At 67.7% G+C, this 55,165-nt stretch carries 54 protein-coding genes and 1 pseudogene (1 of these 55 cut by a window edge); 23 read left to right on the forward strand and 32 right to left on the reverse strand.

Translation table 11 applies throughout. From position 1 onward, the window contains the following. Positions 1-85: pseudogene (locus QZM15_RS33980) on the forward strand (bcscK); the annotation flags it as partial. Here the strand turns inward: QZM15_RS33980 and sctJ are convergent. The 8 genes from sctJ to QZM15_RS11050 form a co-directional block, all read right to left on the reverse strand. Next, complete coding sequence (gene sctJ / locus QZM15_RS11015) at positions 67-885, reverse strand: type III secretion system inner membrane ring lipoprotein SctJ (protein WP_302106368.1); 819 nt, start codon at positions 883-885, stop codon at positions 67-69. The pseudogene QZM15_RS33980 and the gene sctJ overlap by 19 nt on opposite strands. Positions 886-939: 54 nt before the next feature. Further along, entirely contained in the window at positions 940-1,416 is a 477-nt protein-coding gene (locus QZM15_RS11020) for a hypothetical protein (protein WP_059585108.1), read from the reverse strand. A 124-nt stretch (positions 1,417-1,540) separates the two neighbouring features. Then, a complete protein-coding gene (locus QZM15_RS11025; protein ID WP_006480857.1) occupies positions 1,541-1,753 on the reverse strand; it encodes a hypothetical protein in 213 nt (70 codons plus the stop codon). 140 nt (positions 1,754-1,893) lie between these two features. Next, positions 1,894-3,243, reverse strand: coding sequence for a type III secretion system inner membrane ring subunit SctD (gene sctD, locus QZM15_RS11030; RefSeq protein ID WP_059639767.1), 1,350 nt, complete (start codon positions 3,241-3,243; stop codon positions 1,894-1,896). Further along, the gene (gene sctC, locus QZM15_RS11035; RefSeq protein WP_302106369.1) at positions 3,224-5,263 is read right to left on the reverse strand and encodes a type III secretion system outer membrane ring subunit SctC; all 2,040 of its coding nucleotides are present in this window, start codon (positions 5,261-5,263) and stop codon (positions 3,224-3,226) included. Before sctC ends, sctD begins: the two co-directional genes overlap by 20 nt. After that, positions 5,263-5,541 carry a type III secretion system export apparatus subunit SctS gene (sctS, locus tag QZM15_RS11040; RefSeq protein ID WP_006480854.1) on the reverse strand — a complete coding sequence of 93 codons (279 nt, stop codon included), beginning with the start codon at positions 5,539-5,541 and terminating at the stop codon, positions 5,263-5,265. Before sctS ends, sctC begins: the two co-directional genes overlap by 1 nt. After that, complete coding sequence (gene sctV, locus QZM15_RS11045) at positions 5,538-7,745, reverse strand: type III secretion system export apparatus subunit SctV (RefSeq protein ID WP_302106370.1); 2,208 nt, start codon at positions 7,743-7,745, stop codon at positions 5,538-5,540. Before sctV ends, sctS begins: the two co-directional genes overlap by 4 nt. A gap of 250 nt (positions 7,746-7,995) precedes the next feature. Beyond that, positions 7,996-8,829, reverse strand: a complete 834-nt coding sequence (locus tag QZM15_RS11050) for an autoinducer binding domain-containing protein (RefSeq protein ID WP_059584702.1) — start codon at positions 8,827-8,829, stop codon at positions 7,996-7,998. A 283-nt stretch (positions 8,830-9,112) separates the two neighbouring features. Between QZM15_RS11050 and QZM15_RS11055 the strand changes: the two genes are divergently transcribed. Then, positions 9,113-10,021, forward strand: a complete 909-nt coding sequence (locus QZM15_RS11055; RefSeq protein WP_059585107.1) for a LuxR family transcriptional regulator — start codon at positions 9,113-9,115, stop codon at positions 10,019-10,021. A 114-nt stretch (positions 10,022-10,135) separates the two neighbouring features. On the opposite strand, the gene QZM15_RS11060 is transcribed toward QZM15_RS11055, so the two are convergent. Together QZM15_RS11060 and QZM15_RS11065 are read right to left on the reverse strand one after the other, a co-directional pair. Further along, positions 10,136-11,782: an NRAMP family divalent metal transporter gene (locus QZM15_RS11060; RefSeq protein WP_059639771.1), complete on the reverse strand. Its 1,647-nt coding sequence runs from the start codon at positions 11,780-11,782 to the stop codon at positions 10,136-10,138. Between the two features lie 122 nt (positions 11,783-11,904). Continuing rightward, a complete protein-coding gene (locus QZM15_RS11065; RefSeq protein WP_167351651.1) occupies positions 11,905-12,042 on the reverse strand; it encodes a hypothetical protein in 138 nt (45 codons plus the stop codon). Between the two features lie 1,079 nt (positions 12,043-13,121). Between QZM15_RS11065 and QZM15_RS11070 the strand changes: the two genes are divergently transcribed. Then, the gene (locus tag QZM15_RS11070) at positions 13,122-13,388 is read left to right on the forward strand and encodes a hypothetical protein (protein WP_059584699.1); all 267 of its coding nucleotides are present in this window, start codon (positions 13,122-13,124) and stop codon (positions 13,386-13,388) included. A gap of 85 nt (positions 13,389-13,473) precedes the next feature. Next, on the forward strand, positions 13,474-14,961 hold the full coding sequence (locus QZM15_RS11075; RefSeq protein ID WP_302106371.1) for a carbohydrate porin: 1,488 nt from the start codon (positions 13,474-13,476) through the stop codon (positions 14,959-14,961). Positions 14,962-15,064: 103 nt separating this feature from the next. Here QZM15_RS11075 and treA read toward each other — a convergent pair whose 3' ends face one another. Together treA and QZM15_RS11085 are read right to left on the reverse strand one after the other, a co-directional pair. Next, complete coding sequence (gene treA, locus QZM15_RS11080) at positions 15,065-16,783, reverse strand: alpha,alpha-trehalase TreA (RefSeq protein ID WP_302106372.1); 1,719 nt, start codon at positions 16,781-16,783, stop codon at positions 15,065-15,067. 137 nt (positions 16,784-16,920) lie between these two features. Then, positions 16,921-17,550, reverse strand: a complete 630-nt coding sequence (locus QZM15_RS11085; protein ID WP_302106373.1) for a TetR/AcrR family transcriptional regulator — start codon at positions 17,548-17,550, stop codon at positions 16,921-16,923. Between the two features lie 381 nt (positions 17,551-17,931). Between QZM15_RS11085 and QZM15_RS11090 the strand changes: the two genes are divergently transcribed. Further along, the gene (locus tag QZM15_RS11090; protein WP_059584688.1) at positions 17,932-19,320 is read left to right on the forward strand and encodes an MFS transporter; all 1,389 of its coding nucleotides are present in this window, start codon (positions 17,932-17,934) and stop codon (positions 19,318-19,320) included. Between the two features lie 87 nt (positions 19,321-19,407). Here QZM15_RS11090 and QZM15_RS11095 read toward each other — a convergent pair whose 3' ends face one another. Beyond that, positions 19,408-19,683 (reverse strand): hypothetical protein, encoded by a 276-nt coding sequence (locus QZM15_RS11095; protein ID WP_144029755.1) that lies wholly within the window; start codon positions 19,681-19,683, stop codon positions 19,408-19,410. A gap of 34 nt (positions 19,684-19,717) precedes the next feature. On the opposite strand from QZM15_RS11095, the gene uppS reads away from it, so the two are divergent. From uppS to QZM15_RS11110, 3 genes are all read left to right on the forward strand, one after another. Further along, on the forward strand, positions 19,718-20,488 hold the full coding sequence (gene uppS, locus QZM15_RS11100) for a polyprenyl diphosphate synthase (RefSeq protein WP_059584686.1): 771 nt from the start codon (positions 19,718-19,720) through the stop codon (positions 20,486-20,488). Between the two features lie 53 nt (positions 20,489-20,541). Then, entirely contained in the window at positions 20,542-21,621 is a 1,080-nt protein-coding gene (locus tag QZM15_RS11105; protein WP_099317680.1) for a terpene synthase, read from the forward strand. Positions 21,622-21,956: 335 nt separating this feature from the next. Further along, entirely contained in the window at positions 21,957-23,168 is a 1,212-nt protein-coding gene (locus QZM15_RS11110) for a winged helix-turn-helix domain-containing protein (RefSeq protein ID WP_059584682.1), read from the forward strand. Between the two features lie 21 nt (positions 23,169-23,189). Here QZM15_RS11110 and fabI read toward each other — a convergent pair whose 3' ends face one another. The 4 genes from fabI to QZM15_RS11130 are packed head-to-tail and all read right to left on the reverse strand — an operon-like array spanning position 23,190 to position 27,447. Then, complete coding sequence (gene fabI / locus QZM15_RS11115) at positions 23,190-23,948, reverse strand: enoyl-ACP reductase FabI (RefSeq protein ID WP_302106374.1); 759 nt, start codon at positions 23,946-23,948, stop codon at positions 23,190-23,192. Positions 23,949-23,976: 28 nt separating this feature from the next. Beyond that, entirely contained in the window at positions 23,977-25,098 is a 1,122-nt protein-coding gene (locus QZM15_RS11120) for an alpha/beta fold hydrolase (protein ID WP_302106375.1), read from the reverse strand. Between the two features lie 8 nt (positions 25,099-25,106). Then, positions 25,107-26,315: an acetate/propionate family kinase gene (locus QZM15_RS11125; RefSeq protein WP_302106376.1), complete on the reverse strand. Its 1,209-nt coding sequence runs from the start codon at positions 26,313-26,315 to the stop codon at positions 25,107-25,109. A 10-nt stretch (positions 26,316-26,325) separates the two neighbouring features. Continuing rightward, the gene (locus QZM15_RS11130) at positions 26,326-27,447 is read right to left on the reverse strand and encodes a phosphate acetyltransferase (protein WP_302106377.1); all 1,122 of its coding nucleotides are present in this window, start codon (positions 27,445-27,447) and stop codon (positions 26,326-26,328) included. Here QZM15_RS11130 and atpG point away from each other — a divergent pair. Next, the gene (atpG, locus tag QZM15_RS11135; RefSeq protein WP_099317684.1) at positions 27,446-28,315 is read left to right on the forward strand and encodes an ATP synthase F1 subunit gamma; all 870 of its coding nucleotides are present in this window, start codon (positions 27,446-27,448) and stop codon (positions 28,313-28,315) included. The two genes, QZM15_RS11130 and atpG, sit on opposite strands and share 2 nt — an antisense overlap. A 10-nt stretch (positions 28,316-28,325) precedes the next feature. After that, the gene (gene atpC, locus QZM15_RS11140; protein ID WP_059584674.1) at positions 28,326-28,784 is read left to right on the forward strand and encodes an ATP synthase F1 subunit epsilon; all 459 of its coding nucleotides are present in this window, start codon (positions 28,326-28,328) and stop codon (positions 28,782-28,784) included. Positions 28,785-28,811: 27 nt separating this feature from the next. On the opposite strand, the gene QZM15_RS11145 is transcribed toward atpC, so the two are convergent. Together QZM15_RS11145 and QZM15_RS11150 are read right to left on the reverse strand one after the other, a co-directional pair. Beyond that, entirely contained in the window at positions 28,812-29,030 is a 219-nt protein-coding gene (locus tag QZM15_RS11145; RefSeq protein WP_006480837.1) for a DUF1653 domain-containing protein, read from the reverse strand. Between the two features lie 57 nt (positions 29,031-29,087). Then, complete coding sequence (locus QZM15_RS11150) at positions 29,088-29,531, reverse strand: GNAT family N-acetyltransferase (protein WP_059585105.1); 444 nt, start codon at positions 29,529-29,531, stop codon at positions 29,088-29,090. 162 nt (positions 29,532-29,693) lie between these two features. On the opposite strand from QZM15_RS11150, the gene QZM15_RS11155 reads away from it, so the two are divergent. Together QZM15_RS11155 and QZM15_RS11160 are read left to right on the forward strand one after the other, a co-directional pair. Then, the gene (locus QZM15_RS11155) at positions 29,694-30,317 is read left to right on the forward strand and encodes an HAD hydrolase-like protein (RefSeq protein ID WP_226225182.1); all 624 of its coding nucleotides are present in this window, start codon (positions 29,694-29,696) and stop codon (positions 30,315-30,317) included. Positions 30,318-30,702: 385 nt separating this feature from the next. Further along, positions 30,703-31,281 (forward strand): DUF4142 domain-containing protein, encoded by a 579-nt coding sequence (locus QZM15_RS11160; RefSeq protein ID WP_059639788.1) that lies wholly within the window; start codon positions 30,703-30,705, stop codon positions 31,279-31,281. Between the two features lie 111 nt (positions 31,282-31,392). Here the strand turns inward: QZM15_RS11160 and QZM15_RS11165 are convergent, their stop codons facing one another. Together QZM15_RS11165 and QZM15_RS11170 are read right to left on the reverse strand one after the other, a co-directional pair. Next, positions 31,393-31,992: a GNAT family N-acetyltransferase gene (locus tag QZM15_RS11165; RefSeq protein WP_302106378.1), complete on the reverse strand. Its 600-nt coding sequence runs from the start codon at positions 31,990-31,992 to the stop codon at positions 31,393-31,395. A gap of 60 nt (positions 31,993-32,052) precedes the next feature. After that, positions 32,053-32,967 carry a LysR family transcriptional regulator gene (locus QZM15_RS11170; protein ID WP_302106379.1) on the reverse strand — a complete coding sequence of 305 codons (915 nt, stop codon included), beginning with the start codon at positions 32,965-32,967 and terminating at the stop codon, positions 32,053-32,055. A gap of 108 nt (positions 32,968-33,075) precedes the next feature. Between QZM15_RS11170 and lysA the strand changes: the two genes are divergently transcribed. Further along, positions 33,076-34,359, forward strand: a complete 1,284-nt coding sequence (gene lysA, locus QZM15_RS11175) for a diaminopimelate decarboxylase (protein ID WP_302106380.1) — start codon at positions 33,076-33,078, stop codon at positions 34,357-34,359. Positions 34,360-34,542: 183 nt separating this feature from the next. Here lysA and QZM15_RS11180 read toward each other — a convergent pair whose 3' ends face one another. Next, complete coding sequence (locus QZM15_RS11180) at positions 34,543-35,430, reverse strand: DMT family transporter (RefSeq protein ID WP_302106381.1); 888 nt, start codon at positions 35,428-35,430, stop codon at positions 34,543-34,545. A 124-nt stretch (positions 35,431-35,554) separates the two neighbouring features. On the opposite strand from QZM15_RS11180, the gene QZM15_RS11185 reads away from it, so the two are divergent. Next, positions 35,555-37,018: a PLP-dependent aminotransferase family protein gene (locus tag QZM15_RS11185; RefSeq protein ID WP_060310629.1), complete on the forward strand. Its 1,464-nt coding sequence runs from the start codon at positions 35,555-35,557 to the stop codon at positions 37,016-37,018. Between the two features lie 42 nt (positions 37,019-37,060). On the opposite strand, the gene QZM15_RS11190 is transcribed toward QZM15_RS11185, so the two are convergent. Both QZM15_RS11190 and QZM15_RS11195 read right to left on the reverse strand, forming a co-directional pair. Beyond that, positions 37,061-38,494 (reverse strand): nicotinate phosphoribosyltransferase, encoded by a 1,434-nt coding sequence (locus QZM15_RS11190; protein ID WP_302106382.1) that lies wholly within the window; start codon positions 38,492-38,494, stop codon positions 37,061-37,063. A 73-nt stretch (positions 38,495-38,567) separates the two neighbouring features. Further along, positions 38,568-39,608, reverse strand: a complete 1,041-nt coding sequence (locus QZM15_RS11195; protein ID WP_302106383.1) for a bifunctional nicotinamide-nucleotide adenylyltransferase/Nudix hydroxylase — start codon at positions 39,606-39,608, stop codon at positions 38,568-38,570. A gap of 191 nt (positions 39,609-39,799) precedes the next feature. Here QZM15_RS11195 and QZM15_RS11200 point away from each other — a divergent pair, with 191 nt between their 5' ends. The 3 genes from QZM15_RS11200 to QZM15_RS11210 all read left to right on the forward strand — a co-directional run bounded on the left by QZM15_RS11200 (position 39,800) and on the right by QZM15_RS11210 (position 41,695). Next, on the forward strand, positions 39,800-40,252 hold the full coding sequence (locus tag QZM15_RS11200) for an SRPBCC family protein (RefSeq protein ID WP_059584660.1): 453 nt from the start codon (positions 39,800-39,802) through the stop codon (positions 40,250-40,252). 147 nt (positions 40,253-40,399) lie between these two features. Next, complete coding sequence (locus QZM15_RS11205) at positions 40,400-41,287, forward strand: DUF4261 domain-containing protein (protein WP_302106384.1); 888 nt, start codon at positions 40,400-40,402, stop codon at positions 41,285-41,287. Positions 41,288-41,512: 225 nt separating this feature from the next. Next, positions 41,513-41,695: a hypothetical protein gene (locus QZM15_RS11210; protein WP_221622688.1), complete on the forward strand. Its 183-nt coding sequence runs from the start codon at positions 41,513-41,515 to the stop codon at positions 41,693-41,695. Between the two features lie 78 nt (positions 41,696-41,773). On the opposite strand, the gene speD is transcribed toward QZM15_RS11210, so the two are convergent. From speD to QZM15_RS11235, 5 genes are read right to left on the reverse strand one after another with little or no spacing between them, the layout of a single operon-like run. Next, complete coding sequence (gene speD / locus QZM15_RS11215; RefSeq protein ID WP_124859859.1) at positions 41,774-42,157, reverse strand: adenosylmethionine decarboxylase; 384 nt, start codon at positions 42,155-42,157, stop codon at positions 41,774-41,776. After that, a complete protein-coding gene (locus tag QZM15_RS11220; RefSeq protein WP_155634559.1) occupies positions 42,154-42,303 on the reverse strand; it encodes a hypothetical protein in 150 nt (49 codons plus the stop codon). Before QZM15_RS11220 ends, speD begins: the two co-directional genes overlap by 4 nt. Next, positions 42,300-43,814, reverse strand: a complete 1,515-nt coding sequence (locus tag QZM15_RS11225; protein WP_302106385.1) for a DUF4178 domain-containing protein — start codon at positions 43,812-43,814, stop codon at positions 42,300-42,302. Before QZM15_RS11225 ends, QZM15_RS11220 begins: the two co-directional genes overlap by 4 nt. Positions 43,815-43,823: 9 nt before the next feature. After that, a complete protein-coding gene (locus tag QZM15_RS11230) occupies positions 43,824-44,864 on the reverse strand; it encodes an SPFH domain-containing protein (protein ID WP_302106386.1) in 1,041 nt (346 codons plus the stop codon). A gap of 27 nt (positions 44,865-44,891) precedes the next feature. Continuing rightward, entirely contained in the window at positions 44,892-45,278 is a 387-nt protein-coding gene (locus QZM15_RS11235) for a DUF350 domain-containing protein (protein ID WP_006480820.1), read from the reverse strand. A 121-nt stretch (positions 45,279-45,399) separates the two neighbouring features. Here QZM15_RS11235 and QZM15_RS11240 point away from each other — a divergent pair, with 121 nt between their 5' ends. The 4 genes from QZM15_RS11240 to QZM15_RS11255 all read left to right on the forward strand — a co-directional run bounded on the left by QZM15_RS11240 (position 45,400) and on the right by QZM15_RS11255 (position 49,867). After that, positions 45,400-46,914: a polyamine aminopropyltransferase gene (locus tag QZM15_RS11240; protein ID WP_302106387.1), complete on the forward strand. Its 1,515-nt coding sequence runs from the start codon at positions 45,400-45,402 to the stop codon at positions 46,912-46,914. Then, the gene (locus QZM15_RS11245; RefSeq protein WP_302106388.1) at positions 46,914-48,533 is read left to right on the forward strand and encodes an NAD(P)/FAD-dependent oxidoreductase; all 1,620 of its coding nucleotides are present in this window, start codon (positions 46,914-46,916) and stop codon (positions 48,531-48,533) included. The genes QZM15_RS11240 and QZM15_RS11245 overlap by 1 nt, the downstream gene beginning before the upstream one ends. 124 nt (positions 48,534-48,657) lie before the next feature. After that, the gene (locus QZM15_RS11250; RefSeq protein WP_059584647.1) at positions 48,658-49,422 is read left to right on the forward strand and encodes an N-acetylmuramoyl-L-alanine amidase; all 765 of its coding nucleotides are present in this window, start codon (positions 48,658-48,660) and stop codon (positions 49,420-49,422) included. Positions 49,423-49,477: 55 nt separating this feature from the next. Then, complete coding sequence (locus QZM15_RS11255) at positions 49,478-49,867, forward strand: lysozyme inhibitor LprI family protein (protein WP_059584645.1); 390 nt, start codon at positions 49,478-49,480, stop codon at positions 49,865-49,867. 133 nt (positions 49,868-50,000) lie between these two features. Here QZM15_RS11255 and QZM15_RS11260 read toward each other — a convergent pair whose 3' ends face one another. From QZM15_RS11260 to QZM15_RS11270, 3 genes are all read right to left on the reverse strand, one after another. Then, positions 50,001-51,347 carry a glutamine synthetase family protein gene (locus QZM15_RS11260; protein ID WP_302106389.1) on the reverse strand — a complete coding sequence of 449 codons (1,347 nt, stop codon included), beginning with the start codon at positions 51,345-51,347 and terminating at the stop codon, positions 50,001-50,003. 157 nt (positions 51,348-51,504) lie between these two features. Then, entirely contained in the window at positions 51,505-52,062 is a 558-nt protein-coding gene (locus tag QZM15_RS11265) for a helix-turn-helix domain-containing protein (protein ID WP_059584641.1), read from the reverse strand. Between the two features lie 17 nt (positions 52,063-52,079). Next, a complete protein-coding gene (locus QZM15_RS11270; RefSeq protein WP_302106390.1) occupies positions 52,080-53,369 on the reverse strand; it encodes an FAD-binding oxidoreductase in 1,290 nt (429 codons plus the stop codon). A 670-nt stretch (positions 53,370-54,039) separates the two neighbouring features. On the opposite strand from QZM15_RS11270, the gene QZM15_RS11275 reads away from it, so the two are divergent. Both QZM15_RS11275 and QZM15_RS11280 read left to right on the forward strand, forming a co-directional pair. Next, positions 54,040-54,363, forward strand: coding sequence for a hypothetical protein (locus QZM15_RS11275; RefSeq protein WP_302106391.1), 324 nt, complete (start codon positions 54,040-54,042; stop codon positions 54,361-54,363). A gap of 223 nt (positions 54,364-54,586) precedes the next feature. Continuing rightward, positions 54,587-55,165, forward strand: the 5' portion of a protein-coding gene (locus QZM15_RS11280; protein ID WP_302106392.1) for a hypothetical protein. 90 nt of this gene lie beyond the right edge of the window; only the first 579 of its 669 coding nucleotides appear in the window; its start codon is at positions 54,587-54,589; its stop codon lies off the right edge, out of view.

The raw sequence follows: 55,165 nt of genomic DNA on the forward strand, positions 1-55,165 counted from the left end.
GCCGCCTGCCGCGCGTGCCGCCGCGTTTCATGCGCTCGTGTGCGACTTCAACCTGCGGCCCGATCGCTATCTGCACGTGACGCGCGGCGCGCCGAGCAGGCCCGCGAGTCGCGCGCCGAACATCCCGCGCCGGGCGGCCGACAGCGCGATCACCGCGCAGGTCAGCAGGATCAGCGCGAACACGAGCCAGCCGAGCGGCGAGCGCAGCCGCAGGATGTCCGACACCGCGCTGCCGATCCCGTCCACGCGCGTCGCGCGCGCCGCGGCCGGCTGCAGGAACAGCGACACGTTGTCGTACTGCAGCCCTTCGATGCTGTGCGCGACCAGATCCTTGACCATCGGCGCCATCGCGCGCAGGTCGACGCCCGGCCGGTAGCGGATGTACACCGCCGCCGACGACGGCTTGATCTTGTCGGCGAGCGGATCGTTCTCCGGAATCACGACCTGCACGCGCGCGACCACCACGCCCTCGATGTCCTGCAGCGTGCGCGACAGGTCCTGCGACACGCCGTACAGGTAGCGCACGCGCTCCTCGGCCGGCGTCGACACGAGGCCCTGCTTCTGGAACAGCTCGCCGAGGCTCGCATAGCTCGGCTTCGGCAGCCCGTTCGCGTGCAGCACCGTGAGCGCCGCCTGCATGTCGCCGTCCGCGACGCTCACGAGCCACGCGTTGCGGTCCGACGTATCGCGCGCGTCGTTGTCCTTCGACGCGCTGATGCCCGCGTCGCCGAGCACCGCGATCATCTGGTTCGCGTCGCGCTCCGACAGGCCCGAGTACAGCTCCTTCTGGCACCCGGCCAACAGCACGAGCAGCCCCGCGAGCAGCGCGCGCGCCGCCCGGCTGCGCCACGCATGCGTGCGCGGCGTCGAATCGATCGTCGTCATCCGTTTGTCCGGTTCAGGGCGCATGAGGCCGTATCGTCCGGCCCGCACGCGCTTTCACTCCTGCGTCTTCAGCACCGTATGCGTGAAGCCGTTCGCCGCCTGCGCAACCGACAGGCTCAACTGGTATTCCGAAATCGTGGTGGTTGCCGTCCACTGGAAATCCATCGCCTTCACCATCGTCATCAGCGGATCGCTGCGGCTGTCCGCCATCGACGTCAGCATCTCGGTGCGATGCTTGTCGATGTTCGCGTACCGCGAATCGAGATCGTTGCCGTACGTGCGCAACCGCTCGACGAGCGACGACGGGTTCGCCTGCGCGGGCGTCATCCGCACGGCCGGCGCCGCATCCGCCGGCGCGCGCGACATCGCGACGCCCGACGAAGACGGCGCAGCGGCCGGCGACGCGCCCGGCTGCATCAGCGCATCGAACTGGCGCACCTGCGCCGGATCGGACGTCGCGCCCGTTTGCTGCGCGGCGCCCGCGAGCGCGGCTGCGCCCGGCGGCGCCGCGCCTACGCCTGTTACCGACATGATCGTGTCCTCCTTGACCGGCAGGGCCGGAAACGGGCCGGCCGGCACGCGCACACGCCACGCCGGGCGCCCGTCATGGGCGGCTCCGGTACGCGGCGTCGCGCGGCACGGCCGGCGACCGGCGTCACGCGCGGCCGGCGGAACTCAGGTGTTGCGCAACCTGGGCGTTCGCCGTCCCCTCCTGCGCGGTCACTGCGTTGCTGGTTTCGAACGTCGCAGTCGATTGCTGAACCTGGAAATTGATCTTCGTCAGTTCGAGCTGCGTCTTGGTCAGGTCGTCGGCCTGCTTCTGCACGTCGCCCGTGTTCGTCACACCACCTGCTGCCGAGGTACCCATGCTTCGCTCCTTTACGTGAACCACACTCCACATTCCGGCGGCGGCCCCATGCCCCGCCGGCGACGTGACGCGCCGCATGCATGCGGCGTGTCGCGTGATGCGCGCATCGCGAAACGCGCTGCGCCTGATTCGTCGCGACGCTAATGCGCCGCCTCCTTCGCCGATACCCCGACACCGGCCGCCGGCTCGCCGGGCAGCAGCGTCGGCCCTGGCACCGGCCGCGCGACGCCGGCCGCCGCGCCGCTCGCGAGCGGCGCCACGGGCGGCGCGCTCGCCTGCTCGGGCGCGCTCGCCGGCGCGCCGCCGAGCGGCATCGTGATGCGCTGGCCGTTGCGTGCGAACACCACTTCGTCCGGGCCGATCGACACGACCGTCGCGCCTTCCTTCATCCGCGCACCTTCGAAATAGCGGCTGCCGTCGACCGTCTCGATGTAGCGCTGGTCGCCGTCGCCGGCGAACACGGTCGTGATCTCCGGAATGCCCGCCGTGCCGCCGAGCGTCGTCGCCGTGCGCGGCGCGGCCGCGTCGGCATCGCGCACGTGATCGACCACCTCGAGCGCCGGGCGCGCATCCTTCATGTAGTTGCGGATGCGCGGCTCGATCTGCGCGCGCGCGGCCGCGCCCGTCAGCTCGATCCGGCCGCGGCCGAGATACGTGACCGTCAGCGCCGTGTCGCTGAAATAGGTCTGCGCGGTCGCGACCAGATCGCTGACCACGTAGATGTTGCCGAGCGCCGCGTTGTCGACGCCCGCGACGATCTGCGCGACGCGCTCGCGCGCGGCCGGGTCGCTCACGTAGCCCGACACGATCACGCCGTCGTCGCGCGGCGCGACCGCCAGCTCCGGATACGCGTGCAGCAGTTGCTGCAGCCGGTGCGTGCGCGCGAGCACCGATTCGTGCTGCCACGGCAGCCGCCCCGACCACGCGACGAAGCCGTAGCCGAGCGCGCCGAGCAGCACGCCGACCCACAGCGCGACCAGCGCGATCACGAGCCGCCGGCTGCCCAGCCGCCGCAGCCCGCCCGTGAGCCAGCCGAGCCACGCGGCCTCGCGCGCGGCGTCCGGCGCATCCGTTTCGTCGGGCACCGCGACGCTCGCCTGCGCATGCCGTGCGATGCCGAGCCGGATCGAGCCGACCGTCACGACGTCGTTCGGCGTCAGCGAGCGGCGGCCGGCGCCGAGCGGCTCGTCGTTGAACAGCACCGGCGCGCCAGTGTCGCCGCCGTGGTTCTGCACGGTCACCGCGAGCGCGCCGACCTGCAGGCACACCTGCTTCGCGCCGATCTCGCGATCGGGCAGGATCACTTCGCAGTCGGCCGCCGTGCCGACCCAGTTCGCGCCGCGCGCGAGCGACATCGTGCGGCCGTACATCGGCCCGCTCAGGAAGCACAGGTTCCACGGCGACGCGAGCGCGGCCGAACCGGCCCCCGCGCCTGCCGCGCCGCCGGGCAATGCGCCGTCGCCGTGCGGATCAATGATGCTCGTCGACATGCGTGACCACTCCTGCGGTCGTCGCCGCCGGCTGCGACGCCGCGCCCACGGGCGGCGGCAACGCGGGCGGACCGAACTTCGTGCCGGGCAGCGGCTTCGGCGTCAGCGGCACCGTGACGTCGTTGTCCGGCGGCCGATACATCGACATCCCTTCCGGGTTCGCCGGACCGTCGACGCCCGGGTTCACGGGCGAGCCGTCCGGCGCATACATCGACGCATTCGTCACGACGCGCGGCGTCAGCAGGTAGAAGCGCTCCATGTGGTTGCCCGACTTGTCGGTGTACTTGAACAGGTTGCCGATCAGCGGGATGTCGGACAGCCAGGGCACGCCGCTCTTGTTCAGCCGCACCTCGTCGTCGTTGAAGCCGGCGATCAGGAGACTCTTGCCTTCGTCGATCATCGTCTTGGTGACGATGTTGCGCTGCTGGATCACCGGCACGTTCGACACGGCCTGCCCCGGCACGATGTTGCCGTCCTGGATGTCGATCGACATCATCACGCTCTGCGGGCTGCCGGACACGGCCGCGGCGTTGCGGATCGCCTCGTCGACGATCATCGGCGTCACCTTGATGCTGGTGCCGGTCGTCACGCTGTACAGCGACGAATCCTGGTAGCCGGGCACCTGCACGTAGAACTGCGTGAGGTTTTCGAGGATCGCCTCGGTGTTGTCGAGCGCGAGCACCTTCGGCTTCGATCGCAGTTGGGCCTGACCCTTCTGAGCGAGCGCGTTCACGCGCGTGAGCAGGTAGTTGCGCAGCGACCCGCCGATCGACGCGGTCAGCGCGATGCCGGTCGGCATGAAGGTGCCCGTCTGCCCGGTTTCCGACGTGCCGATGCCGAACGTCAGCGGCGGGTTGCCGACGCCGTTGTACTGCGTGTTGCCGTTCAGCGGGTTCTGGCCGTTGCCGATCTGCACGTCGCCGTGCGTCGTGTGCAGGCGCCAGTCGATCCCGAGGCTGTCGAGCGAATCCTCGTTGATGTCGATGATCGTCACGTTGATCTCGACGATGCGCGGCCGCTCGTCGAGCTGGCCGATCAGCGACTGGTAGCGATACATGTTCTCCGGCAGGTCGCGCACGATCACCGCGTTGATCGCCGGATCGGCGACGATCTGCGGCAGCGTGTCGCCGCCGCCGGTCGAGAACGGCGAAAAGCCGCCGCCCATGCTGCCGTCCGTACCGCCATAACCGCCCTGTCGCGGGCCGCCGGAGATGTCGGGGAAGTCGAGCCGCGGCACCGCGATCGTCAGCCCCGAGCCGAGCTTCACCTGTCGCGCGGCCTGCCCGAGCGGCGTGCTCGCCGGCGCCGCGGCCGTGTCGCCGGTCTTGCCGAACAGCCGGCGCAGGATCGTCGCGACGCCCGGCACCGTCACTTCCTTGCCCGAGCGGTTGATCGTGAAGTCCGACGCCCAGCCGTATTTCAGCCGGAATGCGCGGATATCCGCATGCGCGCCGTTCGCCGACGGATCGCCGACCGAGCCGATCGCCTGCCGCACGAGTTCGACATAGCGGCGCGGGCCGGCCACGTACACGCTGTTCGAGCGGTCGTTGATCACCAGCGTGTAGCGCTTGTCCGGAATCTGCATCGCCTGCAGCGCACGGCCGATTTCGCCGGATGCGTTCGGCGGAATCGGGATCATCTGCGTCTGCGACTGGTCGGCCGGATCGACGTACAGGAACGAGCCGTCGTAGTACCACGTGAGCCCGTAGGTCGAGCAGATCGTGTCGAGCGTCTGCTGCGGCGTGCCGGAAAAGCGGCCGCTGATCACGCCGTCGACCTTCGGGTCGACCACCGCCGTCACGCCCTGCGACGACGCGAGCTCGCGGATGAAGTCGCCGATCTTCTTGCCGTTCGCGACGATCGTGAACGGCTTGTTGCGCCAGCGCAGGTCCGCGGCGCGCGCATGCTGCGCGGGCGCCATGCACAGCGACGCCGTGAGCAGCGCGGTCGCGCACACGGCAAGCGCGGCCCGTTGCAGGCTGCGCGGTTGAAACCGGATCGAGGCGACGCGTCGACGCATCAAAGGACTCCTGTTGAAGAAACGAACATGCGTTCCAGCGCCTGCTGCGCGAAGCGCAGCACTTCGCCGCCGAGCCAGCCCGACAGCAGCACGAGCGCGACCATCACGGCGATCAGCCGCACCGCGATGCCGATATTGGCGTCCTGCACCTGCGTGACGGCCTGCAGGATCGCGACGACGAGGCCCGTGACGGTCGCGATCAGCACGATCGGCAGCGACAGCAGCAGCACGAGCATCAGCGCCTGGCGCGTCAGGTCGAGGATCGTCGAGCTCGTCATTGCACGGCTCCCGGCGCGCGCACGTCGGCGCCCGCGCCGACCGTGCCGTCGTCCGGCGGGTTCTTCACCCAGCCGACCGTATGCAACTGCACGTCCTCCTCGACTTCCTGGTACGACAGCACCGCGAGGTCCGGCAGCACCGGCTGCAGGATCGTCTTCACGTAGCGGCGCGCGCCGAGCGCGACCATCACCGCGAGCCGCGCGGCGCCCGACGCGTTGCCGTGGCCGCCGGGGCCGGCCGCCTGCGCGGCCTGCACGATCGCACGCACCTGTTCGCCGATGTCCTGCTTGACCGCGCTCGACAGCGCGAGGAAATTGCCCTGTTTCGTGCGCATCACCGCGCGCTCGATCCGCTCCTGCAGGTTCTGCTCGAACAGCACGACCCGCAGCTGGCGCGCCGTGCCCGCGTGGCGATCGGTGATCATCCGGCGCAGGTCGACGCGCACGAGTTCGACCAGCGCGATCACGTCGTCGGGCTCGTTCGGCGCCCACGTGATCAGGCTCTCGAAGATCACGCGCAGGTTGCGGATCGGCACCTGTTCGGCGAGCAGCCGGCGCAGCACTTCGGTCACGCGCTGCAACGGCACGAGCCGCGTCAGTTCGCCGACGAGCTCCGGGTGATCGCGACGCACCAGATGCACGAGCGCCTGCGTCTCCTGGATGCCGAGCAATTCGTCCGCATGCTGGCGCACGATCTGCTCGACGTGCGCGGCCAGCGCGCTTTCGCTCGACAGCCACTTGCCGTCCGGCGCCGCGCCGTCGGGCTTGATCCACAGCGCGGTCGCGAACGGGCCGAACGCCTCGGCCGGCTGGCGCTCCGCACGCTCCGGCAGCGGCGCGACGCCGTCCCACAGCAGCCAGCCCGGCTTCAGCGCGCCGTGCGCGGCGAGCACGTCCTGCAGGTAGATCCGGTACGTGCCGGCCGGCGCGCCCTCGTCGTCGTTCAGCGTGATGCGCGGAAACACCGTGCCGATGTCCGCGTCGACGCGCGCCTTCGCGCTCGACAGCGCCGCCTGCAGTTGCGCGAGGTTCAGGCCCGTACGCAGGTCGTCGGACAGCGACACCGCGATCAACGACGTGACGCCGGCCGCGTGCGGCACCTTCGCCGGCTGGCCGTCGTCGGCCGCGCCGACGCGCCCCGCGACATGAATCAGGTTGAAGCTCGGCGCGGACGTCTTGCGCTTCAACTGCGTGAACGCGAAGGCGCCGAGGCCGAGCGCGATCAGCGCGAACGACCATTTCGGAAAGCCGGGCACGACCAGAAAGCCGCTCAGCACGAACGCCGCGATCAGCAGCGCGCGCGGGTGCGCGCCCAGTTGCTCGCCGAGCTGTTCGCCGAGCTGGCGCTGCCGCGCATCGCGCGTCGCGACGCGCGTCGTCACGATGCCGGCCGCGATCGATACCAGCAGCGACGGAATCTGCGACGCCATCCCGTCGCCGACCGTCAGGATCGCGTAACGCTGCAGCGCCTCGCCGATGTCCATCCCGTGCATCAGCGTGCCGACCGCGATCCCCGCGACGATGTTGATGAACGCGATCACGAGGCCCGCGATCGCGTCGCCCTTCACGAACTTCATCGCGCCGTCCATCGCGCCGTGCATCTGCGATTCCTGCTCGAGCTTCTCGCGGCGCTCGCGCGCCTCGTCGGCGCTGATGATGCCCGCGCGCAAGTCCGCATCGATGCTCATCTGCTTGCCCGGCATCGCATCGAGCGAGAAGCGCGCGCCGACTTCGGCCACGCGCTCCGACCCTTTCGCGATCACGATGAACTGCACGACCGCGATCACGAGGAACACGACGCCGCCCACCACCACGTTGTTGCCGACCACCAGCCGCCCGAACGCGTCGATCACGTGGCCGGCGTTCGCATGCAGCAGGATCAGCTTGCACGACGCGATGTTCAGCGCGAGCCGGAACAGCGTCGTAAACAGCAGCAGCGCGGGAAACGACGAGAAGCTGACCGCCGACGGCACATAGGTCGACACCGTCAGCAGCACGACGCTCGCCGCGAGATTCAGCGAGATCATCCCGTCTAGCGCGGCCTGTGGCAGCGGCAGGATGAACAGCGCGACGACCGCGACGATGAAGGTCGCGAGAAACAGGTCGGCGCGCGGCGAGGCGCCTCCGAGGCGCCGTCCGGACACGCCGCGGCCGGCGGAAAACAACCGCTGCCAGTCGCGGGGGAGCGCCTTCGGTTCAGCCATCGTGCCGTTGTCCTGTCGTTATCGCCGGCTGGCACGGGCAACCCTTCCCCGTGCTGCGCGGACCGTTGAATGGGACGAGTGTAGCGACGGGAAACCGCGGAAAAAGAAGCGCGCCTCGTAGCGTGAAAGCGCGTTTTCCTCAGACGATCGAATCGGACTACGAAACCCGGCGGCCCGCTCGGGCACGCGCCGCCGGAACCGCTTCCATCGCGCGCCGCGGGCGCCGGCGCGCGTGTCCGGCAGGCTTACGTCAGGACGGCAGCCGCCGCGCGGCGAGGTACGCGAGCTGCGCGCGGTTCTGCACGTTGAAGAGCTTTTCCAGCGAGCGGATGTGGTGCCCGACCTTGTGCAGCGACGTGCGCAGCGCGCTCGCGATCTCCTGGTCGGACAGCCCGTGCACGAGCCGGTCGAGCACCTGCTGCTGCTCGTCGGCGAGCGCGAAGCCGCGCATGCGCGCGACGCGCGCCTCAAGGAACGGCAGCGCGACGCGATGCACGGCAAGGCTGACCGACAGCGCGCCGCCGATCACGCGATCGTCGATCCATTCGGTGCCGTGCGTTTCCGACGTCAGGTTCACCGCGACGCGCAGGTCGAGGCGCGGCGCCGACAGGCTGAAGATCACGCCGCTGTTCATCGCATGCGCGCGCAGATGGCCGGCGAGCGCCAGCACCTTGCGGTCGCCGCTGCCGTGCGCGGCCGCCTCGATCTCGTCGAGCCGCCACGCGACCGGGAAGCCGCTCTGCCGCACCTGCGCGAAGCGCGGGTCGCTGTCGTACAGCATCCCTTCGATGAACGGCTGCATGAACGTCGCCGGCGCGAGGTCGCGCAGCAGATGCGCGCGCAGAATGCGCCGCCCGATCATTTCGTAGGCGCCGTAACCGAGCGTACTGAATCCGATTTGCCGCAATCGCGCATGGCATTGCGCGAAATCGAATGACGCGAGGTCGGTTTTACCGGGCGCTATTTGAATACCGGTAAAAAAGTCGCGCTCGACTGCGTGATATTCGTTCGAATAAGCGGCAGCGGCCGCTATATCGGCTTGTGAGAACCATTCGACGCGTGGTGCGCCGTCAGCATATGTCATGAGGAGCCCGCCCTTTCCCAATATGTGAAACTGCGCCCCGTCACGATCTGGTCTTTTCTTTATGATTTTCTGGTCGTCGTTATATGCGCGCGAACATGAACCTTTCGCCGACATTAGTATTACGGCATATTACCCACACACCGGCATTTTTGTACAATGCCCCCGCGTTTCGTCAGGGATGACGGTCGGCGCAGATCACAACGATGCTCGGTCGCACCGCCGCGAATGCCGTACTCGATACGGCCGCCGCCAGGCGATGCGCGTCGATTCCGAGGGATGGCTCATGTCCGATATTGCATTGCACGAAGAAGCGGTCGCCCCAACCACCTTGCCGCGCGCGTCGCGCGGATCGGACGCAGGCGCGGACGCGCTGCGCGAGCGCACCGTGCAGGTCGTCTGGTGCGACGACGTCAAGCGCGGCGACGTCGCGCAGCCGCACGCGCCGAAGCTCGGCGTGGCCGATACGCTCGCGCACGCGCAGAGCACGGCCGAGCGCAACCGGATCGTCACGAGCCTGCTGCATCTGACAGGCTTCTCGACGTTCGCGTACTTCGCACTCGAATTCACGCGCGAGCGCGTCGAAAGTCTCTACCTGCACGAGGCGTTCACGCCGGCCACCTATCGCGGCGACTACGTGCGCCACAACCATCACGACGTCGATCCGCGCACGCTCGGCGCGCGCGTGTGCAACATGCCGATCGTGTGGGACCTGCAGCAATTGCGCCGCGAGCACCGCGAGCGCGACGACGCACCGCGCGTGAGCCCTGCCGCGCTCGACGGCTTCCTGCAGACGATGCAGGACGACGGGATGTGCAGCGGCATCATGTATTCGATGGCCGTGCCCGGCACGCGGCTGCACGCGTTCATGAGCTTCACCGCGCCGCGCCGCACGCGCGAATGGATCACGCCGGCAACGATCGAGCAGGCGCTGTCGATCGGGCTGTCGGTACACAAGTTCGCGTCGCCGCAATTGATCTCGACGTCGCGCGAGCGCGCGGTCAACGGGCTCACGCCGTTCGAGCAGGAACTGCTGCTCGGCATCGCCGAAGGCGCGTCCGACAAGGAAATCGGCCGGCGTCTCGACACCAGCGCGCACAACGTCGACTATCACCTGCGCAAGCTGCGCAAGCGCTTCGGCGTCGCGAACCGGATCCAGCTCACCTATCTGACGTCGAAGCTCGAGTTGATCTGACGACGGCGGCGCAGCGCGGTTTCGCGCCGACGAACGCGTCAACGCACATGCCGGCCTCGCGGGCCGGCATGTGCGGGTGGCGGCGCGGCGCCGCTTGCTGGCGGACGATCGCCGTTACTTCATCAGCGTCATCTGCACGACCTTCACGATCACGAGGCCGACCGCGATCACCAGATAGCCGCGCAGCACGGCCATCCAGATCCGCGTCGCGAGCGTCATGTTCCGCGGTTCGAGCGTATCGAGCGGCGGCATGCGCCACGTGTCGCGCAGCGAACGATCGACGGCCGGCTCGACGACGCGCCTGTTGCGGCGAATCAGTACCGTCGCGAGATAGCCGGCGATCGCGAGCACGGTGCCGCCCACCAGCACGTCGACGATCGCCTCGCCGCTGATGTCCGGATACATCACCGATGCGGTCAGGATGATCGACAGCAGCACCAGCACCCAGATCACCGCGCCCGTAAATATGTTGAGCTTCGTCGAGTTGACCCAGGGCCCAAGCACCTGGCGGTCGTTGCACAGCACCAGCAGGAACACCGTCGCGCTCGGCAGCAGCACGCCGGCCAGCGTCTGCACGGCTTCGGTCAGCAGGCCGAGCGGGCTGCCCGGGATCAGCACGAGCGCGGCCGCGGCCGCGACGATGCCGAAATAGACGAGATAGAAGCCCTTCGCGTCGGTCACGCCGCGGTGCAGCGAGTGGCGGATCCGGAATACGTCGCCGATCGCGTATGCGGTCGACAGCGACACGGCCGCCGCGCCGATGATGCACGCGTCGAGCAGCGCGACGGCGAACAGCGTCGCGCTCGTGCGGCCCGCATACTTCTCGAGGCCCGCGATGACGCCGCCCGCGTCGGTGAAGTTGCCGGCTTCCGGATGGCCGCCGAACAGCGCCGAGCTGAAGCCGATCATCGCGACCGCGCCGACCAGCACGAACGCGATGCCGATCCACAAGTCGGCCTTTTCATATTTCATGAAGCGCGGCGTGATGCGCTTGTCGATCACGTAGCTTTGCTGGAAGAACAACTGCCACGGCGCGACCGTCGTGCCGACGATACCGATCACGAGCAGCATCACGTCCGACAGCTTCGCGTGCGCGGGCCAGTTCGGCACGAAGAAATCGCGCGTCATCTGCGCGACGGGCGGGTGGATCGACACGAGCACCGGCACGAGCAGCAGGCTCAGCACGCACAGCCCGATCGCGAACCGCTCGAAGCGCCGGAAATCGCCGGTACTCACCGCGGCCATCGTCAGCGCGGCGGCCACGCACACGCCGGCCACCTTCGGCAATCCGAAGAAATCGAGCACGAACGTGATGCCGATGAACTCGGTGACGATGGTCAGCGCGTTGAGCAGGAACAGGTCGATCACGCTGAACGCGCCCCAGAACTTGCCGAAGCGTTCGAAGATCAGGCGCGCATGGCCGACGCCCGTGACCGCGCCGAGGCGCAGCACCATTTCCTGGTTCACGTACAGCACGGGCACAAGCAGCAGCAACGTCCACAGCAGCGTCGTGCCATAGTTCTGGCCGGCCTGCGTATAGGTGCCGAATGCGCCGGCGTCGTTGTCGCCGACCATCACGATCAACCCCGGGCCGATGATCGCGAGCAGCGTGCGCAGGCGCGCCCACCACGTGCCGCGCGCGCCGGTATCGTGGTGCGAGATGGTGCCGAGCGCACCGCGGATGTCGCCCAGATGGGCTTCGTCGAGCACGGCGCCGCGCTCGACCGCGATCGGTGGAGAGACGTTGGAGGGCGTGGACATGATGTGTTCCGTACGGCTAAGGGTTATGCGATTCGATGAGCGTGCGACCTTGGAATGCGCACGGGGCGGCCGCTCGAAGGCGGCCGCGCGTGCGCATGCCGAGGCGCGCTCGGCGCTTCTTTTCAGTGGATCAATGCTTTGAGCTGGTCCAGCAGACGGGAGAACACCCGCGGACGGGCGTCGAGCGTCAGCATCGCGTCGTAGTGCTGGCGCGATTCCGTGACGTGCGGAAGGTTCGACAGCAGAAGGCCGAAGTTCATGGTCTGGCTCCGTGCGGCGACGGCAGCGTGCCGGCCGCGTGATGGGCGCGGGGCCAGTCCGGGGCCTGAACGACGTGTCAGGCTAGTCGGCCGGATTGCCCCCGCGACCCGGGTTCGAAAGGGTCTGCGTATGCAACGGGCATAAGGGACAACTGTCACTGTCGTTCATGGCGGCTCCTGTGCGGTGTTCCGGGGAACACGGTTGACCGCCGTCCGGCCGGCGGGCCGGCATTCGCGCGCCCGGAGAACGGATGCGCGAACGCGGCCGCCTGCCTGGCGGCGGTGAAACCGGGCAACGCATGCGAGAACGCATCACGCTAACCGGCGCGAATCAGGGTGCACGTAGGGAGTGGCTGCGGAATACTGCTGCGCGCACCGTTTGCCTGGCAGACAAACGGCGGCTTCGATGAGGCGCGGACGTCGGTCGCTCAGGCGGAAATTTCGTTCGAAGATCGACTACTGCAGGCGTCCAAGGCGGCGGCCCCAAGAGTGAAGATGGCGGATTCTATGGATCGCGCGAAAGCGAAGTCAACCCCTTGAAACCCCATTTTTCGAAATAAATTCCCCGCATGATGCGACTGAAAGATTTGCCCTTGAATTGACGTTCTGAAACCTTTCAGCGTCGTCACGACGCAACGATGCGCCGATGCGCGGGAGCAACGGCCCGACCTCGGCCGCGCGCCCTCGTCGCGCTCGCGGAGCGGGTACGTGGCCGCCGCGCGCCGCTGCGACGCGCACACCACGCAGCGCAACCGTCATGCGTTTTTTACTTGCGCCGCAGCAAAAGTCGCGACTACAATCCGCCCCAATTCATTACGGGAGTCCCTCCGTGGACGCATGCTCTAGTTGCAGTTCGATGCCGGTCCAGGCCGGCCAAGCCATCGCGAGATAGCAGCCAGACGCATGTCTTTCGCCGCTAGCTCGCACTCGTCGGGTTAGCGCGCCTCCATCCGGGCCGGTCATCGCCGGTTCGTCAGTCGCACGCTTCGCCATGTTCCACCCTCCGATCGCAGGCCGCGTCATGCACCCGCGCTCGATCACGTCGTCCGGCGTTCGCCGGACGGAACGGAGGCAGCGTCATGTTCTTTCAATCGTTCGCGTTCAAGTTCAAGCGCGTCGTGCACGTCGCGTGCGACCGCTCGTTTTCCGGCTTCTCGCCGCTCGCCCGTGCATTCGGCCGCTGGCGTGGCCTGGCCCTCGCCCACGTCCCCGCGGCGCCTCGCCCGCTCGATTGCGTGCTGATCGCCGCGACGGCGGCCGCGGTCGCGCTCGTTGCGCTACTGTGCTCGGCCGCGTCACACGTCGGCTTCGCGCAGGTGTGGCGCGTCGGCGGCTGGCTGCCGTAAGTCCTTCCCCATGCGGGCCGTCTCGCCATGCGGCCCGCATCACGTTCCCGTTTCTTCAGCCAACCTGATCAAACTGCCAACCCAAATGAAGAACCCGCTCACTCCCGTCCCGCGCAAGCTTCGCCTCGACGCGCTCGCCGCGCTGCTGCTGTCGCTCGCCACCGCATCCGCATTCGCACAAGCCTCGGCTGCCGCCGCCGAACCGGCGGCCGGCACGAACGATGCCGCCGCCCCCGCGCAACCACCGGCCGCCGATGCCGCCACGCCCGCGCCCACCGGCTTGTGGGAGCGTTCGAATCTGCTCGGCAACATGGGCGGCCTGCGCGACGTGCTCGACGAACACGGCGTCACGCTGAGCCTGCAGGAAACCAGCGAATACCTGTACAACGCGTCCGGCGGCACGGGCCGCGGCGGCGCGTACCAGGGGCTCACGCAATTCGGTTTCAACGTCGATACCGGCAAGGCGATCGGCCTGCCGGGCGGCACGTTCAACGTGTCGGGGCTGCAGATCCACGGCACCAACCTGTCGCAGCGCTACCTGCAAACCTTGCAGACCGCGACCGGCATCGAGGCCAATTCGACCACGCGCCTGTGGGAGCTCTGGTATCAGCAGTCGCTGCTCGACGGCAAGGTCGACGTGAAAGTCGGCCAGCAGAGCGTCGACCAGGAATTCATGGTGAGCGAGAACGCGGCGACGTTCATGAACGCGACGTTCGGCTGGCCCGTGCTGCCGTCCACCGACCTGCCGTCCGGCGGCCCCGCGTATCCGCTGTCGTCGCTCGGCGTGCGGCTGCGCGTGAAGCCGGCCGACGCGTGGACCGCGATGGTCGGCGTGTTCGACGGCAACCCGGCCGGCCGCACCGACGGCGACGCGCAGGTGCTGAACGCGCACGGCACCAACTTCAACCTGCGCAGCGGCGCATTCGTGATCGGCGAAGTGCAGTACGCGCTGAACGCGCCGCCCGCCGACCCGAAGGCGCCGCAGCCGGCCGGCCTGCCCGGCACGTACAAGCTCGGCGTCTGGTATCACTCGCAGCATGCGAACGATCCGCGCTACGGCACCGACGGGCTGTCGCTCGCCGATCCGGCGAGCAACGGCACGCCCGCCACGCATCGCGGCAACTACGGCTTCTATGCGGTCGCGGATCAAATGGTGTGGCGGCCGTCGGCCGACAGCCCGCGCTCGGTCGGCGTGTTCGCGCGCGTGATGGGCTCGCCCGGCGACCGCAATGTCGTCGATTTCGCGGCCAATGCCGGCGTGACGCTGAAGGCGCCGTTCGCCGGACGCGACAACGACGTCGCCGGCATCGCGATCGGCTACGCGAAGATCGGCTCGCATGCGCGCGGCCTCGACGGCGATACCGGCGTGTACACGACGCCCGGCTATCCGGTGCGCCGCGCGGAAACCGTGATCGAGGCGACCTACCAGTATCAGGTCGCGCCGTGGTGGCAGGTGCAGGCCGACCTGCAGCACTTCTTCCGTCCGGGCGGCGGCATCCCGAACCCGAACGCGGTCGGCGCGCGCATCGGCGACGAAACCGTGGTCGGCGTGCGCACGACGATCACGTTCTGATGCGAGCCGCATGAAGACCCGGGCCGGCCGGCCGCTTGCGCGACGGTCCGGCCCGTGCGGTGGCCTGCGGTACGGGCATGCCGCCCCTCCCGCGCACTACACATTATTCGCCGTACAGCCCGAGCAGTTTCAGCGTGACGCCGTTGGTCCAGCCGAAGCCGTCCTGCAACGGATATTCGCCCCCTCCGCCGCCGCCCGTGCCCGTGCCTTCGACCACGTACTTCTCGACCAGCTTGCCTTCGGTCGCGTACACCTGCTTCACGTCGGCCAGGAAACGCGTGCCGATGTCCTTCGCGAGCGCCGGTTCGCCGTAACGGCGCAGCCCGTCGATCGCGATCCACTGCAGCGGCGCCCAGCCGTTCGGCGCATCCCATTGCTGGCCCGTGTGCTCGGTCGTCGTCACGAGGCCGCCCGGCTGCAGCAGCGTCTTGCGCACTTCGCGCGCGGTCGCCTTCGCGCGCTCCGGCCACGCCACGCCCGCGAACAGCGGATACAGCGCGGCCGCCGTCACGCCGTCGCGCGGCTTGCGCAACTGCCAGTCATAGTCGCCGTAATAGCCGCGGCGGTTCCACAGGTAGTGATTGATCGCGGCCGCACGCCGTCCAGCCCGCGCCGAGAAATCGGCCACGCAGTCGATGTCGCGCGTGAGCGCGCAGCCCTTCACGATGGTCGTCTCGAGATGGAACATCAGGCTGTTCAGGTCGACCGGCACGATCGAGGTCGTGCGGATCGTCGCGAGCGTCTTGCCGTCTCCGAACCAGCGCGAGCTGTAGTCCCAGCCGCTTTCGGCGCCCGCGCGCAGGTCGCGGTACACCTCGTTCGCCGGACGGGACGGCACCGATTTCGCGGTCGTCACGTCCTGGAGATACGATTCGTCGCGCGGCGTGTCGCTCGCATCCCAGTAGCGGTTCAGCACCGCGCCGTCGGGCATCGTGACCACGTGGCGCGCGGCCTGCCCGCGCGGCGTCGTGGTTTCGCCCTGCATCCAGTACGCATGCTCCTTGCGCAGCGCCGGCAGGTATTTCTGGTAGACCTTGTCGCCTTCGACCTGCGCGGCGAGCGTGACCATGTACGCGAAGAACGGCGGCTGCGAGCGGCTCGCATAATACGTGCGATTGCCGTTCGGGATGTGCCCGACCGTATCGATCAGGTAGGCGAAGTTGTCGAGCATGTCGTCGACGAGATCCTCGCGCCCCGACACCTGCAGCCCGAGCATCGTGAAATAGGTGTCCCAGTAGTAGCCTTCGCGGAAGCGGCCGCCCGGCACGACGTACGGCTTCGGCATCGGAATCAGCGAACTGTACGGGGGCGCCGTGACGCTCGTGCGCGTGAGCTGAGGCCACAGCCAGTCGATGTGCTGGCGCAGCGTCTGGTTCGGCGGCGGCGTCACGCCGCCTGCCGCGGGCGGTGTGAAATGCTGGTCGACGAACGCCTTCAGCGAGAAGCCCGGCTGCGATTTCTGTTGCTGATACAACTGCACGATCGTCGCGGGATCGGTGTCGGGCGTGGCGTCGACGAAGGTCTTCTGGTCGGGATAGAGCTGCGCGGTCTGCACCGCGACGAACAGGTCGCCGTAGAGCTGGCTCGGCGGCGGCAGCAGCGTGCCCGACGCGGGCGCGGAAGCGGCTGCGGTGGTGGCCGGCAACGCGACCTGGCTGGCCGCTTGCGCGGCGGCCTGATGCGCATTGTCGGCCTGCGCGGCACAGCCGGCGACGGCGAGATAGGCGATGGCCAGTGCGGCGGCCCAGCGCAGACGCGGCGCGGGCGGCGACTGACGCGACGAGAAACGCGATGCAAGCGGTGCGGCACGACGTGACGTCATGGCGTGTCCCCTCCTTTCGAATGGTGAGTGGATCGGCACGAGGTCTCGTTCGCGCGCGCGTTCGTCTCGATGGCCTTCGATCGATACGCGTCATGTTGTGGTGTGAATGGGCCCGACTGTCGCACGAAACATGCGTGTCAAGCAAGTTTCGATTCGCGCGACTCCCGCAGATAACCGCGCACCGCCCGCCACGCGCGCGCTTCGAGCGCATCGGCATCGGTCTCGCCGCGCGCGCCCGCCGCATCGACGATGCCTTTCACGATCGCGAGCAGATCGTGCGCGACCACGTCGGGCGCGGCGACGCGTGGCGCATCGCGCAGCCCGAGCGCATGCAGCAAGGTCGCGTGGATGCGGTCCGCGACGCGCTCGGTGCGCGCGCCGAGCGGCAACCGCGCCTCCTCGAAATCGATCAGCCGCGCGAGCACCGGCCGGCGCATCTGGTGTGCGACGGCCCCGCGCACCAGCGCGCGCAGCACGTCGTCGCAGGACGACCGCGCGGCCGCGCGGTCGACGTCGTCGAGCAGATGCGCGCTCTCGCGCTCGACGAGCGCGGCCGTCAGCGCATCGCGGTTCGGGAAGTATTGATAGAGGGAGCCGATGCTCACGCCGGCCAGCGCGGCCACGGCATTCGTCGTGTAGCCATCGAAGCCGTCGCGCTCCAGAACGCGAGCGGCGGCCTCGACGATCGCATCGACGGTGGCCATCGAGCGGCGCTGGCGCGGCGCCTTGCGGGGCAAAAGCGGGATGCGCGAGGACGATTCGGACATGGCGGGAAGGCGGCTTTTTAATATGAGCAAGTGCTCATATTTTAGAAACGCACCGCCGCACCGTCAAAAGGAATCGACATGGCCGGCCGACGCGCCGCTCGTCGCATTCAAGCGCAAGCGCGCGGTCGATTTACCGTGCGACACGCGGTTGGGAAATCACCGCGTCGACATCCTGCCCGGTATCGAAAGCGCGCGCGCCCCGCTGCGACGATGCGGGTTTGTTCACCGGGCAAGCAGCGCACCGCTCGCGCGTGCGCAGTCATCCCTTCCACGCCACCCGTCAGAAAAGACGACTGTTGCAACATGCGGAACAACTGTTGTCATACGTGACGCAGCGCTCACATTATGGGCATAATGGCGTCTTTACCGCGCGCCCTCCTCATGTCGCCCGTCTTTCTAGCACCGCTCATCGTTGCCTGTGCGTTGTTCATGGAAAGCGTCGACGCGAACATCATCGTCACCGCACTGCCTGCGATGGCGAGGGACTTCGGGCACAACCCCGTCACGCTGAACATCGCGATCACGGCCTACGTGGTCGGTCTCGGCGTGTTCATCCCGATCTGCGGCTGGCTCGCCGACCGCTTCAGCGCCCGCTCCGTGTTCCGCACCGCGATCGGCATCTTCGTCGTCGGCTCGCTGATGTGCGCGGCGTCCAACTCCCTCGGCGTGCTCACGTTCGCGCGCTTCATCCAGGGCGTCGGCGGCGCGATGATGGTCCCGGTCGGCCGCATCATCATCTTCCGCGCGGTGCCGCGCGCCGATCTCGTGCGCGCGATGAACTACCTCGCGATTCCCGCGCTGTTCGGGCCCACGGTCGGGCCGCTCGTCGGCGGCTTCATCACGACCTACCTGCACTGGCGGATGATCTTCTTCATCAACGTGCCGATCGGCCTTTACGGAATCTACCTCGCGAGCAAGCACATCGCGAACACGCACGAACCCGATCCGGGCCCGCTCGACTGGTTCGGCTTCCTGCTGTCGGCCAGCGGTGCCGCACTGCTGCTGATGGGCCTCACGCTGATCGACGGCTCGCTCACGTCGCGCTCGAACGCGATCATCATGTGCGCGGCCGGCGCCGCGATGCTCGCGCTGTATGTGCCGTACGCGCGCCGCAAGACGCGCCCCGTGCTCGACCTCGGTTTCCTGAAGATCCCGACCTACCACGCGAGCGTCGTCGGCGGGTCGCTGTTCCGCATCGGCCTCGGCGCGGTGCCGTTCCTGCTGCCGCTCGCGCTGCAGGAAGGGCTCGGCATGAGCGCGTTCCACTCGGGGCTCATCACGTGCGCGTCCGCGCTCGGCGGCGCGGTCAGCCGCTCGACGGCCACGCATACGCTGCGCCGCTTCGGCTTTCGCACGGTGCTGATCTACAACGCGGCATTCGCGGGCCTCGCGATCGCCGCATACGGTGTGTTCCATCCCGGCATGGCGACCTGGGCGATCTGGCTGATCGTGCTCGTCGGCGGCATCTTCCCCGCGCTGCAGTTCACGAGCCTGAATTCGATGATCTATGCGGACATCTCGCCGCGCGACGCCGGCCGCGCGACGAGCCTCGGCAGCGTCGTGCAGCAGATGTCGCTCGGCCTGGGCGTCACGGTGGCCGGCCTCGTGCTGCACGTGTCGCACTGGCTCCAGGGCCATCAGGCGATGGTGTGGTCGGATTTCTGGCCCGCGTTCCTGGTGGTCGGGCTGTGCTCGTTCGCGTCGATTCCGATCACGCGGCGGCTGCCGCCCGGCGCCGGCGACGAAATCGCGCGCGGCAAGCGGCAGTAAACGGTCGCCGGTCGATTGCGGCCGAAGCGTTTTTGCCACAATCGATCGTCCGGGTATTACGTCGCTTTTATTTTCCAATTCCGCGATTTATTCAATCGCGCGAAACACACAAACCGCTCGCCGAATCCCCTTGCCGAAATAACATCGGCTCGAAAATCGATCGCGCATCACCGCTTTCGATATCCGCCGGCGCCGCGCCACGCCTGCGCGGCCGCTTGCGCGCCCGGGCGCCCCGATATCGTGCATGCGAACGACTTGATAATCCGAAATCCATTGATCGATAATGGTCGCTCGCATCGGCGCGAACAGAATCCCCCCGCCGGATTGCAGCAGTCGCGATAACCATCCCATCCGCTGTTTCACGTTTCGATCGCTATCTCGCCTCGAAGGAGTCTCCATGACTCGAGAGCTGATTCTGCGCGCGCCGGAAACATTCGCCATCGACTCGCCCGCTGAACCGGATGCGGCCCGGCCGCCGTTGCCGACCCATCTCGCCGTCATTCTCGACGGCAACCGGCGCTGGGCGGAGCGCCTCGGCCTGCCGGCCGCCGACGGCTATCGGGCCGGCGGACGCAACGTGCATGCGCTGCTGTCGTGGTGCGAGGAAGCCGGGATCCCGCTCGTGACGCTGTGGCCGCTGTCCACCGAGAATCTCCAGCGCGACGCCGGGGAATTGCGCGGCCTGCTCGCCGTGATCGCCGACGTCTTCGACGAGCTCGCCGCCAGCGGCCGCTGGCGCCTGCACGTGATCGGCGACCTGACGCAGCTGCCGCCCGCCACGGCCGAGCGCATCGGCGCCGCGCAGCAACGCACGGCCCGCGCGCGCGGGCTCGACGTGAACATCGCGGTCGCCTATAGCGGCCGCCTCGACCTGCTGCACGCAGTCCGCTCGCTGATCGCGGAGCACGTCGCGGCCGGCACCGTCGATCAGTTGCTCGCGCAACTCAGCCCGGAGTCGATCGCGAGCCGGCTGTATACGGCCGGCCAGCCTGAGCCGGACCTCGTGATCCGCACGTCGGGCGAACAGCGCCTGTCGAATTTCATGCTGTGGCAAACCGCTTTCTCCGAGTTCTATTTCACGCCGACGTGCTGGCCCGATTTCGGACGCGACGATTTCGAACAGGCCATCGATGCGTACGGCAAGCGCGCGCGCCGGTTCGGCAAGTAGCCCGGCGCGCTCCTCACGACACCTGTTGTCACCCGCCATCCGCGAGGTACGCCATGTCCACCGTCGAAACCGTTGCCGCCGAAGCCGCGGCGCCCACGCTGGTGCTGCCGCACCTGTTCCACCCGTTCGAAACACCCGTGCATCCCGATGCCGAGCGCGCCGAAGCCGACCTGTACGCGTGGATGAACAGCCACGGATTGCTCGACGATCCGCGCTGGGCGCACGGCATCCGTCACGGCAAGGTCGGCGAATACTGCGCGCGCGTCTATGCGCACTCGTCTTTCGACGGACTGTGCACGACCGCCCGCGCATACGGCTGGATCTTCGCGATCGACGACGGCCTGTGCAGCCTGCACGGTGTCGCGCGCGCCCCGGGCGAGCTCGGGGCGCTCTACTTGTGGCTGTACGAAATGATCGCCGATCCGACCGGCCATGACCCCGCGCCGCTGCGCGCCGCGCTCGCGGCGCGCCTGCCGCACCTGGCCGCGTTCCTGCCCGCCCTGCAACGCGCGACGCAGGACATATGCGCGCGTATCGCCGCCGTGTCCACGCGCGTGCAGTACGCCCGCTGGGTGGCGGGGATGATGACGTTCCTGTTCTCGACGCTGTGGGAAGCCGGCCGGTTCGCGACCGACGTCGTGCCCGGCGAGGCCGAATACCTGTCCGGTCGCACGTACAACGGCTGCGGCGAGGGTGCGTTCGCGCTGATCGATATCGCCGCGGGCTACGAAGCGCCGGCCGCGTTCTACGCAGACGAAGCGGTCGAGCGCCTGCGCAGGCTGTCCAACGCGATCCTGTGCCTGTGCAACGATATCTTCTCGTATCCGAAGGAGGCCGGCGAGTCGAGCAGCAATCTCGTGTGCGTGCTGATACACGAACGCGGGCTCTCGCCGCAGGCCGCGCTCGACGCGGCGGCGGACATCCACAACGGCTATCTGGCGCGTTATCTCGATCTGGAAAAAAAGGTGCGCGCGCGCACCGACGATCGTGCGTCGCTGCGCCTGCTCGACGAGGCCAGGACGTACATTCGCGGCAACTACGACTGGCACTTCGGTTCGCCGCGTTACGGCGCGGCGAAACACTACGACCTGTCCCGCGCGCTGCGGCCCGGACAGACGAGCGCCGCGGCATGACCTGTCGCGGGCAATGGAGGAAAAACCGGAAAAACAAAAAAATCAGCGGACATCCACACGGGGCCGGTGCATAGCCGCATGGATGTCCGCTCAGGGCTCCGGGTCTCCCGATGGGGGTTGGGAAACCCGAATTCGCTTCCTGCGTGCCATGGACATATGTGCGTCGGAAGCGGAATCGGTGCGCGCACGTGTCGTCGCGCCATGAACCGCACTATAGGGAAACTTGCGAAACGTATCTGTCAACCATTGTCAGACGCGTTGCAGCCGCACGTCGCACGCGCACGCCGCTTTCGCGCTAAAGTGGTTCCCGATCGCCACCCTCGACCGTCCTGCCGATGCTCACGCTTTCGTCCGCCGCCGCCCGCGCCCTGCATCTCGCCGCACAGGGCCTGCTCACGCCACCCCGCCGCAAGGCGACCAAGTCCGACGTGCTCGACACGATCCGCCGGATGGCGCAGTTGCAGATCGACACCATCCACGTGGTCGCGCGCAGCCCGTATCTCGTGCTGTACAGCCGTCTCGGCGATTTCCCGCCGCACTGGCTCGACGAACATCTCGCCGAGGCGCGCCTGTTCGAATACTGGTCGCACGAAGCGTGTTTTCTGCCGATCGAGCAGTTCGGTCTGATGCGCTACAAGATGCTCGACCCGTCGGGAATGGGCTGGAAATACGCGGCCGAATGGCACGAGCAGAATCGTCCGGAGATCGAACGGCTGCTTGCGCGGATTCGCGAAGAAGGCCCGGTGCGGTCGGCCGATTTCGCACGCGAAAACGGCGTGAAGGGCAACGGCTGGTGGGATCGCAAGCCCGAAAAGCGTCATCTGGAAGTGCTGTTCACGACGGGCGACCTGATGGTGTCGGAGCGCCGCAATTTCCAGCGCGTGTACGACGTGCGCGAACGCGTGCTGCCCGACTGGGACGATGCGCGCGACCTGCCGCCGCGCGAGGCCGTGCTGCCCGCGCTGCTCGACTACACGTGCCGCGCGCTCGGCGTCGTGCGCGCGGACTGGGTGGCCGACTACTATCGGCTGCCGCGCCGCTCGTACCGCGCGGAGCTGGAGCGGCTCGCCGAGGCCGGCGACCTGATTCCGGTGCGGATCGACGACTGGAAGGAGCCGGCCTACGTGCACCGCTCGCTCGATGCGCTGCTGCCGGCCGCCGCGGCCGACACGCTGCGCTCGACGGTCACGACGCTGCTGTCGCCGTTCGATCCGGTCGTCTGGGACCGGCGGCGCGCGTCGACGCTGTTCGGGTTCGACTACACGATCGAGTGCTATACGCCCGAGCACAAGCGGCGCTACGGCTATTTCTGCCTGCCCGTGCTGCATCGCGGCCGGCTGGTGGGCCGCGTCGATGCGAAAGCGCATCGCACGCTCGGCACGTTCGAACTGAAGGCCGTGCACGTCGAGCCGGGCGTGCGCTTCGGCGCCGGGCTCGCGGCCGACGTCGCGAAAGCCGTGAAGAAACTCGCGGCGTGGCACGGCACGCCGGAGGTGACGGTCGCCCACGCGCCGCCGGCCCTCGTGCAGGCATTCGCGCGCACCTGAGCGCCGCGTGCCGCCAGCGCGTTAGAGCATGTGCATGCCGGCGTCGATATAGTGCGTACCGCCCGTGATCGCCCGTGCACCGTCGCCAGCAAGAAACGCGCAGAACGCGCCGACGTCGTCGATGTCCAGTGCGTGATGCAGCGGCGCCCGGCGCGCGGTGTCGTCGAGTAGCCGGCCGAAGTCCGGCAGGCCCGACGCCGCGCGGGTCGGCAACACGCCCGGCGAAATCGCGTTGACGCGAATGCCCGCGCCGCCGAGTTCGGCCGCCAGATACCGCACGCTCGCTTCGAGCGCGGCCTTGACCGGCCCCATCACCCCGTAATTCGCGACGACCTGCTCCGCGCCGAGATAGCTCATCGCCATCAGGCTCCCGCCGCGCGTCATCAGCGGCTCGGCGAGCCGAGCCATCCGGATGAACGAATGGCACGAGGTATCCATCGCGAGCGAGAAGCCTTCCGGCGAACTGTCGACCACGCGGCCGTGCAGGTCCGCCTTCGGTGCATACGCGACCGAATGCAGCACGAAGTCGATCTCGCCCCATTGCGCTGCTATCGCGTCGAACACCGCCGCCATCTGGTCCGGCCGCCCGACGTCGAGCGGCATCCGGATCGGCGCGTCGAGTTGCGCGAACAGCGGCTCGACGTGCGGCAGGGTCTTGTCCGACTGCCACGTCACCGCGAGCGTCGCGCCCGCCCGGCAAAACGCGCGCGCGCATCCCCACGCGATACTCTGTTCGTTCGCGATGCCGACGACGAGCCCGCGCTTGTGTCGCAACGTCATGTCGCTCTCCGTAACGATCCGCGCCGGCCTAGCGCTGCGCCGCGATCCATTGCGCAATGTCCGGCCACACCGTCTTCAGCGTGCGCGTCCCCATGAACAGGCCGATATGGCCGCCCGGCACGAGCCGGCTCTCGATGCGCGACGCGGGCGTGCCGAGACGATCGCGCGCCCCGAACACCTGCTCCGGCGTCGTGATGTCGTCGGCCTCGCCGGCGAGCAGATAGACCGGGCACGCGACATTCTTCAGGTCGAGCGTGCGCCCGAGCGCGACGAACGTGCCCTTCGCGAGCCGGTTCTCCTTGAAGATCTGCACGATCGCCTGCAGGTACCAGCGCCCCGGCAGGTCGATCGGGCTTTCGTACCAGTTCGCGAACACCTCGCGCTTGCGCAGGTATTCGGGATCGTCGAGATGCTCGTACAGGTCGACGTGCTCGGCGAGATAGTGCTGGTCGGGATGCATGTTCTTCCAGCCGCGCAGCATGAAGCGCCCACGCATCAGCCCGCCGCCCAGCGCGACGAGTTCCTCGTAGAACGACGTCGGATACGTGTGCACCATCTGCCTGATCGGGCCGTCGCCCGCGTCGGTGTCGATCGGCGAGCCGGCCAGCACGAGACTCGCGACCTTGTGCGGGAAACGCGCCGCGTACATCGCGGACATCCAGCCGCCCTGACACAGCCCGACGAGATTCACGCGGCCGCCGAGTTCGTCGACGCACACGTTCAGTTCAGCCAGATACTGGTCGATCTCGAGATCCTTCATGTCCTCGGTGGCCGAGCGCCAGTCGGTCAGGTACAGACGCGTCACGCCGTGCTCGCGCAGCGTCTGCATCAGGCTCTGCCCCGGCTGGTAGTCGGCGATCATCGCGCTGTGCCCTGCATACGGCGCATCGACGATCGTCGGCAGCCCGTGTGCCGGCGCGGCCGAATAATCGCGAAACGTCATCGTGCGCAGTTCCAGCAACGGCCGGTTCGCCGACGCCAGCGCCGGATGCGCTTCGAAATGGAGCTTCTCCTCTTCCGCGAGGAAGCGGAGATTGCGCGCCGCGATCTCGGCGCCGGCCGCGAACATCGCGTTGGCGGCGGCCATCGGCCAGAAAATCGGCAGCGCGAGGGCGCTGGCGGCAGGAGAAGGCGTGTCGCGTGCTGTCATCGAAGGTCTCACCGGGTCGGATACGGCGTGGAAGGGATCGCGTCGTCCAGCACGCGGCGCGTGTGCCGCGCGATCATCAGGTTCTCGTCGGTCGGGATCACGCGCACCGTCACGCGCGACGCGTCGCCCGAAATCACCGGCAGGCCGGCGGCGTTCGCCGCGTCGTCGAGCACGACGCCGAGCCACGCCGCGCGGCTGCAGATCCGTTCGCGCACGCGCGGCGCGTGCTCGCCGATGCCCGCCGTGAACACGAGCGTGTCGAGGCCGCCGAGCACGCCGGCCAGCGCGGCGAGTTCGCGCGCCGCGCGATAGGCGAACAACTCGACCGCATGCGCGGCCGACGGTGCGTCGCTCGCGAGCAGCGCGCGCATGTCGCTCGACACGCCGGATACGCCGAGCAAGCCGGATTCGGCATAGATCAGATGCTCGACCTCGTCGAGCGACCGGCCCATGTGACGCTGCAGGTACAGGATCACGCCCGGGTCCAGCGCGCCCGTGCGCGTACCCATCGGCAGCCCGTCGACGGCCGTGAACCCCATCGTCGTCGCGACGCTGCGGCCGTTCGCGAGCGCACACAGGCTCGCGCCGTTGCCGAGATGCGCGATCACCGTCCGGTGCCGCACCCACGATGGATCGAGGGCCGCGAGCGCCGTCGCGATGTACTCGTACGACAGCCCGTGAAACCCGTAGCGCACGATGCCCTGCTCGGTCAGCGCGCGCGGCAGCGCGAACTCCCGTTCGAGTGCCGGCACCGTCGAATGGAACGCGGTGTCGAAACACGCGACCTGCGGGAGGTTCGGCGCGACCGCCGCAACCGCGCGAATCGCGTCGACGTGATGCGGCTGGTGCAGCGGCGCGAGCGGCGAAAGCGACGCGATCGCATCGAGCACGCGCGCATCGATCCGCACCGGCGCGGTGAAATACGGGCCGCCATGCACGACCCGGTGCCCGACGCCGTCGAACGCGGCCTCGCGCCCGACATGAGCCGCGAACCACGCGTGCAGCGCCTCGATCGCGCCTTGATGCCCCGGTTGCGCGACGGGGCTGTCGGCGAGCGTCGTGCCGTGCGCGTCGGCCACGAATAGATGCGGCGTGTCATGCAGGTTCTCGACCTGCCCGTGCAGGCCCGCATCGAGCGAACGATCCTCGCGCGTGTCGTAGACCGAGAACTTGAGGCTCGACGAGCCGGCGTTGAGCACCAGGACGGGATGTCGCATCGCGGCTCCGTCAGCGTGCGTCGGCGGCAAGCGCCGGCGCGGCTAAGGGCGCGGCCGTGGCGCGCGCCGCCGCCGCGACGAGCGCCGCGACCGCGCAGCTCGCCAGGCGCGTGCGTTCGCTGTCGGCGCGACTCGTCAGGATCACCGGCACGCGCGCGCCGAGCACGATGCCGGCCGCATCGGCATTCGCCAGGAACGTCAGTTCCTTCGCGAGCATGTTGCCGGCCTCGAGGTCGGGCACGAGCAGGATGTCCGCATCGCCCGCGACCGCGGAACCGAGATGCTTGAGCCGCGCGGCCTCCGGGCTGATCGCGTTGTCGAGCGCGAGCGGCCCGTCGAGCAGCGCGCCGGTGATCTGGCCGCGCTCGGCCATCTTGCACAGCGCGGCCGCGTCGAGCGTCGACGGCAGCTTCGAGCTGACCGTCTCGACCGCCGACAGGATCGCCACCTTCGGCCGGGCGATGCCGAGCGCATGCGCGAGATCGATCGCGTTCTGCGCGATGTCGGCCTTTTGCTCGAGCGTCGGACGGATATTGACGGCCGCGTCGGTGATGAACAGCGGCTTGTGGTAAGTCGGCACGTCCATGATGAACACGTGGCTCAGGCGCCGCCCGGTGCGCAGCCCCGTATCGGCGCGCACCACTTCCGCCAGCAACTCGTCGGTGTGCAGGCTGCCCTTCATCAGCGCCTGCGCGTCGCCCGCGCGCACCAGTTCGACCGCGCGCGCCGCCGACGCATGGCTGTGCGGCGCATCCACGAGCCGATAGCCGGACAGGTCGATACCCAGCGTCGCGGCGAGCATCGTGATCCGCGCCACCGGGCCGACCAGCACGGGCACGACGATGCCGGCCCGAGCGGCGGCGGCCGCCGCGTGCAGCGATACCTCGTCGCAAGGATGCGCGACCGCGACCGTCACCGGGCGTAATGCGCGGCAACGCGCGATCAGCGCTTCGTATTTCTGATGCGTGCGTACATCGGTCATCGACTGCCCCTTCGCAAGGATCACGTGAACGGATTCTGGTGCGGGACCGGGCGAAGTCGTTTGATTTCCATCAATCGTTTCAGGTGAAGTCCCGATAGCATGAAGTCGCACGATGACATCCGGATGGCCGCGACGCCTCCCCCCTGACATGCACACACGCGAAATCCGCTCGAAGATCGCCAGCACCTCGTCCACGCGCAAGATCACCAAGGCGATGGAGATGATGGCGCGCACCAAGATGGCGAGCGCGCAGCGACGCGCGCGCGAGTTCCGCCCGTACGCGGCGCGCATCGGCGCGATGGCGGAACGCGTGCTGCGCGACCGCCCCGACCACGTATCGGCGCTGATGGCGCGCCGCGATACCGTGCGCCGCGTCGGCCTGATCGTCGTCAGCACCGATCGCGGGCTATGCGGCCCGCTCAATGCGCGATTGCTCGTCGAATGCGTGAATGCGCTCGAACGCTGGGACCGGGCCGGCGTCGCCTGCGAACTGAGCGTGATCGGCGCGCGCGGCCTCGCGCCGCTGCTGCGCCACGGCGCGACCATCGCGGCCCGTGCGGGCGGCCTGGCCGCCGAGCCGCACTTCGAGCAGTTGCTCGGGGCGCTGCTCGTGCCGCTGACCGCGTTCGTCAACGGCGAGCTCGACGAAGTGCACGTCGCGTACAACCGGCTGACGAGCCCGCTCGCGTACGAGCCGCGCATCGACGCGATGCTGCCGATCGCGGGGCTCGACACCGGCGCGCCGACCGACGGCGCGGCCGCATCCGACTATCTGTACGAGCCCGCGCCCAAGCCGGTCGTGGACACGTTGCTGCTGCGCTACGTCGAGGCGACGCTCTATCAGGCCGTCGTCGAAAACTATGCGTGCGAGCAATGCGCGCGGATGTTCAGCATGCAGACCGCGACGGACAACGCGGACCGCGTGTTGCGCGAACTGCGGCACCTGTACCAGAAGACGCGACAGGCGCAGATCACCACCGAGCTGTGCGAAATCGTCGCCGGCGCGGCGGCAGTCTGAAGGAGTACGCATGAAGACGTCGATGCGGCTCGACATCGTGAGCGTGGAAGCGGTGCTGTATGCCGGCGACGCGCATTTCGTCGTCGTCCCGGGGGAAAGTGGAGAACTGGGGATCTACCCGCACCACGCGCCGCTGCTCACGCGGATCCGGCCGGGCGTCGTGATGCTCGTCGATGCGCCGACCGGCGAGCATCGCCGCCTGCTCGTCGCGGGCGGCGTGCTGGAAGTCAGCCGCGAAGGCGTGACGCTGATCGCCGATCACGCGCTGCGCACGCCCGAACTCGACGATCTGCGCGCACGAGAAGCGCGGCATGCGGCCGACGACTGGCGCCGGCGCTACGCGCACGAAAACCGGCGTGCGTTCGATTTCGCGTCGGCCCGCGCGGAACTGATGGATGAAATCCGGCGCTTCTTTGCGATGGCGCTGCGGCAACAGGCGCCGCACGACAAGCCGGGCGGCGCCGGCTAGACGGCGGCTGAGGCGCCGCCCGCCCGCTCAGTCGCGCAGCTTGCGAAAACGCGGCGTGCCATCTTCGAGATTGCCGTTGAACATTGCTTCCGGCCGCACCCAGAGGCCGCGCGCATGCGGCCACAGATGCTCGTAGACGACCACCGATTCCTCGGTTTCGGAATGGCGGGCAACGCCGATGTAGCGGTACAGGCCGCCCTTGTAGTGGCGGTGCGTCGCGAGCTGTTCGGCTTCCTGTTCGGTCATGGTGTGCTTCTCTTCGGCAAAAACGGAAAGCGCGTATTGTATGCGCTGCGCCGCGCGTCAGCGTTTCGTGTAGATATCGGGGCGGCGAATCTCCATCAGCCGCTCGGGGTTCGCGGACGGACCGAAACCGACCGGCCGATACAGTTCGTGTGCATCGGTCGTCACGAGCATGATGCGGCGCAGGCGCTGCACCCACTCCTGCGCGAATATATGGTCGATCAGCGCGCGGCCGTAGCCGTTGCCGCGTTCGGCCGGCAGCACGAACACGTCGCACAGGTACGCGAACGTCGCATGATCGGTGACGAGCCGCGCGAAACCGACGAACCGGCCGCCGACATACGCGCCGAAGCACAGCGAACCCTCGATGGCCCGCTCGACCACGTCGCGCGGAATGCCCTGCGACCAATATGCATCGCGATGCAGGAAGTCGAAGATCGCGTCGACGTCGAGTTCGCGCTTGTCGGTGGAAAATCTCAGCGTGGCGGAGGTGGCTGCGGGCACGTCTGTTCTCCGGTTCGAGGGGCGGAAGGCGGAGCATCGACGATACCGCGCTGTCGGGTGGGGGACAAGGGGTACCAGGGTCCGCCGTGGACGAACAGCCGCACTGCCCACCCTCGATTCGGCGACAATGGGATCCGCCCAATAAACCCGCGACGCTGCTTCATGACCTACCGCCTCATCGCCTTCGACTTCGACGGCACACTCGCCGATTCGCTCGACAGTTTTCTCGCCGCGCTGTCGGAAGCGTCACGCCTGCACGGCTTTCGTGACGCCACGCCCGAGCTGCGCCCGGCGCTGCGCGGCATGTCGGCGCGCGAAATCATCCGCGCGCTCGACGTGCCGATGTGGAAAGTGCCGCGCGTGACGATCGACATGCGCCGCCTGATGCGGCCGCGCGTCGCGAACGTGCAGTTGTTTCCCGGCGTCGACGCAACGTTCGACGCGCTCGCCGCGCGCGGCATCCGCATCGCGATCGCCACGTCGAACACCGAGGAAATCGTGCGCGACCGGCTCGGCCCGCATGCCGGCGCGCGCGTCGACCATTTCGCATGCGGCATTCCGCTGTTCGGCAAGGCGCGCCGGCTGCGCGCGCTCGTTCGCGAGGCCGGTGTGCGCGCCGACGAAGTGCTGTACGTCGGCGACGAAATCCGCGATGCCGACGCGGCACGGCGCGCACGTATCGCGTTCCAGGGCGTCGCGTGGGGTTACACGGCGCCCGACGCGTTGCAGGCGCATTGCGCGATGCCGTTGCTGCCGCGCCTCGATGCGCTGCTCGAGCGCGTATAGCGCTTTCACGCACGCCACGCACCGACGCAGCCCACTCGCGCGACGCCATCACGCCCGTCAAATGCCGATGACACGCACGCGCATCTCATGCATTGCATGCGCCACGCGCACGCAAAAATTGCCGCCGCGGCATGCGCATCAGGTACGCGCTACCTGCCTGCGCGCATGCCGACCGAATCGTCTTACCAACCGTTACACAAGCCACAGCACGGTTGCACCTGCTACCCGACCGCTCTCCTAGAATCAGTCGGGCCGGGAAACACTTCGACCGACGCCGCGGCAGAGCGGCGGTCGATTCCGGTCCGGGCGCGCCCGGTCTCTCTCGCACAGCGACGGATCGCACGATCCGTTTTTCAACCAGAGCCCCGATCGAAAGGAGGTCCCCATGAACCGCTTCCCCCACATTTCGCGCGTTGCCTTGTCTGCCGCCGGCCTGCTTCTCGTCGCCGTGACGGCGACCGCGCAAACCGCGCAGCCGGCGCCCGGCGCATCGGCCGCGCCGGCCGCGACCGCGACGCGCATCCACGAAGCCGACCAGACCTTCATCACCGACGGCACGAAGACCGTGTCGACGCAGCACGACGCCGCGCGCATCGCCGATTCGCGCACGTCGGACAGCCAGGTCAAGGCATTCGCGCAACGCGTGTCGGCCGACGATGCGAAGATCATCCAGGCGATGCGCGCGGCGAGCCCGCGCGGCGTCGACGTGCCGGCCAACGACCCCGACACGACCGTGCTGAACAGCATCAAGAGCCTGCGCGGCGCCGAGTTCGACAAGGCGTATATCGAACAGGTCGCGCTCGCCGGCCAGCAGAAGACGATCTCGGCATTCCAGGCCGAAATCGCGTCGGGCCGCGACACCAAGCTGAAGGAAGTCGCCCGCCAGGCGCTGCCGATCCTGCAGGCGCACTACGCGGACGCGCAAAAGCTCGCGCAGCGTCATCACCTCGCATCGGCGCAGTAACTCCCGCGATGCCGCGCCGCGCCACGTGCGCGGCGCACCGTTTCCCCCGCCGTCGCGCCGCCGCCTCCCCTGCCGGCAGCGCGACGCACGTCAAGCATCAAGCGTCCCGCGTTACGTCGCCAGCTTCGCGTCGAGCCGTGCCCGCACTTCCGGCCATTCGTCGTCGATGATGCTGAAACGCACCGAGTTGCGCTTGCGGCCATCCGGCATGATCCGTTCGTGACGCACGATGCCCTCCTGTTTCGCACCGAGCCTCAGGATCGCCGCGCGCGATCGCTCGTTCAGTTCGTCCGTCGTGAACTGCACGCGCACGCATTGCAGCGTGTCGAACGCATAAGCCAGCAGCAACCACTTCGCTTCGGTATTCGCACGCGTACGCTGGGCCGATTCGCTCAGCCACGTATGGCCGATCTCGAGCTTGCGGTTCTTGCGATCGATCTTCCAGAAGCGCGTGCTGCCGATCGCGCGGCCCGACGCGCGATCGACGATCACGAACGGCATCACGGTGCCGGCCGCCCGCCCCTGCAACGCCGTGTCGATGTAGGCGTCGACCGTCTGCGCACCCGGCACGACCGTGACCTTCAGGTTCCACAACGCGCCGTCGGCCGCGGCGTCCAGCAGCGCCTGCCGATCGGATGCGTCGAGCGGGCGCAGGACGACACGTTCGCCGGTGAGGGTCGGTTGTTCGAGGAAAGACGATGCGTCGGTCATGACGGGATTCCGGAGAAATGACGGCGATGGCGGTGAAGCGCCCATCATACGGCGATGCCGCTAGCCGAGGTGTGCGGCGAGCCGGCGGCGGATCGCCTTCGCTTCGCCGCGCAGTGCATCGGCGAACGCGTCGACGAGCAGGTTCTTCGGCCGGTGCTCGGGCACGATCAGGCTGACGCGGTACGGAAACGAACGCGTCAGCGGCCGCACGTGCAGGTCGCGGCCGACGAAATCGAGCGCCGTGAGCGGGTTGACGATCGCGGCCCCGAGCCCTTGCCGCACGAACGCGCATACCGACACGGCCGACGGCGTGTCGACCACCGAGCGCGGCGCGACGCCGAGCTGCGCGAACGCCTCGTCGATCAGGATGCGGTACGGATCGTTCAGTGACAGGCTCACGAACGGACGGTCGGCGAGATCCAGCAGGTCGATCGCGTCCTGCGCGAGCAACGGATGACCGTCGGGCAGCACGCACACCTCGTCGACTTCCAGCAGCGGCGTGAGCACGGTGCCGGCCGGCGCGACATCGTGCTCGGTCAGCCCGAGGTCGTAACGCTGCGCGGTCAACCACTCCTCCAGCACCGGCGACTCCTGCGTCGCGACCGACACGCTGACGCCCGCATGCGCGTCGTGAAAGCGCCGGCACGCACCGGGCAGGATCGCATGCGAGAACGCGGGCAGCGCGATCACCGACAATTGCCCGTCGCGAAACTCGCGCAGGCGCGCGGCCGTCGCCGCGACGCGTTCGAGCCCCACATACGCGAGCCGCACGTCGTCGAACAGCGTGAGTGCGGCCATCGTCGGACGCAGCCGACTGTGCGCGCGCTCGAACAGCGCAAAGCCGACGACCTGCTCCATCCGCGCGAGCTCGCGGCTGATCGTCGGTTGCGACGTGTACAGCATCTCGGCCGCCCGGGTCGTGCTGCCGGTGACCATCAGCGCGCGGAAAACCTCGATATGACGGTGCGTGAGCATGATCGTATATATCAGAAATGAATCGAGTATCGATATATAGGCATTTTACTGTATAGCCGATCAGGCGCATCATCCGGCTATCCGTTCATTCGATCCGATTCATCCGCCATGTCCCTCGATTCCCGCCAGCTCGCAGCGCTCGCGCAGCAATACGGCACCCCGTTGTGGGTGTACGACGCCGACGTCATCCGCGACCGCATCGCCCAACTGCGCCAGTTCGACGTGATCCGCTATGCGCAGAAGGCGAACTCGAACGTCCATATCCTGAAGCTGATGCGCGAGGAAGGCGCGTGCGTCGACGCCGTGTCGCTCGGCGAGATCGAGCGCAGCCTCGCGGCGGGGTTCAGTCCGGCAGGCGATCCTGCGGCAGGCGGTCCTGCGGCAGGCGGTCCTGCGGCAGGCGAGCCGGAAGGCGTCGTGTTCACGGCCGACCTGATCGACCGCCCGACGCTCGCGGCGGTGCTCAAGCACGGCGTGACCGTGAACGCCGGTTCGCTCGACATGCTCGCGCGCGTCGGCGAGCACGCGCCCGGCCACCGCGTGTGGCTGCGCGTCAACCCGGGCTTCGGCCACGGCCACAGCAACAAGACCAACACCGGCGGCCCGCAGAGCAAGCACGGCATCTGGATCGACGACGTACCGCGCGCGATCGAGATCGTGCGCCAGTACGGGCTGAAGCTGGTCGGCATCCACATGCACATCGGTTCGGGCGTCGACTACGGCCATCTGTCGCAGGTGTGCGATGCGATGGTCGATCTCGTCACGTCGCTCGGCCACGACATCGACGCGATCTCGGCCGGCGGCGGCCTGTCGATTCCGTATCGCGACGGCGAGCCGCGCGTCGACGTCGGCCACTACTTCAGCCAGTGGGACGCCGCGCGCAAGCGCATTGAACGGCATCTCGGCCACCCGGTGCGCATCGAGATCGAACCGGGCCGCTTTCTCGTCGCGGAAGCCGGCACGCTCGTCACCGAAGTGCAGGCCGTCAACCGTCGGCCGAAGCACGATTTCGTGCTGATCGACGCGGGCTTCAACGATCTGATGCGCCCGTCGATGTACGGCAGCTACCACGCGGTGTCGGTGCACGCGCATGATGGCGCGCTGCCTGCCGGCCGGCCGCTCGTCGACCTCGCGATCGCCGGGCCGCTGTGCGAATCGGGCGACGTGTTCACGCAGGATGCAGGCGGCGTGGTCACGCACCGCAAGCTCGCGCAGCCGCAGATCGGCGACTTGCTGTTCCTGCACGACGCGGGCGCGTACGGCGCGTCGATGTCGTCGAACTACAACAGCCGGCCGCTCGCGCCGGAAGTGCTCGTCGATCGCGGCACGCCACGGCTGATCCGCCGCCGGCAGACGATCGGCGAATTGCTCGCGCTGGAAACGTTCGAGTAACCCGCGTCCGGCGTGGCGAACGACCACGGCCAGGCTTGCCGCGACCGGCGGCCTGGCCGTTTTGCGTTGGGTCGCCGCCGTCGGCCTCACGATCGCGATCGTGCGCATCGGCGGCAACCGGCTTGCCGCCTGCCACGCACCGGGTGACGTCGGCCCGATGGTCGGCGCACCGCGGTACCTGCGTCAACCCGCGCGCTGCACGGGCGCCATCTTCGAGAAATATTTCGCGCCCGCGACGCAGCCCACCACCACGACCGTCACGACGACCATCGACGGCGGCACCGTCTCGTGCAGCAGCCCGGCCGCGAGCAGGAAACCGAAGAACGGCTGCAGCAACTGCAGCTGGCCGACGCCCGCGATGCCGCCGAGCGCGAGCCCGCGATACCAGAACACGAAGCCGATCAACATGCTGAACAGCGACACGTACGCGAGCCCCCACAGCGCGGCGGCATCGACGCCGTCGAACGACGCGGGCCAGGTCAGCCACGTGAGCGGCAGCATCAGCGGCAACGACAGCACGAGCGCCCACGAGATCACCTGCCAGCCGCCGAGCTCGCGCGACAGGCGCGCGCCCTCCGCATAACCGAGCCCGCACGCCACGACCGCGGCCAGCATCAGCGCATCGCCGACCACCGACGCCTGCCCGCCGTTGCGCAGCGCAAATGCGGCCACCGCGCCGCTGCCGACGATCGAGAAGATCCAGAACGGCAGCCGCGGCCGTTCGCCGCCGCGCCACACGCCGAACAGCGCGGTCGCGAGCGGCAGCAGCCCGACGAACACGATCGCATGCGCCGACGTCACGTGCTTCAGCGCAAGCGCCGTCAGCAACGGAAAACCGACCACGACACCGAGCGCGACGATGGCCAGCGACGCGGCCTCGGCACGCGACGGCCGCCGCTGCTTCAGCACGACGAGCAGCAGCAGGCCGAGCGCGCCGGCGATCGTCGCGCGGGCGAACGTGAGAAACAGCGGGTCGAGCCCTTGCACCGCGACGCGCGTCGCGGGCAGCGAGCCACTGAAGATGATGACGCCCAGCAGGCCGCTGAGCCATCCGTCGGTCGTTTTCTGCACGGTCGATCCTGATGGGAAGGGGGATGACCGATGATCCGCCGCCGGCCAAAACGGCGTAAGCTACAGCCCAATACAATTCAGACAAACTGTACTGGACAACCGGCCGTACAGTTCATCGTTCGCCATGCGCCATTCCGCCCCGCTTCCCGTCCCGATTCCCGCTCCACCCGCGCCGTCGCGCACGCGCGTGGAAACCGTCATGGACACGCTGCGCGCGCGGATCGCAAGCCGCGCGCTGATGCCCGGCGCGCGCGTGCCGTCGATCCGGATGATGGCCGACGCGCTCGGCGTATCGAAATCGACGGTCGTCGATGCGTACGAGCGGCTCGCGAGCGAAGGCGTGCTCGTCGCCCGGCGCGGCTCGGGCTTCTACGTGTCGGGGCACGCCCCGCCGCTCGCGCTCGCGGAGCTCGGCCCGCGCCTCGATCGCGAGCTCGATCCGCTGTGGCTGTCGCGCCAGTCGCTCGAAGCGGCGCCGACGTCGGTGAAGCCCGGCTGCGGATGGTTACCGTCGTCGTGGCTGCCCGACGAAAGCCTGCGTCGCGCGCTGCGCGCCGTGTCGCGCGACGAATCCGATGCGCTGACCGACTATGCGACGCCGCTCGGCCTGCCTGCGCTGCGCCAGCAACTCGCGTGGCGGCTCGCGCAGCACGGCGTCCACGCAGAACCCGCGCAGATCATGCTGACCGACGGCGGCACGCACGCGCTCGACCTCGTGTGCCGCCTGCTGCTGGAACCCGGCGATACGGTCGTGCTCGACGATCCGTGCTACTTCAACTTCCAGGCGCTGCTGCGCGCGCACCGCGCACGGATCGTCAGCGTGCCGTTCACGCCGAACGGCCCCGATCTCGTGCGCTTCGAACAGGTGCTCGCCGAGCATCGGCCGCGCCTGTACATCACCAACGCCGCGCTGCACAACCCGACCGGCGCGACGCTCGCGCCGCCCGTCGCGCACCGGCTGCTGACGCTCGCGGCCGAGCACGGGCTGCTGATCGTCGAGGACGACATCTTCGCGGATTTCGAGAGCACGCCCGCGCCGCGCCTCGCGGCGTTCGACGGGCTGTCGCGGGTCGTGTCGATCGGCAGCTTCTCGAAGACGCTGTCGGCCGCGATCCGCTGCGGCTATGTCGCCGCACGCCCGGAATGGATCGACGCGCTCGTCGACCTGAAGCTCGCGACGTCGTTCGGCAACGCGCAAATCGGCGCGAACGTCGTGCACCGGCTGCTGATCGACGGCACGTACCGGCGCCATCTCGACAGCCTGCGCGCGCGTCTCGCGGATGCGATGGGCGAAACGATCCGGCGTCTCGCACGGGCCGGGCTCGAAATCTGGACCGAGCCGCGCGGCGGGTTGTTCGTGTGGGCGCAATTGCCGGACGGGCTCGACGCCGCGCGCGTCGCACGTCATGCGCTGGACCACGACGTGGTGCTCGCGCCGGGCGACGTGTTCAGCGCGTCGCGCAGCGCGACGTCGTACATGCGCTTCAACGTGTCGCGCTGCAAGGGGCCGGCGGTATTCGATGCACTGGCGCGCGCGATGGAGGCGGCGCGAGTGGTGGCGCGCGGCGACGTGCCGGCCGGCAATTGACGCAAGCCGGCGGCGCAGCGGCGGGAGACCCCGCCGCCCGCGTCACACCTCGCCCGCATGCGCCCTCGCCCGCACCTCGGCGAACGACGTATCGACGAGCAGACGGCCGGTGTCGAACACCGTCTCGAGCGCTTCGTCCCATTCGCCTTCCAGCGTGCGATCGTCCCACGCAACCGGCAGCGTCACCGTCCGATACTCGCCGGTGCGGCGATTGCGCAGCAGCGTGAGCCGCCCCTTCTTCGAGCGCTTGCCCTGATCGGTGGCCGGGTCCTTCCGGACGTCATGCCATACGTCGCCACGCCGGATCGCCGAGCACTTCATCGCGAAGCGCTGCGTATCGCGGTTCACGCGCTGCAACAACGCGCCGCCCATGCCGAACACCACGTTGCCGGCCGCGTAGCCGGCCTCGTCGAGCGCGACGAGGATCGCCTCGATCGACTGCTCGTCGACCCCATCGCCCTGGATCACGCGCACGCGGTTCAGCACGCGCCGCCCCTTGCCGTTCACGGTCGAGCCGAACGACGCGTCGAGCGCACGCATGGTCTGCAGCACGATCGTCACCGGGTCGCCGGAATCGGGACGCACGACGAGCGTCGCGCCCGAATCGATCACCGCCTGGCGCAGCGGGCCGCCCCACATCTCCAGCGCGGCGAACAGATCGTAGGAGTCCGACACGACCGATACGATCGCGCCCGGCAAACCGAAGCGGGCGATCATGTTGCGGTACGCATCGGCCTCGCCTTCGCGCCCCCACGACGTGATCGTGCTGTGCTCGGCCGCCGGCACCGAGTACGCGGCCATCGGCTCGCGATAGAAGCGGTTCGCGGCCAGAACGCCGAGCACCGTGTCCGAACCCATGAAGCTCACGAGGTGCGCGGCGCCGCCGATCGCGGCCGATTCCGCGCTCGACACGCCGCGCGCGCCGAAGTCGTGCAGCTTGAACGGCAGTTGCGCGAGATCGTCGTCGGTCTTGTCGAGGAAGCGGCGAATCGTCTGCCGCAGGTGCCAGCTGCGGGTCGCCACCGTCACCGGATACCAGACGCGCAACAGCATCGTCTCGAGATACGACGCGAGCCAGAACACCTGCGGATCGTCGCATTCAACCGTCATCAGCACGTTGTGCACCGGCACGATCGAACCCTCCGGCACCGCGCGGATCTTCACCGGCAGGTAGCCGTCGTAGCGTTCGACGATATGGCGCCATCCGGCTTCGTTGAACGGCTCGCCGTGCACGGTGAAGAAATCGCGCGCCTCGTCGATCATCGCGTGCGTAACGGGCTTACACTGATACTCCTTCAGCAGCATCTGCAGGCCGAAGAACAGCGTGCGGTCGTAGCGGCCGCCGCGCGATTCGACGTACGAGAACATCGCCGATGCGTCCGGCGGATATTGCAGAAAGTGGGAAGCCTTGTACGAATCCGTGTTGAGAATCGGATTGGCGAGAACCGCGGCAAAGCCGCCGGGAACGTTTTGCATGGCTAGAGCTCCTCTAGGCCGTTGAAGTGCCGCCGCGTCTGTCGCGGCGGACCGGATGCGGGGAATCAGCGCGTCACAGCTTCCCCAGGAAGTGATATGCGATGTCGAAGTGATCCTCGAACATCACGTTGCGCATCTGCGCGAATTCGTTGAGCGGGACCCAGCGCGCCTTGTCGGCGTCGTCGCTGCCCTTCACGCGCGGCAGCTCGCCGATCGGAAAGTTGAACAGGCACGCATGCGTGATCGTGCGGCCGCGCAGCGAGCGCGTCGGGTGATCGAACACCTGGCGATCCTTGATCGAGCCGCGCAGCACCGGCTCCGGCAGCTTGAGCCCGGTTTCCTCGCGCAATTCGCGGATGCAGGCCGCATCGAGCCGTTCGTCCTGGTTCACGAAACCGCCCGGCAGCGCCCACAGGCCGCGGCCCGGTTCGCTACGGCGGCGCACGAGCAGGATATGCCCCGAGTGCACGACCACCGCGTCGACCGTCACGAACGTGACGGGATACGGCGCGGCCGCCCACGCCTTGCGATACGCGGCGATGAATTCGGCTTCCGACTTCAGTTGCGCGAATTCCGGCTGCGTGCGGAACCGCTCGAGCCAGCCGAACACGGGTTCCGGCACGGCCCACTGCACGAAGCTGTTGGTTCGTTCGGCGAAATACTGGTCGCGGATTTCGGTCGCGGAAATGTCTTCCGTCGCGTCGACGTCGACGAGCTCCCATTGCGGGAACATCCGCAGGTAGTACGACGTGGCGTCCTTCTCGTGGCCGATCAGCCCGACCTTGCGCTGCGCGACGTCGCCGAGCGCGGAGGCGACCGCATCCTGCACCCAGCGCACCCAGTCGCCGTCGTTGTAGGTCGAATCCTGCAGCGGCGCGATCGTCACGCGGTCGCGCTCGGACGCGTCGAGCAGCGAAGCCAGCATCTGCCGGCGCTCGTCGAACGAGAACGGATCCTTGATGGTGCGGGGCTTGTCGGTTGACCCGATCAGCACGCACACGCGCTCGGCCCGGCTCAGTGCCGACTTCAGCACGTTCAGGTGACCACGATGCGGAGGCTGGAAACGACCAATGAAAACGAGCGCGTCGAAGCGCCGGTTCTGTTGCGTACTCATGAGGCTCCCTCAAGAGATTGAAACGCTCCGGGTCTGTCCCGAAGGGTTGAAACGAATCCTAGGGGAAATCCCGAGGTACGTCAATCGAGCAGGGTCGAGCCCGCACTCGACTTGACGAAGTCTGACGAAACACCGTTTATTGGCGCGTTACACTCGATTTCATCCCAATCCGCAACCTGGCGCCCGCCCTCATGAGGATCTCAGTCAGCCGGACCGTCGACGTCGATCGCAGGCGCCTCTTCACGTGGTCGCAGGACTACGGCCGGCGGCTCGTGTGGGACAACTTCCTCATCGATGCGTATCTGCCCGACGGAACGACCGCCGACGTCGGCGTCGACGCGTTCTGCCGCAGCCGGTCGGGCGCGACGATGGTGTCGCGCTACATCTCGTACCGTCCGCCGCAGGTCGCCGCCGTCGAAATGGTCGAAGGACCGAAGGTGCTCGAACGCTTCAGCGGCAGCTGGAACTTCACCGAGCACACACCCGGGTCGACCGAGGTGAAGTTCACGTACCACTTCCGGGCGCAGCCGTCGTGGCTGCGCTGGCTGCTGGAGCCGCTGATCGGCGCGTTCTATCTCGTGCAGACGCGTCGGCGTCTCGATTCGTTCAAGCGCTGGGCCGAAGCCGAAGCGCTGCCGCGCTGATCGGCGCCGCCGCCGCGCGCCCGCGCCATCAGACATTTGCCAGATTCGACGAAGCCGGGGAAACTACGGGCCACCGTCATCCCGCGTCATGCCCTGACCGAGAGAACAGGGCGCTCACTGTAACGACATCGACACAAACACAATCCGATGAGCCTGATATCCCGATTCTTTGGCCGCAAGGAAGCGCCCGAAAACCCCGTCGCACTGGTCGCCGCACCCGAAGTCGAGAATCCGCTGAGCATGACGGTCGTCTTCGACGGTCCGCTGCAGGTCGACATCGCCGCACTGACGGCTGCGCTGCGCGCGTACCACCCCAGCATGAAGCAGGCACGCGTCGAAACCGAGCCGACGCTGGAGCAGGTATTCGGGCTCGCCGGCTGGGGCAACCATGTCGTCCGGCTGGTCGGCTTCGATGCGCCCTATCCGTCCGACGCGCTGGAAACGTGCGTCGCGCCCGCGCATTACGGGCCGGACCTGAAGCAGCAGGTACGCGCGAGCCGCAGCCACGTGATCCTCTATTACGCCGGGCATGAAGCGAATCCGCTCGACCAGTATGTCGCGCTGGCGGCCGTCGCCGGCGCGCTGGCCGAACAGAACGGCGTCGCGGTGCTGAACGAGCACGCGCACACGTCATTGCCGGCCGGCGTCTTCAACGCGAAGGAACTCGGCGAAGAAAGCCTCGAAGTGCTGCGCGACATCCCGCTGAACCTGTTCTTCTGCGGCTTCGTGAAATACGAGGTCGAAGGCGTCGAAGGCGTATGGATGCGCACCTACGGCGCCGACGTGTTCGGCCTGCCCGATTTCGCCGCGCTCGCAGCGGGCCATCACGAAGGCGAACGCTATTCCGGCATCTTCAACAACGTGATGCACTACCTGCTGGACAGCGGCGCACGGATGCAGGCGGGCGAAACGATGCAGATCGGCACGGAAACGTTCATGAAGCTGCGCGAGCCGCTCGAGAGCGAGTACTACCTGCAAGGGCCCGCACAGGTGCTGGTGGCCGAGCTGATCTCGGCGGACGAAATCAATCGCTGACACGCACATTGATGCGCGGCGTGCGGGGTCGAACGTGCTCTAACCAATCCGCGCGCCGCCACGGCGCATGGCGGCTGCGTGACAGTCGCTCGCCCCACCCCGATGAGGAGATGCCCATGTTCGGCGTTCGCGTTGCACTCACGTCGGCCGTGATCGGCCTGTCGTTGCCGGCCATGGGGCATCCCGCAGGAAGTCGAACGCTTCTCCGGCCCTGGCTGGCGCGGCATGCACGCGACGATGACGTGCGGCGTCAGTGACCCGGAAACGGGCTTCCACGCGGCCGGCGGCGAATGCTACTGGGCCGTGCCGGGCAACGGCAAGCGCGCGGCCATCGCGGGAAGCGACGGCATCGTCGGCACCGACGATGCAACGCTGCGCAGCGTGTCGACGTTCCGGTTCGGACGCTAGCGCGTCACGAACGATTCCGCGCCCGCTTCGCGGCGCATCATCGTTGCGGTATTGACGACCAAGGCGCGAAATGCCTGTTCAAGCCGGCACGCCGCCGCGCGCCACCTGCTGCCGAACCTGCGCATGCGTGCCGAGCGCCGTGGCGATCGCATCGACGGCATCGGCCGCGCGCGCCGCGCCGCACATGAACGCGTCGACGGCCGCGAAACGATGCTCGGGCCACGTATGGATCGTGATGTGCGACTCCGCCAGCAGCACGACGCCCGTCACGCCATGCTCGCCGCCGAAATGGTGGAAGTGCGCGCCGATCACGCGCGCGCCGGCCCGTTGCGCCGCGTCGGTGAGGATCGCCTCGAGCCGCGCGGCGTCACGCAGCAGCGCCGCGTCGATGCCGGCCAGGTCGGCCAGCACGTGCGAGCCGAGCACCGCGCAGGGCGGCGCGATCCCGTCGCGCGCGGTCATTTGTGCGACCCGTACGACGAGTAGCCGCTGCGCGCGGAGGAACTGCCCCACCCGCCGCCGCCCGAACCGCCGCCGCCGATCGACGCGCAACTGAACAGCGTGACGACGATCAGGCCGTAGATGCCGTAAAGGATGTACCGGATCACGCGTTGCCCCCGTCCGACGCAAAACGCGCCCACAGCCATTCCGGCAGCCACAGCACCAGCAGGCCGACCAGCACGTAGACGGAGCGTCCGGTAAACGAGAACAGCGAACCCAGGTTGAAGATCACGAGCAACGCGCTGAACACGAACGGCAGCGGCGCGAAACTGTGCGACCCCTTCCTGCCGAACAGGCCCGTCGATTCGGTGGCGCCCGCGGCAGCCGCGGTGGCTGTCCCAAGCGCCGGCGTGCCGAAACGCTCGGCAAGCGCGCTGCCCGACAGCGGCCGCGCACGCGACCAGACGATCTCCGCATCACTGCGCTCGCGCGTCAGCTTGTCCTTCTGCCAGCCGTAGTCGACGATCGACGTGCGGTCGCCCGCCTGCACGCGCCAGTTGAATGCCCCGACCACGTAGACGACCTCCGATTCGTATTCCTCGCGCAAACGGTAGGTCTTGCCGCCATCCGTCACGCTGGATTCGCCGCCGATCGTCGGCCAATGGTCGAGCACCTGCACGCGCTCCCAGCGCCCTTCGCTCTGCACCAGCCACAGGAAGCCGCGCTTCGGGTTCAGCAGCAGGTATTCGTCCCATGTCTCGGCGTCGCCCGGCACCCGGCAGCACATCATGCCGATCACCGTGTACTTCACGCCGTCGAACGTGCCGATCGCGCCGAGTTCGAGCGCGCCCTTCACCGATTCGAGCTTGCGCTGCGCCGCGAACACGGTCTGCTGCTCGGCCGTGCACTGCACGCCCGCGTGGCAGTTGCCGCACACGACGTAGTCGGCCACGTTCGGCGCATAGGACAGTGGCGCACCGCAGCTCGGGCACGCGAACGGCACCATCTCCGCGCCGCGTTTCTCGCGCATATCGTTTTCGGTATCGCGCAAGCCCGTGAACGCGAGCGCATCGAATTCCAGCGCCTCGCCCGAATAGACGGCCGGGATGCCGCCGTTCGACTCGGCGTCGGAATAGTCGTAGGTCGCGAATGCATTGCCGGTGCGCAGGTCGACGACGCGCGCTTCCCACCCGGCATCGACGCGGAACGGCAGCTCGCCGTCGCCGCCCGTGCAGCGTGCGGTACGCACGTCGGACACCAGATACGCGCGGCCGCCGTGGTCGATCCGCATGCCCGGTTCGAGCGTGCCGAATGCGGGCCACGCTCGGCCTGCCGCATCGTCGGGTTCGCGCACCGTGATCGCGTACTGGCCCGACGCATCCGACAGCCATCCGAACGCGCCGTCGTCGAACACGACGTACCATTCGCTCCACGCACCGGCGTCGTAGGTCATCTGGAGGCGGCCGAGCACCGTGAACACGCGGTTACCGAAGCGCCCGGCCGTGCCGATCTGGATCGGCGATGCATCGTCGAGCACCGTGGCCAGTTCGCCGATACGCTCGACGTCGGCGCCGCGCTTGAGCAGCGTGCTGCGGCAGAACGCGCAGACGGCCATCACCGCCGCGGCCGAGCGAAACTCGACCGGCGCGCCGCATTGGGGGCACGAGGTACGGAACATGCGCGACGCTTACCGCGTGAGCTTCGCGAGGATCTCGGCCTTCGCGCGCGAATATTCGTCTTCGGTCACGAGGCCCTTGTCGAGCAGCGCCTTCAACTGCTCGAGCCGCTGCACGTAATCGGTGCCCTCGGCCGCTGCCGCGGCTACCGGCGCCGCAACGGGCGCGGGCGGCGCAGCCTGCGCCGGTTGCGCGGCGCCCGCGATCTGGCCGGCCATCGCCTGGCCGATCGCCGCACCGGCGGCCAGCCCCGCGCCGACCCCGGCGATGCCGCCCGGGTTTTGCGCGGCGAGCGGAATCGCCTGCGCGGTCTGGTATTGCGTGGCGCGCGCGAGATCGCCGGCCATCCCCGCTCCGATCCGCAGATCGAGGGCCTTTTGCAGTTCGGCCGGCAGCGACACGCTCTCGACCGCGAACGCGTCGAGCGCGAGCCCGTAGCGCGTGAACACCGGCACCAGCGCGTCGGCGACACGCTGCGACAGCAGCGACTGGTTCGCGGCCATGTCGACGAACGGCACGTCGGCCGAGCCGAACGTCGTGCTCATCGCGGTGACGACCAGGTTGCGCAGTTGCTGCTCGAGATCGTCGACCGTATAGGCCGCGCGCGTGCCGCTGACCTCGCGATGGAACGCGGCCGCATCGACGATCCGGTACGAGTAGATGCCGAACGCGCGCAGTTGCACGAAGCCGAATTCGCGATCGCGGATCGTTACCGGCTGCGCGGTACCCCACCGTCGGCCCAGCTGCAACCGCGTGCTGAAGAAGTAGACGTCCGACTTGAAAGGCGACTGAAAGAATTTGTCCCAGTTCTTCAGGTTCGTGAGCACCGGCAGCGTGCCCGTTTCCAGCGTATAGAGCCCCGGCTGGAACACGTCGGCAACCTTGCCCTCGTTGACGAAGATCGCGACCTGCGTTTCGCGCACGGTCAGCTTGCCGCCGTACTGGATTTCCTGGTCTTCCATCGGATAGCGCCAGGCCAGCACGCCGTCGGTGTCTTCCGTCCATTGCAGGACGTCGATGAACTGCTTGCGGATGAATGAACCCAGACTCATGTCGGTCTCCTCGAAGCGCGTGGCGCGTCAGGTCAGGCAGGCGGCATTGATGATGCCGACGACGAGCGACGCGGTGCCCATCAGGCCGCCCATCGCGACGTTGCGATCCTCGATCGCATGATTCATGCCGGGCATCACGCGCGTCAGCACCGCATAGGTGATCAGTTGCACGATCATCGCGCCGACGGCCCAGATCACGACTTCGCCGAGCGTGGAATTGTGCGCGATGCTGGACGCGAGCGTCAGGCAGAAACCGATCAGCGCGCCGCCGAACGACAGCGTCGCGGCCGCGTTGCCGTCGCGGATCAGCGCGAGTTCGTCGAACGGGGTGACCTTCAGGTACACTGCCGCGAACACGAGAAGCAGCACGAACGCCGACAGTAAATGAACCGCATAAAGATAGGCACTATTCATTCTTTTCCTCGGATTTTGTGCTCGGTTCGCCGCCCCGTCGCCGGTCGGCCCGCGCGGGGCCGCCAGACGAAAATCCGCGCCAGTATATCCACATTGCCGAACACTGCACAACGGATGCGCGATGCTGCATAAGCGTGCGCTCGTCCTGTCGATCCTCGTGCTCGCGTCGTGCGGGCTCGGCTACGAACTGATCAGCAGCGCGCTGTCGAGCTACCTGCTCGGCGATTCGATCCTGCAGTTCTCGTCGGTGATCGGCTGCTACCTGTTCGCGATGGGGATCGGCTCGTGGCTCGCGAAGTTCGTCGAGGACGACGACGTGCTCGACCGCTTCGTCGACATCGAGCTGCTCGTCGGCCTGCTCGGCGGCGTATCGGCCGCGCTGCTGTTCGTCGTGTTCGCCTGGCTCGCCGCACCGTTTCGCGCGGCGCTTTACGCACTGGTGCTCGCGCTCGGCCTGCTGATCGGGATGGAAATTCCGCTCGTGATGCGCGCGTTCCAGCAGCGGCGCCAGGCGTTCCGCCATACCGTCAGCGAGGTGCTGACCTTCGACTATCTCGGCTCGCTCGCCGTGTCGCTGATCTTCCCGCTCGTGCTCGCGCCGCGTCTCGGCCTGCTGCGTACGAGCTTCCTGTTCGGGCTCCTGAACGCATTCGTCGCACTGTGGACGACCCACCTGTTCCGCGACGAAATCCGCAACGTGCGCGGCAAGCTGATGCGCGCGTCGCTCGTGATCGGGCTGCTGATCGCCGGGTTCGCGCTGTCGGAGCGCATCACGCACTGGGCCGAGCGCGGCGTATACGGCGACGAGACGATCTATTCGGAAACGACGCCGTACCAGCGCATCGTGCTCACGCAGTGGCACGACGACATGCGGCTGTACCTGAACGGCAACCTGCAATTCTCGTCGCGCGACGAGCACCGCTATCACGAAGCGCTGATCCATCCGGCCATCGAGGCGCTGCCGTGGGCCAAGCGCGTGCTCGTGCTGGGCGGCGGCGACGGCCTCGCGGTGCGCGAACTGCTCAAGCACCGCAATCTCGAACGCATCACGCTCGTCGATCTCGATCCCGCGATGACGAAGCTGTTCTCGACGTCCGCGCCGCTCGTCAAGCTGAACCAGGGCGCGCTGAAGGATCCGCGCGTGCAGGTGATCAACGACGACGCGGTGCGCTGGCTCGAATCGAATGCCGACGTGTACGACGCGATCGTCGTCGACTTCCCCGATCCGACCAACTTCGGACTCGGCCGCCTGTATTCGGTGCCCGTATTCCGGCTGCTCGCGCGGCACCTGTCGGAGAACGGCTACACGGTGATCCAATCGACGTCGCCGTATTTCGCGCCGCATGCGTACTGGACCATCATCGCGACGTTGCGCGAAGCCGGGTTCAACACGTGGCCGTACCACTGCTACGTGCCGTCTTTCGGCGACTGGGGCTTCGTGATCGCCGGCAAGCGCCGCGATTTCACAGTGCCGACGCACTACTCGGTGCCGACGCGCTGGCTCGATCCGCAAACGGCCGCCGAGATGTTCCACTTTCCGGCCGACATGCCGGCGCTGCCGATGTCGCCGAACGAACTCAACGACCAGCCGCTCGTGCGCCGCTTCGACGACGACTGGAAGCACGTACTGCGCTGATGGACCGTCGCACGTTCCTCGTCGCGTCGGCGGCCGCGTCGCTCGCCGCCTGCGGCCGCACCGGCTGGATCGAGACGACGCCGCGCATCGACTACCCCGGCATGCGCGAAGGCCATGCGCTGCGCGACCATGCCACGCTGCCGCCGCCGTCCGGCACGATCGAGACGGACGTCGCGATTCTCGGCGCCGGCGCGGCCGGGCTGTCGTGCGCATGGCAGCTCGCGCGCGCCGGCCATACGCGCTTCACGGTCCTCGCCGGCCCCGAATTCGGCGGCAACGCGGCCGGCGGCCGCTTCGGCGAGCTCGGCTATCCGAAGGGCGCGCACTACCTGCCGCTGCCGTCGCTCGAATCCGTGCATCTGCGCGACATGCTCGCCGATCTCGGCGTGATCGAATCCGCGCCGTTCTCCGCGCGCCCCGTGTACGACGAGCGTGCCCTCGTCCACGCGCCGGACGAACGGCTGTTCATCGGCGGGCAGTGGCAGGACGGCATCGTGCCGACCGCCGGCCTCGACGCCGACGCACTCGCGCAGCAAGCGCGCTTCTTCGCGTACACCGACGGGCTGCGCACCGCGCGTGGCACCGACGGCCGCAAGGTGTTCTGCATCCCGATCGCGGAATCGTCGCGCGACCCGCGCTGGCGCGCACTCGACCGGCGCTCGTTTCGCCAGTGGCTGCGCGACGAGGGCTACACCGCGAAAGCGCTGCACTGGTATCTGGACTATTGCTGCCGCGACGACTACGGCGCCGGTTACGAGCACGTCTCCGCATGGGCCGGGCTGCACTATTTCTCGTCGCGCGGCGGCCATGCGGGCGATGCGGGCGACGGCGCGGTGCTGACCTGGCCCGACGGGCTGCACACGATGGTGACGAAGCTGAGCGATTCGATCGCCGCACGCACCGGCTCGAACGCATGGTCGCGCGACGGCTTCGCGGTGCGCGCGACCGAACGTGCGGGCGGCGTCGACGTGCTGTGCGCCCGCGTCGGCCACGACGGCGCGCTGTCGACGTTCATGCTGAAGGCGCGCCGGGTCGTTTCCGCGATGCCGCTGTTCGTCGCGGCGCGCGTGTTTCCGCAGATGCCCGCATACGGCTTCGATCCCGCACGCGACCTGCCGCCGCGCGCGCCGTGGCTCGTGTCCAATTTCCTGCTCGACGGCATGCCGGCCGAGGAAGCCGGCGTACCGCTCGCGTGGGACAACGTCGTCTACGACAGCGTGGGGCTCGGCTATGTCGTGTCGACGCACCAGTTGATCCGGATGTCGCCGCCGACGCGCTCCGTCTTCTCCGCCTATCAGGCATTGAGCACGCAAACGCCGGACGATACGCGCCGCTGGCTCGCGCAGGCGAAGCCCGACGCGTTGCGCGAGCAGGCGGCAATCGACCTGCAGGCCGTGTACGGACGCGAGCTGTGGAAGCATGCGACCGCACTCGAGATCACCGTGCGCGGCCATGCGATGGCGACACCCGACGTCGGCTTCCTGAGCCGACCGGGGCTGCTCGCGCTGCGCGATGCCGACGGCCCCGTCGTGTTCGCGCATGCCGACCTGTCCGGGCTGTCGCTGTTCGAGGAAGCGTCGTACTGGGGCATGCTGGCGGCCCGGCGCGTGCTGGCCTGACAACCGCCGTTCGTCATTGCGGCGTCGCCGCCACCCGCTATAATCGCGCGACATTCCGACTGCATTGAGCAGGCCGACGGTGGCGCGCCGTTCGACGCGCCGCACGCCCTTCTCGACAACAACAATGACGAACCAAACCCTCCGACGCCTTCGCCCGTTCGTGCGCGCCGCCGCGCGCGTGCTCGCGTGCGCCCCGCTCCTCGGCGGGCCACTGGCGCTGCATGCGGCCGACGCCGCCGGCACGACCGCTGCCGTGCCCACGTCCGGGCGCTACATCGTCGTCGACACCGGCCACACGCCCGCGCATCCGGGCTCCACCGGCGCCAGCGGCCGCGTCGAATACCTGTACAACCTCGACCTGTCCGGCGCGGTCGCCGACACACTCGCCGCGCACGGCGATCGCGTGCTGCGCACGTCGGCAGACGGCCGCGAGATCGCGCTCGATCGGCGCTCGACGCAAGCGCCCGACGCGAACCTGTTCGTATCGATCCATCACGACTCGATGCAGCAACAGTTCATCGACGCGGGCCGGCAGCGCGAATTCCGCGGCTTCTCGGTGTTCGTGTCGGCGCGCAACCCGCACTATGCGGAAAGCCTGCGTTGCGCGAAGGCGATCGCCGAGCGGCTGGTCGCGGCCGGCGAACGGCCGTCGCTGTATCACGCGCAGCCGATCAAGGGCGAGAACCGCCCGCTGATCGACCCGCCACTCGGCATCCATCGCTTCGACGATCTCGTCGTGCTGCGCACCGCGCCGATTCCCGCCGTGCTCGTCGAGGCTGGCGTGATCGTCAATCCGGACGAAGAAGCGCGGCTCGCGCGCCGCGAGACGATCCAGCGCCTGTCCGCCGCGATCGCGGGCGGCATCGACGCGTGTACGACGCCCGGATAAACGACGGTATCGCCCGCCCGGTTCACCGGTTTTCACCCCAGTCAGGAGACTCATCATGAAGAAAAAGAATCTGCTCGCGTCCTGCGCGTTGCTCGCCCTTGCCGTTCCGTTCGCCGCGCATGCGGCCGGCTGCGGGAAGCCGCGCAGCGCGTTCGACCAGGTGTATTGCACGAGCACGCAGTTCTCGCAGTCCGACCGCGATCTCAACGACGAGTACGGCCGGCTGCGCAAGCAACTGAGCGGCGACCAGCAGGCAGCGCTGAAGTCCGGGCAGCTCGCGTGGCTGAAACAACGCGATGCGCAGTGCAGCGAGACGCGCGGCAGCAGCTACCTCGTCGATATCCAGTGCGCGAACGACATGACGCAGGCGCGGCTGTCGTTCCTGCGTGAGCGTGAGCGCGAATGCTCGAGCACCGGGTGCGTGACGTCGAAGCTCGGGGAGTAAGGGCGCGACGCATGCGATGCCGCGACGCGTTTCGCGGCATTGCACCCCGAAATGAATCACACGAGGGCGCTTGACGTCGAACACGACGACGATCGCCCCCTTCCCTGATCGACTTTTCCGACGCGCGCGGCAATCACAGAAACCACCGATACTCCCGCGCGCCGATCTCGTTGCGAAAATCCAGCTCCTCCTGCCGCTTGTTCTCGCAATACACCATCACGAACTCGCTGCCGAGCCCTTTGCGCACGGCCGGATGGTCCTGCATCGCGGCGACCGCCGACAGCATCTCCTTCGGAAAATCGATGCCGCTGCCGCGATCGTCGTTGAGCGACGCGATCGGCTCGAGCCGTGCATCGAGCCCGTGCTCCATCCCGCTCAGGATCGCCGCCAGCACCAGGTACGGGTTCGCATCCGCGCTCGCGAGCCGGTGCTCGATCCGCAGGTTGCGTGTGTCCGACGCCGGAATCCGGATGCACGCGTCGCGATCCTCGAAGCCCCAGCTCGCGCGGCTCGCCGCGTTCACCATCGACCCGTAGCGGCGAAACGCGTTGTGATTCGGCGCGAACACCGGCATGCAATGCGGCAGCAGCGCGAGGCAGCCGGCCACCGCGTGCCGCAACGGCCGCTGCCCGTCTGCCGCAAGCACGTTGCGTCCCGCATCGTCATACAGGCTCACGTGCACGTGCATCCCGCTGCCCGGCGCATGCAGATACGGCTTGCCCATGAAGCTCGCGCGATAGCCATGCCGCAACGCGACGCCGCGCGTACTGCGGCAGAACAGCGCCGACCAGTCTGCTGCGCGCAGCGCGTCGTCGGTATGCCCGAAATTGATCTCGAACTGGCCGGGCCCGAGCTCGGCGGTGATCACCGTCGCATCGACACCCTGGTCGCACGCGGCGTCGACCATCTCATGCAACACCTCGGAGAAGCGCGACAGGCGCTCGATATGCATGTTCGGCTGATCGTCGCGGTCGTCGCTGAGACGATCGCGCGGATACTGCGGCATGCCTTCCACAAGCTGCGCGGCGAACAGGTAGAACTCGAGCTCGAATGCGACGACCGGCCGGATGCCGCGCGCCGCGAACCGCCGCAGCACGCGCGCGAGCACCTCGCGCGGCTCGAATTCGATCGGCGAATCGGTACCGTCGGAGCTGATCAGCATCTGCGCGAGCGGCTGCCGCTCCCAGCGCACAGGCTTCAGCGTGCCGGGGATCAGGCGGCGCGGCGCGTCGGGATCGCCGTCGTTGAAACAGTAATCGCCGATCTTGTAGAGGCCACCCTGCGTGCCGAGCAGCACGCAGTTCTGCGGCAGCTTCAGCAGCGAGCCGGACGCGACTTTCTCGAGCGCGTCGATCGGATAGCGCTTGCCGTAGAAATGCCCGGGCAGGTCGAGGCAGATCAGGTCGACATAACGGATCTCGGGGTGCGCCTGCCGGAATGCGCGAACTTCACCGACCAGCGCGGGAACGACGTCAGCCATGTCTCATCCTTTCCATGTCTTGTAGGGCGGTGCCGCAACGCGGTGAACCGGATTCATGCGGCGCACGGCGCAACGCACGCCGCATGTCGATCAGTACTACAAACAGGCCGTGTGGCGCGACGGACTGCGGGGGCGCCCGCCCCGCCGACCATTCAACTCAGGTAAATACCCAGATCACACGCGTCGGCGCGTCGGTCAGGTTCGCATACCGGAAGCGCTTGTGCGCGGGAAGCTGGAATGCATCGTTCGGGCCGAGCGTGACGGGCGTGTCGTCGCCGTCGATCCAGATCGTCAGCGCTCCCTCGAGCACGAAGCCGCCCTGCTCGTCGCTGTCGTCGACCGGCCGCTCGCCGCTGCTCGCGCCCGGCGCGAGATGGCTTTCGAGGATCGAGAAGCGCGAACGCATGTTCGGCGACACGAGAATGTCGGTAATGCCGGCCGCGTAATGCACGGTGCGGCGTTCGTCGGGCCGCGTGACCCACGGCACGCTGCGCGGCTTGCTCAGGCTGTAAAAATACGTGGTCGGCACGCCGAGCACCTCGCCGATCGCGGTGAGATCCGCGACCGTCGGACGCGACAGCCCGCGCTCGACCTGCGACAGAAAGCCGACCGAGCGGCCGATCCGTTCGGCGAGATCGCTCAGCGTGACCTTGCGATGCTTGCGCAGGTCGCGGATCAGGATCGCCAGACTTTCTATCTCTTCCTGTTCGTTCATGAAGGATTCCGATGCAATCAAACGGTATCGCGCAGGCGGTACCAGACCTTGCCGATCGCCTCCAGCGGCGCGGCCAGCCGGTCGCCGCCGGGAAAGCGCGGGTTGCGAATGCGCTGATACTGCGCGAGCAGGTGCGCGTCGCCGAGCACGGCATCGGCCACCGCGCGCGCGCCGGCGAGCGTCGGCAGCACGCCATGCCCGGAAAAGCCCTGCAGCCAGAAGCGCTGCCCGTGGCGGCCGATGTCCGGCGTGCGGCGCATGCTGATGTCGATGTGACCGCCCCACGCGTAGTCGAGCGGCACGCCGGCCAGTTGCGGGAACACGCGTTCGAGGCGCGGGCGCGTCGCCGCCGCGATATCGGCCGGAATGCCGCCGAGATACGTGCAGCCGCCGCCAAACAGCAGCCGGTTGTCGGGGCTCAGGCGGAAATAGTCGGGCACGAACTGGTTGCCGATCACGCAACTGTTGCGCGGCAATAGCGCCCGCGCGACGTCGGGTGCGAGCGGCGCGGTTGCGACCTGGTACGTGCCGACCGGCAGCAGCCGGCGCGCAAGGTCGCGATCGAGCCGGTCGACGTATGCGTTACACGCGAGCACCAGCACGTCCGCCCTCACTTCGCCGCGCGCCGTGCGGGCGACGTGGCCGCCGGCCGTCTCGCGACAGTCGAGCACGCGGCTCTGTTCGAAGATGCGGCCGCCCGCGCGCTCGATCGTTCGCGCGAGGCCGAGTGCGAGCTTGAGCGGATTCAGGTGGCCGGCCTCCGGATCGTGAAGCGCCGCGAGATAGCGCGTGCCGCCGATCCATTCGGGCATCTCGTCACGGCCTATCATGCGCAACCGGTCGTAGCCCCAGCGCTCGGCGGCCTCGTCGCGCGCCTGCGCCAGCATCGCGACGCGCCGCGGCCGCACCGCGGCCCACAGGCTGCCGGGCCGGTAGTCGATGTCGAAACCGTGTCGCGCCGGCAGTTCGCGCACTTCGGCCGCCGCCCAGCGCATGCTGTCCCAGAGCAACCGGGCGCCGTCGCGGCCGAGCGCATCCTCGAGCGGCCGCATGTCGCACGACCAGCCGAGCAGCGCCTGTCCGCCGTTGCGACCCGATGCGGCCCATGCGACGCGGCTCGCTTCGAGCATGACGACGCGCCTGCCGGCGAGCGCGAGCCGCAGCGCCGTATGCAGCCCGCTGAAGCCCGCGCCGACGACCAGCACGTCGGCGTCGACACGTTCGCCCAGCGCCGGCCGATGCGGGATCGGCGCCGGGTAGGTACCGGCGTAGTAGCTTGCGACGTGACGGTCGGACTGCACGAACATGCGAGCTTCCGTGAAAATTTTTCTGCGAAATTTCATGAAAAACTAGCACGACAATTTCACGGAAGCAACGCCAAGAAATTCCAACAGAATAAATTGCGAAGGCCACTAACCCGTCGCGCGTTCCGTTAACCGCTTCGTTGTTTCGCCGAGAGGCCATGGCCAAACCGATACTCGATGACGAATCGTGGTCACTCACCCAACCGCTGTTGTCACCACCGAAGCGGCGTCCGACGCGATACCCCGGACGCAAGCGTCTCGACGATCGCGGCGTCGCCCTCCATTCATACAGTGGGATCGGGTCGAAAGCAGGACCCAATCCCACTGCGTATCCGGTTCGAACGCCTCGCCACCATACATGAGGCGTTCATGAAAATCGCCGTCTGAATCATCTGCTGGAGGCACGTTCAAAAATCGTTCTGTTAGCGTTCCTTAGCGTATGGGATCGCCAACCGGAGCAACGAAACATTCGCTCCGGTCAAGGCTTCGCACGCACTTCCTTGTGAGCATTTTTGAGAATCCACAGTTTCTACACCTATATATTTTCACCACGCGTTCGATAACAAGGTGGGTTCGCCGTCCCCGGCATACGCGCGCAAGCGAAAACGTTTGCCGCCGCCGCGCGAGAGTTTTGTCTCCGCGTGGCCAACATTACGGACGTAACGATACGAACATGAGCGACACGAAACATCGACTTGAAGCGAGTGCTGGCCTTTCCCATCGCACGTTCCTCTACAGCCTCGGCGCACTCGCGCTTTCGGCGTGCGGCAGCGGCCCGGATACGAGCGAGGCGGCCGCCGCCGGCCGCGCGACAGGCACGGCAGACGCAGCGGCGGGCAATCGCGCGCTTGCGCGCGTCGCGACCGGCACCGACGCCGTCACGACGAGCCAGGCCTTCGTAATCACCACCAACCGAATATTTTTACGCCCCGGATGTGGGCCGATGTCAATCGAAAGAACATACCTATATTTTTCAGAAACGAAAGACGCTATCTAGCCCGGCGTTATTCCACTTTCGAATGTTCAATTTTGTTCGATACCGCATTACCTCCGAGCGAAGTCACGCTCTTTAAATATTTATCATTTAAAAATCGCATGCCACGGATCCGAATGGCGGATACTTTACCAAGACTCGTCCAAATCGTCCAACATAAAAAGACATGACATTTTGCATTTCATAGCATCAATTCCAGACGAAGCAAATTACCGAACCATCGGCCATGACATTTTTTGAGGATCGAATGTTAAATACCACATATATTTCAGGTTTGATTCTGCTTGTTTCTTCTATTTTGCAGGGATGCTCCGGCGGCGACGCCTTGCCGTCAAAGCCGGCTCAGAACTCAACAGATCAAAGCTTGAATCAGCAAAATGTCGCACAAAATCAGAACTCCACGCCTCCGCCTCCGGGCAACACGGTACTCGTAGCCAGCGGGTCGATACCTCAGCAGAAAGTCCGAAATCTGGGATCGGGGACGGGGTTCGTTGCGTCGGCATTGTCTGAGAAACTCCCGCCGGGAACGGCCGGCGACTACGATGTTCTGGTCGTTTCCAGCGACCAGACTGCAAATCCGGGCGTAATGAAGGAAATTGTCGACGGCCTGGGAAATGGCAAAGAGATAGTCATCGATTCCGCCGGTAGCGGAAAGCCCGGGGGCGCGACCGTCAATTCCGCCGTAGAACAAATTGTCGGCCCGGGAACCGCAGTTGCCGGCGACGCAGTCCGAATTCAACGAGGCCCGAACGGCGACGGCTATCTGATCACCCCGATATTCAACACCGGCGGCGGAAATACCAAC

Origin of the sequence: Burkholderia sp. AU44665 (genome assembly GCF_030504405.1) — a bacterium.
Lineage (GTDB): Bacteria > Pseudomonadota > Gammaproteobacteria > Burkholderiales > Burkholderiaceae > Burkholderia > Burkholderia semiarida.

What these genes read in the sequence shown, in the direction of transcription:
- uppS (WP_059584686.1), top strand. Translation starts at nt 19,718, where the DNA reads ATGACTCGAGAGCTGATTCTGCGCGCGCCGGAAACATTCGCCATCGAC.
- fabI (WP_302106374.1), bottom strand. Translation starts at nt 23,948, where the DNA reads ATGACGTTGCGACACAAGCGCGGGCTCGTCGTCGGCATCGCGAACGAA.
- QZM15_RS11145 (WP_006480837.1), bottom strand. Translation starts at nt 29,030, where the DNA reads ATGACCGAACAGGAAGCCGAACAGCTCGCGACGCACCGCCACTACAAG.
- QZM15_RS11240 (WP_302106387.1), top strand. Translation starts at nt 45,400, where the DNA reads ATGCTGCATAAGCGTGCGCTCGTCCTGTCGATCCTCGTGCTCGCGTCG.
- QZM15_RS11270 (WP_302106390.1), bottom strand. Translation starts at nt 53,369, where the DNA reads ATGTTCGTGCAGTCCGACCGTCACGTCGCAAGCTACTACGCCGGTACC.
- QZM15_RS11260 (WP_302106389.1), bottom strand. Translation starts at nt 51,347, where the DNA reads ATGGCTGACGTCGTTCCCGCGCTGGTCGGTGAAGTTCGCGCATTCCGG.
- QZM15_RS11250 (WP_059584647.1), top strand. Translation starts at nt 48,658, where the DNA reads ATGACGAACCAAACCCTCCGACGCCTTCGCCCGTTCGTGCGCGCCGCC.
- QZM15_RS11065 (WP_167351651.1), bottom strand. Translation starts at nt 12,042, where the DNA reads ATGAACTTCGGCCTTCTGCTGTCGAACCTTCCGCACGTCACGGAATCG.
- QZM15_RS11165 (WP_302106378.1), bottom strand. Translation starts at nt 31,992, where the DNA reads ATGACCGACGCATCGTCTTTCCTCGAACAACCGACCCTCACCGGCGAA.
- QZM15_RS11185 (WP_060310629.1), top strand. Translation starts at nt 35,555, where the DNA reads ATGCGCCATTCCGCCCCGCTTCCCGTCCCGATTCCCGCTCCACCCGCG.
- QZM15_RS11075 (WP_302106371.1), top strand. Translation starts at nt 13,474, where the DNA reads ATGAAGAACCCGCTCACTCCCGTCCCGCGCAAGCTTCGCCTCGACGCG.
- QZM15_RS11055 (WP_059585107.1), top strand. Translation starts at nt 9,113, where the DNA reads ATGTCCGATATTGCATTGCACGAAGAAGCGGTCGCCCCAACCACCTTG.
- QZM15_RS11225 (WP_302106385.1), bottom strand. Translation starts at nt 43,814, where the DNA reads ATGTTCCGTACCTCGTGCCCCCAATGCGGCGCGCCGGTCGAGTTTCGC.
- QZM15_RS11105 (WP_099317680.1), top strand. Translation starts at nt 20,542, where the DNA reads ATGTCCACCGTCGAAACCGTTGCCGCCGAAGCCGCGGCGCCCACGCTG.
- sctC (WP_302106369.1), bottom strand. Translation starts at nt 5,263, where the DNA reads ATGCGTCGACGCGTCGCCTCGATCCGGTTTCAACCGCGCAGCCTGCAA.
- treA (WP_302106372.1), bottom strand. Translation starts at nt 16,783, where the DNA reads ATGACGTCACGTCGTGCCGCACCGCTTGCATCGCGTTTCTCGTCGCGT.
- QZM15_RS11110 (WP_059584682.1), top strand. Translation starts at nt 21,957, where the DNA reads ATGCTCACGCTTTCGTCCGCCGCCGCCCGCGCCCTGCATCTCGCCGCA.
- atpG (WP_099317684.1), top strand. Translation starts at nt 27,446, where the DNA reads ATGCACACACGCGAAATCCGCTCGAAGATCGCCAGCACCTCGTCCACG.
- QZM15_RS11160 (WP_059639788.1), top strand. Translation starts at nt 30,703, where the DNA reads ATGAACCGCTTCCCCCACATTTCGCGCGTTGCCTTGTCTGCCGCCGGC.
- lysA (WP_302106380.1), top strand. Translation starts at nt 33,076, where the DNA reads ATGTCCCTCGATTCCCGCCAGCTCGCAGCGCTCGCGCAGCAATACGGC.
- sctS (WP_006480854.1), bottom strand. Translation starts at nt 5,541, where the DNA reads ATGACGAGCTCGACGATCCTCGACCTGACGCGCCAGGCGCTGATGCTC.
- QZM15_RS11255 (WP_059584645.1), top strand. Translation starts at nt 49,478, where the DNA reads ATGAAGAAAAAGAATCTGCTCGCGTCCTGCGCGTTGCTCGCCCTTGCC.
- QZM15_RS11060 (WP_059639771.1), bottom strand. Translation starts at nt 11,782, where the DNA reads ATGTCCACGCCCTCCAACGTCTCTCCACCGATCGCGGTCGAGCGCGGC.
- QZM15_RS11170 (WP_302106379.1), bottom strand. Translation starts at nt 32,967, where the DNA reads ATGCTCACGCACCGTCATATCGAGGTTTTCCGCGCGCTGATGGTCACC.
- QZM15_RS11230 (WP_302106386.1), bottom strand. Translation starts at nt 44,864, where the DNA reads ATGAGTCTGGGTTCATTCATCCGCAAGCAGTTCATCGACGTCCTGCAA.
- sctV (WP_302106370.1), bottom strand. Translation starts at nt 7,745, where the DNA reads ATGGCTGAACCGAAGGCGCTCCCCCGCGACTGGCAGCGGTTGTTTTCC.
- QZM15_RS11050 (WP_059584702.1), bottom strand. Translation starts at nt 8,829, where the DNA reads ATGACATATGCTGACGGCGCACCACGCGTCGAATGGTTCTCACAAGCC.
- speD (WP_124859859.1), bottom strand. Translation starts at nt 42,157, where the DNA reads ATGACCGCGCGCGACGGGATCGCGCCGCCCTGCGCGGTGCTCGGCTCG.
- QZM15_RS11205 (WP_302106384.1), top strand. Translation starts at nt 40,400, where the DNA reads ATGAGCCTGATATCCCGATTCTTTGGCCGCAAGGAAGCGCCCGAAAAC.
- QZM15_RS11235 (WP_006480820.1), bottom strand. Translation starts at nt 45,278, where the DNA reads ATGAATAGTGCCTATCTTTATGCGGTTCATTTACTGTCGGCGTTCGTG.
- atpC (WP_059584674.1), top strand. Translation starts at nt 28,326, where the DNA reads ATGAAGACGTCGATGCGGCTCGACATCGTGAGCGTGGAAGCGGTGCTG.
- QZM15_RS11210 (WP_221622688.1), top strand. Translation starts at nt 41,513, where the DNA reads ATGCACGCGACGATGACGTGCGGCGTCAGTGACCCGGAAACGGGCTTC.
- QZM15_RS11245 (WP_302106388.1), top strand. Translation starts at nt 46,914, where the DNA reads ATGGACCGTCGCACGTTCCTCGTCGCGTCGGCGGCCGCGTCGCTCGCC.
- QZM15_RS11155 (WP_226225182.1), top strand. Translation starts at nt 29,694, where the DNA reads ATGACCTACCGCCTCATCGCCTTCGACTTCGACGGCACACTCGCCGAT.
- QZM15_RS11020 (WP_059585108.1), bottom strand. Translation starts at nt 1,416, where the DNA reads ATGTCGGTAACAGGCGTAGGCGCGGCGCCGCCGGGCGCAGCCGCGCTC.
- sctD (WP_059639767.1), bottom strand. Translation starts at nt 3,243, where the DNA reads ATGTCGACGAGCATCATTGATCCGCACGGCGACGGCGCATTGCCCGGC.
- QZM15_RS11130 (WP_302106377.1), bottom strand. Translation starts at nt 27,447, where the DNA reads ATGTCAGGGGGGAGGCGTCGCGGCCATCCGGATGTCATCGTGCGACTT.
- QZM15_RS11265 (WP_059584641.1), bottom strand. Translation starts at nt 52,062, where the DNA reads ATGAACGAACAGGAAGAGATAGAAAGTCTGGCGATCCTGATCCGCGAC.
- QZM15_RS11125 (WP_302106376.1), bottom strand. Translation starts at nt 26,315, where the DNA reads ATGCGACATCCCGTCCTGGTGCTCAACGCCGGCTCGTCGAGCCTCAAG.
- QZM15_RS11275 (WP_302106391.1), top strand. Translation starts at nt 54,040, where the DNA reads ATGAGCGACACGAAACATCGACTTGAAGCGAGTGCTGGCCTTTCCCAT.
- QZM15_RS11025 (WP_006480857.1), bottom strand. Translation starts at nt 1,753, where the DNA reads ATGGGTACCTCGGCAGCAGGTGGTGTGACGAACACGGGCGACGTGCAG.
- QZM15_RS11085 (WP_302106373.1), bottom strand. Translation starts at nt 17,550, where the DNA reads ATGTCCGAATCGTCCTCGCGCATCCCGCTTTTGCCCCGCAAGGCGCCG.
- QZM15_RS11090 (WP_059584688.1), top strand. Translation starts at nt 17,932, where the DNA reads ATGTCGCCCGTCTTTCTAGCACCGCTCATCGTTGCCTGTGCGTTGTTC.
- sctJ (WP_302106368.1), bottom strand. Translation starts at nt 885, where the DNA reads ATGACGACGATCGATTCGACGCCGCGCACGCATGCGTGGCGCAGCCGG.
- QZM15_RS11120 (WP_302106375.1), bottom strand. Translation starts at nt 25,098, where the DNA reads ATGACAGCACGCGACACGCCTTCTCCTGCCGCCAGCGCCCTCGCGCTG.
- QZM15_RS11070 (WP_059584699.1), top strand. Translation starts at nt 13,122, where the DNA reads ATGTTCTTTCAATCGTTCGCGTTCAAGTTCAAGCGCGTCGTGCACGTC.
- QZM15_RS11195 (WP_302106383.1), bottom strand. Translation starts at nt 39,608, where the DNA reads ATGAGTACGCAACAGAACCGGCGCTTCGACGCGCTCGTTTTCATTGGT.
- QZM15_RS11200 (WP_059584660.1), top strand. Translation starts at nt 39,800, where the DNA reads ATGAGGATCTCAGTCAGCCGGACCGTCGACGTCGATCGCAGGCGCCTC.
- QZM15_RS11190 (WP_302106382.1), bottom strand. Translation starts at nt 38,494, where the DNA reads ATGCAAAACGTTCCCGGCGGCTTTGCCGCGGTTCTCGCCAATCCGATT.